General features: G+C 58.9%; 52 protein-coding genes and 1 tRNA gene (1 of these 53 cut by a window edge). 27 read left to right on the top strand and 26 right to left on the bottom strand.

Annotated features, from left to right (window positions below):
- Both ACUNV4_RS01780 and pedF read right to left on the bottom strand, forming a co-directional pair.
- On the bottom strand, window positions 1–307 hold the 5' portion of the coding sequence (locus tag ACUNV4_RS01780) for a substrate-binding periplasmic protein (protein ID WP_430876766.1). The gene continues 458 nt to the left of window position 1, outside the view; only the first 307 of its 765 coding nucleotides appear in the window; it begins with the start codon at window positions 305–307; the stop codon falls past the left edge of the window.
- Between the two features lie 114 nt (window positions 308–421).
- On the bottom strand, window positions 422–868 hold the full coding sequence (pedF, locus tag ACUNV4_RS01775; RefSeq protein WP_430876765.1) for a cytochrome c-550 PedF: 447 nt from the start codon (window positions 866–868) through the stop codon (window positions 422–424).
- A 183-nt stretch (window positions 869–1,051) separates the two neighbouring features.
- Here pedF and ACUNV4_RS01770 point away from each other — a divergent pair, with 183 nt between their 5' ends.
- From ACUNV4_RS01770 to ACUNV4_RS01735, 8 genes are all read left to right on the top strand, one after another.
- On the top strand, window positions 1,052–2,167 hold the full coding sequence (locus ACUNV4_RS01770) for a rhodanese-like domain-containing protein (protein WP_430876764.1): 1,116 nt from the start codon (window positions 1,052–1,054) through the stop codon (window positions 2,165–2,167).
- Window positions 2,164–3,159 carry an AAA family ATPase gene (locus ACUNV4_RS01765; RefSeq protein WP_430876763.1) on the top strand — a complete coding sequence of 332 codons (996 nt, stop codon included), beginning with the start codon at window positions 2,164–2,166 and terminating at the stop codon, window positions 3,157–3,159. The genes ACUNV4_RS01770 and ACUNV4_RS01765 overlap by 4 nt, the downstream gene beginning before the upstream one ends.
- Before the next feature lie 82 nt (window positions 3,160–3,241).
- Window positions 3,242–4,366 carry a DUF58 domain-containing protein gene (locus ACUNV4_RS01760; protein WP_430876762.1) on the top strand — a complete coding sequence of 375 codons (1,125 nt, stop codon included), beginning with the start codon at window positions 3,242–3,244 and terminating at the stop codon, window positions 4,364–4,366.
- A gap of 102 nt (window positions 4,367–4,468) precedes the next feature.
- The gene (locus ACUNV4_RS01755; RefSeq protein WP_430876761.1) at window positions 4,469–4,966 is read left to right on the top strand and encodes a DUF4381 family protein; all 498 of its coding nucleotides are present in this window, start codon (window positions 4,469–4,471) and stop codon (window positions 4,964–4,966) included.
- Window positions 4,963–6,051, top strand: a complete 1,089-nt coding sequence (locus ACUNV4_RS01750) for a VWA domain-containing protein (RefSeq protein WP_430876760.1) — start codon at window positions 4,963–4,965, stop codon at window positions 6,049–6,051. The genes ACUNV4_RS01755 and ACUNV4_RS01750 overlap by 4 nt, the downstream gene beginning before the upstream one ends.
- Complete coding sequence (locus ACUNV4_RS01745) at window positions 6,048–7,058, top strand: VWA domain-containing protein (protein ID WP_430876759.1); 1,011 nt, start codon at window positions 6,048–6,050, stop codon at window positions 7,056–7,058. Before ACUNV4_RS01750 ends, ACUNV4_RS01745 begins: the two co-directional genes overlap by 4 nt.
- Entirely contained in the window at window positions 7,058–7,930 is an 873-nt protein-coding gene (locus ACUNV4_RS01740) for a tetratricopeptide repeat protein (protein WP_430876758.1), read from the top strand. The genes ACUNV4_RS01745 and ACUNV4_RS01740 overlap by 1 nt, the downstream gene beginning before the upstream one ends.
- 58 nt (window positions 7,931–7,988) lie before the next feature.
- Complete coding sequence (locus ACUNV4_RS01735; protein ID WP_430876757.1) at window positions 7,989–9,446, top strand: hypothetical protein; 1,458 nt, start codon at window positions 7,989–7,991, stop codon at window positions 9,444–9,446.
- A gap of 44 nt (window positions 9,447–9,490) precedes the next feature.
- Here ACUNV4_RS01735 and ACUNV4_RS01730 read toward each other — a convergent pair whose 3' ends face one another.
- From ACUNV4_RS01730 to ACUNV4_RS01710, 5 genes are all read right to left on the bottom strand, one after another.
- Window positions 9,491–10,531, bottom strand: coding sequence for a YVTN family beta-propeller repeat protein (locus ACUNV4_RS01730; protein ID WP_430876756.1), 1,041 nt, complete (start codon window positions 10,529–10,531; stop codon window positions 9,491–9,493).
- A 45-nt stretch (window positions 10,532–10,576) separates the two neighbouring features.
- Window positions 10,577–11,800 (bottom strand): ABC transporter substrate-binding protein, encoded by a 1,224-nt coding sequence (locus ACUNV4_RS01725; RefSeq protein WP_430876755.1) that lies wholly within the window; start codon window positions 11,798–11,800, stop codon window positions 10,577–10,579.
- Window positions 11,801–12,109: 309 nt separating this feature from the next.
- Window positions 12,110–12,991 (bottom strand): DMT family transporter, encoded by an 882-nt coding sequence (locus tag ACUNV4_RS01720; RefSeq protein ID WP_430876754.1) that lies wholly within the window; start codon window positions 12,989–12,991, stop codon window positions 12,110–12,112.
- Between the two features lie 30 nt (window positions 12,992–13,021).
- On the bottom strand, window positions 13,022–13,576 hold the full coding sequence (locus tag ACUNV4_RS01715; RefSeq protein ID WP_430876753.1) for a YHS domain-containing (seleno)protein: 555 nt from the start codon (window positions 13,574–13,576) through the stop codon (window positions 13,022–13,024).
- A 108-nt stretch (window positions 13,577–13,684) separates the two neighbouring features.
- Window positions 13,685–15,757: a molybdopterin-containing oxidoreductase family protein gene (locus ACUNV4_RS01710; RefSeq protein WP_430876752.1), complete on the bottom strand. Its 2,073-nt coding sequence runs from the start codon at window positions 15,755–15,757 to the stop codon at window positions 13,685–13,687.
- 464 nt (window positions 15,758–16,221) lie between these two features.
- Between ACUNV4_RS01710 and ACUNV4_RS01705 the strand changes: the two genes are divergently transcribed.
- Together ACUNV4_RS01705 and ACUNV4_RS01700 are read left to right on the top strand one after the other, a co-directional pair.
- Complete coding sequence (locus tag ACUNV4_RS01705) at window positions 16,222–18,030, top strand: DUF1800 domain-containing protein (RefSeq protein WP_430876751.1); 1,809 nt, start codon at window positions 16,222–16,224, stop codon at window positions 18,028–18,030.
- A 143-nt stretch (window positions 18,031–18,173) separates the two neighbouring features.
- Window positions 18,174–19,580 carry a DUF1501 domain-containing protein gene (locus ACUNV4_RS01700; protein WP_430876750.1) on the top strand — a complete coding sequence of 469 codons (1,407 nt, stop codon included), beginning with the start codon at window positions 18,174–18,176 and terminating at the stop codon, window positions 19,578–19,580.
- Between the two features lie 163 nt (window positions 19,581–19,743).
- Here ACUNV4_RS01700 and ACUNV4_RS01695 read toward each other — a convergent pair whose 3' ends face one another.
- Window positions 19,744–20,040, bottom strand: coding sequence for a DUF1840 family protein (locus tag ACUNV4_RS01695; RefSeq protein WP_430876749.1), 297 nt, complete (start codon window positions 20,038–20,040; stop codon window positions 19,744–19,746).
- Between the two features lie 68 nt (window positions 20,041–20,108).
- Here ACUNV4_RS01695 and ACUNV4_RS01690 point away from each other — a divergent pair, with 68 nt between their 5' ends.
- Window positions 20,109–20,816: a metal-dependent hydrolase gene (locus ACUNV4_RS01690; RefSeq protein ID WP_430876748.1), complete on the top strand. Its 708-nt coding sequence runs from the start codon at window positions 20,109–20,111 to the stop codon at window positions 20,814–20,816.
- A 65-nt stretch (window positions 20,817–20,881) separates the two neighbouring features.
- On the opposite strand, the gene ACUNV4_RS01685 is transcribed toward ACUNV4_RS01690, so the two are convergent.
- From ACUNV4_RS01685 to ACUNV4_RS01665, 5 genes are all read right to left on the bottom strand, one after another.
- Window positions 20,882–22,279 carry a peptidoglycan-binding domain-containing protein gene (locus ACUNV4_RS01685; RefSeq protein ID WP_430876747.1) on the bottom strand — a complete coding sequence of 466 codons (1,398 nt, stop codon included), beginning with the start codon at window positions 22,277–22,279 and terminating at the stop codon, window positions 20,882–20,884.
- 77 nt (window positions 22,280–22,356) lie between these two features.
- Window positions 22,357–24,156, bottom strand: a complete 1,800-nt coding sequence (locus ACUNV4_RS01680) for a Kelch repeat-containing protein (protein WP_430876746.1) — start codon at window positions 24,154–24,156, stop codon at window positions 22,357–22,359.
- Window positions 24,157–24,344: 188 nt separating this feature from the next.
- Complete coding sequence (pdxR, locus tag ACUNV4_RS01675) at window positions 24,345–25,883, bottom strand: MocR-like pyridoxine biosynthesis transcription factor PdxR (protein WP_430876745.1); 1,539 nt, start codon at window positions 25,881–25,883, stop codon at window positions 24,345–24,347.
- Complete coding sequence (locus tag ACUNV4_RS01670; protein ID WP_430876744.1) at window positions 25,876–26,577, bottom strand: hypothetical protein; 702 nt, start codon at window positions 26,575–26,577, stop codon at window positions 25,876–25,878. The genes pdxR and ACUNV4_RS01670 overlap by 8 nt, the downstream gene beginning before the upstream one ends.
- Entirely contained in the window at window positions 26,574–27,866 is a 1,293-nt protein-coding gene (locus tag ACUNV4_RS01665) for a hypothetical protein (RefSeq protein ID WP_430876743.1), read from the bottom strand. Before ACUNV4_RS01665 ends, ACUNV4_RS01670 begins: the two co-directional genes overlap by 4 nt.
- A 190-nt stretch (window positions 27,867–28,056) precedes the next feature.
- On the opposite strand from ACUNV4_RS01665, the gene ACUNV4_RS01660 reads away from it, so the two are divergent.
- The gene (locus tag ACUNV4_RS01660; protein ID WP_430876742.1) at window positions 28,057–29,460 is read left to right on the top strand and encodes an Ig-like domain-containing protein; all 1,404 of its coding nucleotides are present in this window, start codon (window positions 28,057–28,059) and stop codon (window positions 29,458–29,460) included.
- Here ACUNV4_RS01660 and hisN read toward each other — a convergent pair.
- The gene (hisN, locus tag ACUNV4_RS01655; protein ID WP_430876741.1) at window positions 29,453–30,280 is read right to left on the bottom strand and encodes a histidinol-phosphatase; all 828 of its coding nucleotides are present in this window, start codon (window positions 30,278–30,280) and stop codon (window positions 29,453–29,455) included. The two genes, ACUNV4_RS01660 and hisN, sit on opposite strands and share 8 nt — an antisense overlap.
- 289 nt (window positions 30,281–30,569) lie before the next feature.
- On the opposite strand from hisN, the gene ACUNV4_RS01650 reads away from it, so the two are divergent.
- On the top strand, window positions 30,570–30,866 hold the full coding sequence (locus ACUNV4_RS01650; RefSeq protein ID WP_430876740.1) for a hypothetical protein: 297 nt from the start codon (window positions 30,570–30,572) through the stop codon (window positions 30,864–30,866).
- A 9-nt stretch (window positions 30,867–30,875) separates the two neighbouring features.
- On the top strand, window positions 30,876–31,661 hold the full coding sequence (locus ACUNV4_RS01645) for a glycerophosphodiester phosphodiesterase family protein (RefSeq protein WP_430876739.1): 786 nt from the start codon (window positions 30,876–30,878) through the stop codon (window positions 31,659–31,661).
- On the opposite strand, the gene ACUNV4_RS01640 is transcribed toward ACUNV4_RS01645, so the two are convergent.
- On the bottom strand, window positions 31,618–32,553 hold the full coding sequence (locus ACUNV4_RS01640) for an alpha/beta fold hydrolase (protein ID WP_430876738.1): 936 nt from the start codon (window positions 32,551–32,553) through the stop codon (window positions 31,618–31,620). The two genes, ACUNV4_RS01645 and ACUNV4_RS01640, sit on opposite strands and share 44 nt — an antisense overlap.
- A 138-nt stretch (window positions 32,554–32,691) precedes the next feature.
- Between ACUNV4_RS01640 and ACUNV4_RS01635 the strand changes: the two genes are divergently transcribed.
- The gene (locus tag ACUNV4_RS01635) at window positions 32,692–33,777 is read left to right on the top strand and encodes an efflux RND transporter periplasmic adaptor subunit (RefSeq protein ID WP_430876737.1); all 1,086 of its coding nucleotides are present in this window, start codon (window positions 32,692–32,694) and stop codon (window positions 33,775–33,777) included.
- Window position 33,778: 1 nt separating this feature from the next.
- A complete protein-coding gene (locus ACUNV4_RS01630; RefSeq protein WP_430876736.1) occupies window positions 33,779–36,970 on the top strand; it encodes an efflux RND transporter permease subunit in 3,192 nt (1,063 codons plus the stop codon).
- A 227-nt stretch (window positions 36,971–37,197) separates the two neighbouring features.
- Here ACUNV4_RS01630 and ACUNV4_RS01625 read toward each other — a convergent pair.
- The 6 genes from ACUNV4_RS01625 to ACUNV4_RS01600 form a co-directional block, all read right to left on the bottom strand.
- Window positions 37,198–37,273, bottom strand: a tRNA-Glu gene (locus ACUNV4_RS01625).
- An 88-nt stretch (window positions 37,274–37,361) separates the two neighbouring features.
- Window positions 37,362–38,222 carry a GGDEF domain-containing protein gene (locus tag ACUNV4_RS01620; RefSeq protein ID WP_430876735.1) on the bottom strand — a complete coding sequence of 287 codons (861 nt, stop codon included), beginning with the start codon at window positions 38,220–38,222 and terminating at the stop codon, window positions 37,362–37,364.
- A gap of 135 nt (window positions 38,223–38,357) precedes the next feature.
- The gene (locus tag ACUNV4_RS01615) at window positions 38,358–38,798 is read right to left on the bottom strand and encodes a DUF4339 domain-containing protein (RefSeq protein ID WP_430876734.1); all 441 of its coding nucleotides are present in this window, start codon (window positions 38,796–38,798) and stop codon (window positions 38,358–38,360) included.
- A gap of 10 nt (window positions 38,799–38,808) precedes the next feature.
- The gene (locus ACUNV4_RS01610) at window positions 38,809–39,537 is read right to left on the bottom strand and encodes an RNA polymerase sigma factor FliA (RefSeq protein WP_430876733.1); all 729 of its coding nucleotides are present in this window, start codon (window positions 39,535–39,537) and stop codon (window positions 38,809–38,811) included.
- Window positions 39,538–39,550: 13 nt separating this feature from the next.
- Window positions 39,551–40,474 carry a MinD/ParA family ATP-binding protein gene (locus ACUNV4_RS01605; protein ID WP_430876732.1) on the bottom strand — a complete coding sequence of 308 codons (924 nt, stop codon included), beginning with the start codon at window positions 40,472–40,474 and terminating at the stop codon, window positions 39,551–39,553.
- Window positions 40,475–40,707: 233 nt separating this feature from the next.
- Window positions 40,708–42,180 carry a sigma-54 dependent transcriptional regulator gene (locus tag ACUNV4_RS01600; RefSeq protein WP_430876731.1) on the bottom strand — a complete coding sequence of 491 codons (1,473 nt, stop codon included), beginning with the start codon at window positions 42,178–42,180 and terminating at the stop codon, window positions 40,708–40,710.
- 446 nt (window positions 42,181–42,626) lie between these two features.
- On the opposite strand from ACUNV4_RS01600, the gene ACUNV4_RS01595 reads away from it, so the two are divergent.
- Window positions 42,627–43,043, top strand: a complete 417-nt coding sequence (locus ACUNV4_RS01595; protein WP_430876730.1) for a flagellar biosynthesis anti-sigma factor FlgM — start codon at window positions 42,627–42,629, stop codon at window positions 43,041–43,043.
- Between the two features lie 65 nt (window positions 43,044–43,108).
- Entirely contained in the window at window positions 43,109–43,618 is a 510-nt protein-coding gene (locus ACUNV4_RS01590) for a hypothetical protein (protein WP_430876729.1), read from the top strand.
- Window positions 43,619–43,687: 69 nt separating this feature from the next.
- Here ACUNV4_RS01590 and ACUNV4_RS01585 read toward each other — a convergent pair whose 3' ends face one another.
- Window positions 43,688–44,053, bottom strand: coding sequence for a hypothetical protein (locus ACUNV4_RS01585; RefSeq protein WP_430876728.1), 366 nt, complete (start codon window positions 44,051–44,053; stop codon window positions 43,688–43,690).
- A gap of 70 nt (window positions 44,054–44,123) precedes the next feature.
- A complete protein-coding gene (locus tag ACUNV4_RS01580) occupies window positions 44,124–45,062 on the bottom strand; it encodes a LysR family transcriptional regulator (protein ID WP_430876727.1) in 939 nt (312 codons plus the stop codon).
- Window positions 45,063–45,187: 125 nt separating this feature from the next.
- Between ACUNV4_RS01580 and ACUNV4_RS01575 the strand changes: the two genes are divergently transcribed.
- Genes ACUNV4_RS01575 through ACUNV4_RS01560 form a run of 4 tightly spaced genes read left to right on the top strand, consistent with a single transcriptional unit; the run spans window position 45,188 to window position 50,084 of the window.
- On the top strand, window positions 45,188–46,717 hold the full coding sequence (locus ACUNV4_RS01575) for an ABC transporter substrate-binding protein (protein WP_430876726.1): 1,530 nt from the start codon (window positions 45,188–45,190) through the stop codon (window positions 46,715–46,717).
- A gap of 12 nt (window positions 46,718–46,729) precedes the next feature.
- Window positions 46,730–47,632 (top strand): carbohydrate ABC transporter permease, encoded by a 903-nt coding sequence (locus ACUNV4_RS01570; RefSeq protein WP_430876725.1) that lies wholly within the window; start codon window positions 46,730–46,732, stop codon window positions 47,630–47,632.
- A complete protein-coding gene (locus ACUNV4_RS01565; RefSeq protein WP_430876724.1) occupies window positions 47,629–48,498 on the top strand; it encodes a carbohydrate ABC transporter permease in 870 nt (289 codons plus the stop codon). The genes ACUNV4_RS01570 and ACUNV4_RS01565 overlap by 4 nt, the downstream gene beginning before the upstream one ends.
- Window positions 48,499–48,536: 38 nt before the next feature.
- Window positions 48,537–50,084: a sulfatase family protein gene (locus ACUNV4_RS01560; RefSeq protein WP_430876723.1), complete on the top strand. Its 1,548-nt coding sequence runs from the start codon at window positions 48,537–48,539 to the stop codon at window positions 50,082–50,084.
- 195 nt (window positions 50,085–50,279) lie between these two features.
- On the opposite strand, the gene ACUNV4_RS01555 is transcribed toward ACUNV4_RS01560, so the two are convergent.
- The gene (locus ACUNV4_RS01555) at window positions 50,280–50,732 is read right to left on the bottom strand and encodes an Hsp20 family protein (protein WP_430876722.1); all 453 of its coding nucleotides are present in this window, start codon (window positions 50,730–50,732) and stop codon (window positions 50,280–50,282) included.
- A 213-nt stretch (window positions 50,733–50,945) separates the two neighbouring features.
- The gene (locus ACUNV4_RS01550) at window positions 50,946–51,896 is read right to left on the bottom strand and encodes a LysR substrate-binding domain-containing protein (protein WP_430876721.1); all 951 of its coding nucleotides are present in this window, start codon (window positions 51,894–51,896) and stop codon (window positions 50,946–50,948) included.
- Between the two features lie 149 nt (window positions 51,897–52,045).
- Between ACUNV4_RS01550 and ACUNV4_RS01545 the strand changes: the two genes are divergently transcribed.
- The 5 genes from ACUNV4_RS01545 (at window position 52,046) to ACUNV4_RS01525 (ending at window position 56,188) form a co-directional block, all read left to right on the top strand.
- Window positions 52,046–53,059, top strand: a complete 1,014-nt coding sequence (locus ACUNV4_RS01545) for a D-cysteine desulfhydrase (RefSeq protein ID WP_430876720.1) — start codon at window positions 52,046–52,048, stop codon at window positions 53,057–53,059.
- A gap of 89 nt (window positions 53,060–53,148) precedes the next feature.
- Window positions 53,149–54,036, top strand: a complete 888-nt coding sequence (locus tag ACUNV4_RS01540) for an amino acid ABC transporter substrate-binding protein (protein WP_430876719.1) — start codon at window positions 53,149–53,151, stop codon at window positions 54,034–54,036.
- A gap of 46 nt (window positions 54,037–54,082) precedes the next feature.
- Window positions 54,083–54,799 carry an amino acid ABC transporter permease gene (locus ACUNV4_RS01535; RefSeq protein ID WP_430876718.1) on the top strand — a complete coding sequence of 239 codons (717 nt, stop codon included), beginning with the start codon at window positions 54,083–54,085 and terminating at the stop codon, window positions 54,797–54,799.
- 7 nt (window positions 54,800–54,806) lie between these two features.
- Window positions 54,807–55,463, top strand: a complete 657-nt coding sequence (locus ACUNV4_RS01530) for an amino acid ABC transporter permease (protein WP_430876717.1) — start codon at window positions 54,807–54,809, stop codon at window positions 55,461–55,463.
- Window positions 55,460–56,188, top strand: coding sequence for an amino acid ABC transporter ATP-binding protein (locus ACUNV4_RS01525; RefSeq protein WP_430876716.1), 729 nt, complete (start codon window positions 55,460–55,462; stop codon window positions 56,186–56,188). The genes ACUNV4_RS01530 and ACUNV4_RS01525 overlap by 4 nt, the downstream gene beginning before the upstream one ends.
- 96 nt (window positions 56,189–56,284) lie before the next feature.
- Here ACUNV4_RS01525 and ACUNV4_RS01520 read toward each other — a convergent pair whose 3' ends face one another.
- Window positions 56,285–57,553, bottom strand: coding sequence for an HD domain-containing phosphohydrolase (locus ACUNV4_RS01520; protein WP_430876715.1), 1,269 nt, complete (start codon window positions 57,551–57,553; stop codon window positions 56,285–56,287).
- Window positions 57,554–57,671: the final 118 nt, after the last annotated feature.

Genomic DNA, 57,671 nt, shown 5'->3' with positions numbered 1-57,671 from the left:
CCTGAAAGTACGGTGCCGTCAGTACCGCCAGTTCATTGCGCACATCCACTTCGCGGTCATAGGGCACATGCATCATGACATCGGCATACTTGCCGTAGATCAGGTCACCTTTCCAGATGTTGACGCGCAGATCGTCGTCCAGGTTTTCGTCCGCACCCCGAATCAGGAACTCGACATCCACTCCCAGACTCTCCGCGAAGCGGCGCCCGATATCCACATCGATACCCCGCGCCTCTCCCGAATCGTCCTCCCAGGAATAGGGGGCATAGTCGCTGTAGGCAAACACCACCAGCTTGCCGCTGTCCACGACATCATCCACTGGCCGTGCCTGCAGCGCGGGCGAACACAACCCGACTGCAAGCAGGCTAGATAATGCAAGATGTCGCAGATGCTTACTGCAACCGACCATTCCCATTGCCAGCTATTCCGGACGAGGCTGGGTTTCAGTATACGAGCGTATGGCCCACATCGCCTCCTGGCTCAGAATGTTCTCGAACGGCGGCATCTTGTAGGCACCATTCTGCGAGTAGCCCTTGCGCACTCTTTCCATGAACCACTCATCGCCGAACTCCCCGTCTTCCAGCAGACGCAGGTCCGGGGCTATGCCGCCGGAAATCGCTTCCAGCCCATGGCAGCGGGCACAGTTGGTGTTGTAGGCAGACGACCCTATCGTCTTCGCCAGCTCATACTGCTCCCCGCCCATGCCACGATAGGGATTCTCCAGTGCGATCTCCTCGGGCAGAGCTTCCAGACCTTCGGTGTCCACGCCCTGAGGCTGCACATCACCATGACCCAGGCCCGTTTTCACGAGCATGAACTGAGATAACACCAGTACGGAAACCGCACCTGTCAACAATCGCTTTTTCATCGTAACCAACAACCCGTCTACCTGTGAAGAAGGTGGCAAGGGTAGCCCAAAGCGAGACCATCCCAAATGGTACTTTTGGAACCATCGCAAGACCCGCTTGCCGATGCCAGGCCCGCCCCCTGCCCGTGACGTTGGACTTTTGTACCACTGTCTCTGCCTCTGGCACAGCGCATACTATGGCGCATGCTGGATAGAACCCTGTTGATCATCGTCTTGCTGTTTGCCAACCCTGCAACCGGCGCGGAACGGTCTCTCGATGCCTATGACGTCGACCCGGAAACCGGCTTGCGCATGGAACGATATCGCGCACCGGTACCGGCAGACATCCCAGGCGGCCTGACACTGGCCACCGAGCAGCTGGCCGACATGCAGCGGCAGGGCACGGCTGTGCTGATCGATGTCCATCCCCCCAAGGGGCTTGGCCCCGATCCACTGGACGGACACTGGGTGACATCGGAAATACGCCAGTCCATACCCGGTTCGATCTGGTTACCCGAGGTTGGACGCGGCAGCCTGAGCCTTGAAGCAGAAGACTACTTCAAGAGAAATATTGCAAGACTGTCGCGGAACCGCCTGGATGCACCATTGGTCTTTTTCTGCAACGCAGACTGCTGGCAAAGCTGGAATGCGGCACGCCGCGCCATTGTCTGGGGTTACAGCGCCGTGTACTGGTACCCGCTCGGCACAGACGGCTGGCTGGAGGACGGAAGAGAGCTGACACGGATTCAGCCCGTGAACTTCTTCGACGACACCACCCCTGCCGTACCGGAAGAAGCAGCCTCCGTCGAGGAGGCGGATCAGCAGTTCTTTCCCGATTCCGCAACTATCCACCTGATTGACCGGCAAGGCGCAGAGCTTGCGCTCGGCACGGTCCGTTTCACCCCCTCCGATGCAGGCTTCAGCACCTTTGCGGTGGAACTGGACAGTGAACGTCTGGTGGATCAGTTTCTGTCCATGCGACCGTTTCGCTGTCTGACCGATCCTGCAGAATGGTTCTGTCACCTACCCTATCCGTACAAATTGCAAGGCAGAATCTCCGCGGACGACCTGACCGAGCTGGAATACCAGCTGCTGTTCATCTGGAAATCACCAGGCAGCTTCGGTATCGATTTCTGGAACGGCGTCTACTATCAGCTTGCCTGGCAGGACGATGGCAGCCTGCGAGGTACATTGCTGCAGGGAGATCTCAACGTGCTGGCTGACCCACCGCCGCCCTACAGCCACCCGATAGACCTGAATGAATTCACCACAGAGGATGCCCGAAGCCGCCGGTTCCCCTCGCTGTTCATCCGCCCATGAATGCAGATTCCGACAGGCACACCGATCTGGATGGCACCCTGACCGCCATGCAACAGCTCGGGGTCACTCTGGCTGATCAACTGGTCGGGCTCGAGAGTCTGATAGACAGGCTGATGATTGCCCTGCTCACGGGGGGACATCTGCTGATCGAAGGCCCACCCGGTGTCGCCAAGACCCGCAGCATCAATCGCTTTGCCCGATTGCTGGACATGAGCTTCGTCCGCGTTCAGGCCACGCCGGATCTGTTGCCGGCCGATATCACGGGCACCGACATCTTCCAGCAACACGGTGCAGAGTTCCGGTTCAATGCCGGCCCCCTGTTCAACCACATCGTATTGGTCGACGAAGTCAACCGGGCACCGCCCAAGGTGCAAAGTGCATTGCTGGAAGCCATGGGCGAACATCAGATCAGCACCAATGGGGTCACGCGTAAACTCAGGGAACCGTTTCTCGTCGCGGCAACGCAGAACCCGATCGAACATGAAGGAACCTATCCACTACCGGAGGCGCAGCTTGATCGTTTCATGTTCTTCGTCAATATCGACTTGCCCGGTCTTGAGCAGGAACGCAGGATTCTCGACCGGGTGCTGAGCGAGACCGATCCACTGGACAATCCCACCGAACCCACGGCCATTGGCAATGCCGATCTGATTCTGCGCGCCAGGCGCTGCGTACCACAGGTATTCCTGTCCGAAGCCGTACGTGACTATATCGTGCGCCTGGTTGGAGCAACACGCGGGCTCGGCGCCGGCGGCCAATCCGCCATGAACATCTCCCAGGCAGCCAGCCCTCGCGCCTCGATCAATCTGGCCGTTGCCTCACGCGCCAGAGCCTGGCTCGCCGGTCGGGAATTCGTCACGGTTGACGACGTTGTCGAACTGGCACCGGACATATTATGCGGTCGCCTCTCACTGGACTACCGTGCTCGTGCAGCCGGCGTCACCGCCCGTCAGGTTGTGCAGGATCTGCTGACATCCACCCCGCGGCTCTGATACCTGCCTGTCATGTCACCGCCGCCTGCCAACCCACGACACGAAGTACCTGCCTCCTGCCTTGTCATCGGCGTGAACTGAGATGAGCCTGCCCGATTCGGACAAGTCGGCAGATTCGGCCATCACGCTCAGCATCGACTCCCTGCTGAACGAACGCCACGCGGTACATCAAGGCACCTTGCAGCAACCCGAGGGTGGTGGACGATGGGCAGGCAGCTTTCGCGGCAGGCGGCGCGGTCATGGCAGCGACTTCGATGATCTGCGTCCTTACAGCCCCGGGGACGAACTTCGTCATGTCGACTGGAAAGCCAGTGCCCGCAGCAATACGCTTTACACAAGACTGTACCGTGAAGAGCGAGAACACCGAGTGACGCTGGTGACGGACATGCGGCGCACCATGTACACCGGTACGACAATACTGCGTTCGGTACAAGCCTGCCGGTTCACAGCACGGCTTTTGTGGCAGTCCATCGAAAGCGGCAGCCGGCTGTGCGTCATCGCTGTCAGCGACAGCGGCCTCACCGTCAGCGACAATCGCATCGGCGATGGAGCTGCCATTGATGCCTGTGCCTTGCTGGCAAGGCGCTTTCTGGCTTTACAGGCACAGTACCGGCGTGCGAAGTCCTGCGACAATGCCGCGCCCACCCCGGCGGGCAGCGACCTGCCGATATCGGGCGGTCATGCGCAAAGGCATGGCCAGGCAACTACCACGGCCGAACCGCCGAGCCGCCCCTCTCGACCCGAGTCCTCGCCTGACGCCCTGATCAGCCCCGGCTCCTCCGACCAGCATGAGACAGGCTCGCACATCACACTGGACCAGGTTGCCCGCTGGCTGTGTACCCAACGCCAACTGCACGGTTCGCTGATCTGGTTGAGCGCTTTCGATCATCTCGGCAAGCACTTCGATGACGCCATGAATACCCTGTCCCGAGTGAATCGCCAGGCCGCCGTTCACATGGACGATGGCATGCTCGAACAGGGCTTGCCGACAGGCCTCTATGGTTATCGCTCCGGTGACTGGCATGACCGTCGCACTCGCAGTGCAACACTGGATCGCGGACACGCGAAGCAGCTGCAGCAACGGCTGTCACAACAGAAGCAACGGAGGATGGAGCGTTTTACCGCTCTGCGGATTCCCCTGCACCATTCCGGCACGGGCAAGAACGAAATCGTGGCCGCTCTGCGGCACAGCGGCCATTTACCATGAATGGCGACCCAAGCCTGATGCGACCTGCAAGGCAGCCATGGTCAGCCGGCAACTCGCGAGCGGCAAGTACAGCATCCTCAATCGGAAAGAGGCGCTGAACGAATGAACGAAACGGAACAGATACTCAGCCAGCTTCGCGATATCCAGCTGCCGCCGGCTCCCGAAGCTGCTTCCGTCTGGCTGATCGCAGCCAATCTGATGATGCTGCTGATGCTATTGCTGGGCCTGTATTACCGGAGACGCAGAATGCGCGAACAATGGCGTCGTGATGCCCTGTTTCAGCTGCGCCAGGCTCGCCTCCTGGAACCGGCTGTCGCGACACTGGCGCTGGCCAGACTGCTCAGACAGATTCTGCTCTATCGCCAATACCCCATCTCCGGCAATGCCCGATGTTGGCTGGCCGAGCTGGACGATGCCTTTGACACGCAATGGTTCACGCAAGCGCAAGGTCGTCTGTTCGGCGATGAGCTGTACAAGCCGGGTCAGATGAGTGTCGCCGAGTTGCAGGAAGCATGCACTCGAATCGAGCGACTGATTCGCCGACTTCCGGCAAGACCTCGCAATGCGTCCCGACCACAGCCCAGCATGAGGCTGCCATGATCCACTTCAGCTGGCCATGGATCTTTCTGCTGCTACCTCTGCCATGGCTGTTGCAGCGTCTGCGTACCAGACCGGCGCTGACCGCCATCGACATTCCGCCCTCGATGGAAGAAGCCTTGCAGTCACTGCCGATGCAGACTCGCAGCGGTGCGAATGTTCGCCAACGACTGGCATGGATCTGCTGGATTGCCTTGCTGAGTGCAATAGCACAACCCTGGATACCCACTGATGCAGTGATACAGCCAGCCAGCGGCCGCGCCATCGCTCTGGCCGTTGATGTATCGGGCAGCATGGATAGACAGGACTTCTCACTGGACGGCGAGATCAGCGACCGCCTGAGCATTGTCAAGCAGGTGGCCACGGACTTCATGGCTCGACGCAGTGGAGATCGTTTGAGTCTGGTGCTCTATGGCAAGGAGGCCTTCATCGCCTCACCACTGACGTTCGATCTGCACGCATTGAGCAATATACTGGACAGCGCCGGTATCGGCATGGCTGGCAGATCCACCGCCATTGGTGACGCCATTGGCTTGTCGATCAAGACCCTGCAGGCAGATCCCGCCGAACAGAAGGCCATTGTATTGCTGTCCGACGGAACCAACAATGCCGGTTCGGTGGAACCGGAAAGCGCCGCCGAACTGGCGAATGAGCTGAACATCCGTATCCACAGTATCGCCCTGGGAAGCATCGATGGAGAACGCGGCGGATACCAGACGGCGCAATCTGCCGATCTGGATGAAGAGACACTCGCGCGTATTGCCGAACTGGCCGGCGGAGAGTTCTTTCGGGCGAGCAGCACGGCAGATCTGCAGCAGGTCTACAGCGCCATCGACAGACTCGAGAGCGCGGAAGCGGCCGCCCCACCAGTGATCCTGCGCCACGATCTGCGCCTGTGGCCACAGATACTGCTGTTGTTCTGCCTGCTGTTGCTGGCACTCGACGCAACGATGCTCGAGCGAATCCGCCAGCGAACCGGAGGACCAATCCGCTGGATATCCCGAGAGCGGGCACGTGAGACTCCGGCCCGGCAAAGCCGCCTGCACAGGACGCCCGGCAGTCTCCTCCGGCAACGGTTCTCCCGATGAGCGCCTGGCAATGGAATGACTGGAGCATTCAGTATCCTGGCTGCCTGGTTGCCGCAGCACTGCTGTTGATCGGATCCCTGCTGTGGCCCCTGAGGCATTCGCACAGTCACTGGCGCAGCGTGCTGTCACCCGCCCTGTTCGACTATCTGGGAGCGGACCGGCGTCGCATCACGCGTTGCAATCTGCCGCTGCTACTGGCATCGATCGTCACCGCAGGCCTGAGTCAGCCCGTCCAGCGCCAGAGTGATGATGACACCTGGCGACACAGCATCGGCTGGATTGCTGTGGCCGATGTCTCACGCTCCATGACGTTGAACGATACCGTGCCCTCACGTCTGGCAGCGATGCGTGCAGCACTGACGGAACTGTCGCATCAGGCAGCGGCCCGGCCGATTGCGTTGATCCTGTTTGCCGGAGATGCCTTTCTGGTGGCACCACCGGCCTTCGACCACTCCGTCTTCAACGAACAGGCAACACTGCTGGAATACGGCATCGTGCCGCTTGACGGTTCCAATCTGACACGCGCCCTGTCATTGGCAAGCTCCGTTGTCGAAGAAAGCCGATTGCACCAGGCCAGAATCCTCGTACTGGGCGATTCTGGCGGTATCGGCAATGGCAGTATCGCTGCCGCGCGCTTTCTCGGCGATGCCGGTCATCGCGTCGACATGCTGGTATTCGGTTCATCCTCACCGCCGCCCGGCACGACAGGGTCACAGACCCCTGCGGAACCTGTCGGCGACAGCTGGAGCCAGACACCGGGTGCCCGCGACACGAACAGCGTGCAGTGGAAGCAAGCCCGGGCGTTGGCCGATGCCGGCAACGGTCGTGCGGTCAGAGCCAACAGTTTCGGGGTGATCGATTACACCACACTCGATCTCGATCAGCAGGCCACCGCCTCGACACACGATGGTCTGAAGAGCCTGGTGTGGCGTGATCAGTCACACTGGCTTCTGCTGCTCGCCATTCCCGGAATGCTGCTGCTGTTTTCCCGGGAGTCTGCACGCTGATGCGCCGGTTCTCTCTACTCCTGATCGGCCTGCTGCTCCACCCCGCCACGCAGCTGCTCGCCGATCAAGACAATCTGCTGGCGCACCGGCTGTTTCAGGCCGGAGAGTATGCTCAGGCGAGCGAGATATTCACCGACCCGGCCTGGAAAGGCGTTGCCCTGTACCGCTCGGAGCAATGGTGGCGCGCCGCCGAGGCCTTCATCCGTGCCAGTGACCCCGTATCGGCATTCAATCTCGGTAACTGCTACGTCCAGCTGGGTTACCACGAACTGGCTCTGGAGGCCTATCAGCACGCCTTGTCGATGGATCCCTCGCTGGAGGATGCTTCGCACAATGCCGAACTGATGCGTCAGTTGCTGGCGAAAGCACAGGACCAGCAGCAAGGAGGCCGGCAGCCCTCAGGCGAGGAAATCGGACGCCTCGACACCCGGGATGATCGGCAGGAGCGCGGCATTGGCGAAACCGGCGAAGAGCAGAGCAAGGCCGGTGATTCCGCACCTGAAGGACAACCGGAAGAGCCCGGCGATCTATCCATGAACGAGCGCTCGCAGGCCCGGGCTGGCCAGGGGGCACAGGCCAGCGAACAGGAAAGGCCATCCGCTCAGGATGACGGTAGCGGGGCCCTTGATGGTGAAGCTAGCGATGCGCAGCCGGCCAGCAGACCCTCCGGTGGTTCCGAACCGGATTCACCCACCAGCGAATCTCAGGCCGCCGGGCGTCGCACCGAACTGGAGAAGGAACAGGCCACCACGCAGTGGTTGAACCGGATCGAACACGATGCAAGTCTGTACCTGCAGCGACGCATCAGACTGGAACAACGACGCCGTCACGCGGCCGGACAATCTGCTCCCGAAGGTGGAAGCTCATGGTGATGCAACCCTCACGGCGTAAACCGACTTCCCCTGGCACAAGCGGTGGACCGAGCACCTCATGAAACATCATACTCGGCTGACAGTCCATGCCTTTTTCATCCTTTGCAGCCTCTGCCTGTGCTTCGCCCTGTTCAACGGACCTGTCCGCGCCGCCGAAATCACGCCGCGCATCACCCTGCTTGGCAGCCTCGAGCCCGTGTATCTCGGTGACAGTGTCATCATCGAACTCGAAGCGGTCGGCCTGGACGATCCTGTGGATATCACGCCCTTGTTGCAGGAAACGGAACTGCTGCGCGAAACCATGGGTACTCGCATCACCGTCGTCAGTGGTCAGGTTGTCGAGATGAAATCACGAAGGATGGAGCTTCTGCCGCGGCGCGAGGGTCGACTCATCCTCGGACCCTTGCAGGCCGGCAGCGTCACGGATTTCGTGCAGTCGAATATCATCACCATCGACGTACAGACACCGACAGAGTCGCAGTGGCAGGCGGATGCCGACGATCTGCAGATCAATGTGAGCCTGCGCACCGCTGACGGTTCGGTACAACTCGGCGCACACGATGACGATCCGGTGCCAGTACCGACAATACAAGCGCTGGTCGGCCAGCACATCATTGCCGATATCGAACTCAGACACCGACATCCCATTGCCGATGAACGGATATCGCTGCCCGATTTCGACGGCTTTGATGTACTGGAGCAATTTGTCGAACGCAGAACCATCGACACCTTGGCCGACCAGACGTCATGGCGCCTGACTGCCTGGCGTTATCACCTGTTTGCGCAGCGTTCCGGTCGACAGGTCCTCGACCCTGTCGGCTGGACTGGTACCGTGATTCGATCGCGTACGCAGCGAGCCGACTTCGACAGACAGTCCTCGCCCTACACCCTGCAGATTCAACCGGCCGTGGACAGCAGTCACTGGTGGTTGCCGGCCAGTTCGGTCAATCTCGATGACAGCTGGTCCAGCGACCCTCGAGAGCTCACCGCCGGCGATGAGATACTCAGAACCATCACCCTTGATGCCCGAGATGTCCTTGCCAATCACCTGCCGGATATCATGCCGCCGGAAAGCCGTGCCCTGACAACCACTCTGATCGGGCAGTCCCGCTCTCAACGTCTGGTCGGTGAGCACATCGTGGCTACCGCCGTCTTCGACTATCGCATGATTGCCCAGAGCCCCATTCCGGTATTTCTGGATACCGTGCGCGTGCCCTGGTACGACACGACAAGCCATTCGGCCAGGCAGGCAATCATTCCGGCGCGGCGCATCAATGTCGGCCTGCCCGACCGCGCCGACCTGCTGGCCAGCCTGGCTCTCGAGGGCAATGTGCTCGACAGACTCCTGTTGCGACTGGAAGGCAGCGGCATCGCTCGATCACTGCCCTGGCATGTCCTGCTGCTGTTGACCGGGATCGTGACGGTCTGGATCTGGGTTCGGGAAATCAACGTCTTCCGACGCGAACAAGGACAGAAAAAGCAAGGCCTGCAATCGACGGTACTCCCGGAGTTGTAAATCTGAGCCAGTCGATGTGTCAGGCCTGGAATGAAACAACAGAGCTACTGCGGGATGCTGTCCTTGGGCAGGATGGTCACTCCCCATGGGTATCGCCCCACCTTGATGGTCTTCACCGCCTTGCGACTTGCCACATCTATCATCGTGACATCACCCGAGACGCCATTGGTGGTGTAGAGCTTGTCCTGTTCCGGTGTCAATGCCATATGCCATACCCGTCGACCCACCAGTATGTAATCGGTCACCTCCAGACTCTCCCGATCCACTACCGCCACATGATTCGACGGGCCCAGCGCGATGAAGGCCGTGCTGCCATCATCAGTGATTTCCATACCCACCGGCTGAATCTGATCACGTGTCACACCGGGAATCTCGAAGCTGATCTTCTGCTTGATCTCCCGGCTTTCCGTATCGATGACCGAGACGGTTCCGCCGATTTCCGACGACACCCATAGCTCCTTGTCGTCAGGGGTGAACTCGGCGTCCCGCGGACGTTGATCCACGAGCGTATTGGCAATGATGGTTTGCGTCGCTGTATCGATCCAGTGCGCCATATTGGACGTTTCGGAGGTGACGATGGCATATTTACCATCGTGACTCACCGCCATGCCTTCCGGCTCGACACCCACATCGATCTGCGAGACGACCTGACGGGTTTCGATATCGACGACCGTTGCAATGGCATCATCTTCGTTGGCGATGTACAGATGCCGATTATCCGGGTGCAGGGCGAACTGCTCGGGATCCTCGCCACTGGGCAATTCGAACATGATCGAGTCATCGCTCAGATTCATCACTTGCACCGTGTCCGAGTCCGAGGCGCAGATGAACAGGCGCGTGTAGTCATGACTCAGGGTCACGCCGCGTGGCCGCTCGCCTACTTCGATCGTCTTGATCACCTCATTGGTTTCGGTATCGATGACCGATACCGTATCGTCCTTTTCATTGCTGACATAGGCCCAGTGAGCGCTGACGGTACCGCTGCCGACACTCAGCAGCAGACCCAGTGAAGTCAGTGTCAACAGTCCTGGGCGACCTTCCATCAGCGCGCCGCCGGACTTTCCGGACACTGGAGATTCCTGCATTGTTCGTTCTTCCCGTGGTTTTTTCATCAAGTTATTTCCTTCCGCTCACTGTCGAGTCCGCTGAAAACCCTCGCAGAGGCTTTCCGGTTCATCAAGTCCCAGGGTATCCAGTTCGGTTACCGGGTGCAGAAACCCTTCGATGGGAGCTGTGGCAACGACCGCCTTGGGATGAACCAGCTGCACGCTCTGGCGCATCTGGCCATTCCAGTGGCGATAACTCAGTGGTGCTCCCTTGAAACCGGCCAGTTCGAATTCATCCGAGAGTACATAGTCGAGGATATCTGCCGGCTGCGCAGAGCCGGTACGCGTGACCGCCTCTCCCATACTGCGTACGGCAGCCCAGTTGCTGTAATCACGGGATGTCATGTCACGCTCGGCCAGCTTTCGAAACCGGGATTGCAGCTGGGCAGCCCCCCATTGTTCGATGACAGGGGACCAGACCACAGGGGTCAAGCCTGCACTACCGGCAACCGGTCTCGGCAACCAGGTGTTGTAGAGAATGTACTGCGAGAAGTCCTGTTGTTCATCGGCCACGACAACGACATCGTAACTCCTTGCCTGCGTGAACACTGGCACTTCGGTGGATGCCGAGCGGCGCATGTCGGCATCTTCGATCCAGGTCCTGCTCTGGACGATATCCAGGCTGAACTTGGTCATCGAGCGCCGCAGTGATTCGGCAAAGGCCTTGTCCTTCTCGGAGTTGCCTTCTATCAGGAACACCTCCTCCCATTGGCGCTTGTAGAGATACTGCGCCAGCGCATCGCTGAGCATGGCACGGGAGGGAATCGTGTGCAGGACATTGGGCTGGCACTGTTCGTTACGCAATACACCATCCATGCTCTGCGCATTGAATATCAGATCATCGGCCGCTTCCGGCAGAGTGGCAATGACAGTCAGATCACTGGCCGGCAGATTGGCCACCACCAGCCGCGCCCCCTCCGCCAGCTTCTCTCGAATACGTTCATTGCGTGTCGCCGGAGACTCGTCCGGTTCGAAAATCAATTCGTCGAGCCTGTAGCTCTGACCGAGAAAACGCCCTGTGGTGTTATTGTCGCTGATGGCAAGACTGGCACCGCGTTCACCCTCATCCTCCGGCCAGCTCACCAGATTGGACAGAACCGGTGGATGTTCCACACGTTGCTCGATATAAAGGATATCCACTTCCAGAGTGCTCTGCTGTGCATGCACCGGCACAGCGGGCATCACGACAAATGCAGCGGCCAGCAAGGTCAAACCGGCAGACCCGGGGACTTCGCCTGGTCTGTACATGCTGCACAGACTCGACAGACCGTTCACGATGCTGCTTGCCAGGTTTGCGAAAGACCTTTCGGGATGATTCATGGTCGAATTGATGACTGCCTTGCACTGGTTGCCGAAGAACGGGATCGGGTCCGGATTGCCCCTGTCAGAGACACCCCAGGAGAACGAACCCGACTCCAGCGTCAATGCTGCAGTTTTTCGCTTCCTGCCTGTTTCGTCTGCCAGGTCGTGACTATTGCCATCCGACGCCCAGATGATGGCTTACAGCAGGCATCGCAGCCATGGGTAATGGGTACCAAACAGGAATACCTCTATTGGCTACTCGCGAGTGCGCTGCACCACCACCACAGCCATGAGTATCAACAGGGCACCAGCCCACCCCGCAACCGACAGTCTTTCTCCGAGCAACAGGAAGCCGGCCATCGCCGCAAAGACGGTCTCCATCGACAGCAGGATGGATGCCCGAGGAGGTGGCACTACCTGCAAGGCAATCGCCATGATGCCGAAGGTGAAGGCACTGGAGAGAACGCCCACGTACAGGATGGGAACCAGGGCGGCACGCAGCGCAGCCATCTCAACGCGCTCGAACAGCAGTGCACTGATGATGCTCAGCAAGGCCACCACGGCAAACTGAATGCAGGTGTATGTCAGCGGCTGCGCCCGACGCGACGCCTTGCCGGAAACGATGATGAGAACGGCCCAGAACACCGACGAACAGGCAACCAGTATATCGCCGCGATTGAGTGACTCCAGTGAGCCGCCCCCCAGAGCCCAGACGCCCACGAAGGCCAGCCCGGCAGAAAACCAGGTGGCCAATGCCGGACGCTGTCGCTGCACGATCCAGTAGAGAAACGGGGTCACGACCACGTACAGCGCCGTGAGAAATCCCGTATTGGTGACCGTGGCAATGACGATACCGGTCTGCTGTGTGCCACCGGCGAGAAAGAAAACCACGCCTGCCAGAACACCGTAAGGCCAGATACGCGCGTTGCCGGGACGCATCTGTCGCAGATCAGTGCGTTGCTCGCGCCAGACGAATGGCAACAGGACCAGCGCCGCAATGGCACCGCGCATGCCCAGAAACAAGAGCGGACCGATATCCTGCATGGCCACTTTCTGAAAGTAGAATGCCACCCCCCAGATCAATGCGGCCAGCAGAATCAGAAGGTCGCCGCGTGTCCTTGCGCTCAATACCGGCATCGGAGCAACTCCGTTACCGGCGTGGTACCACTATTTCGTCGACAACACACCCCATGCGTCATCGGCCGCTTCCTTGAACGTCTTCCAGTTGCCATCAGTCCATCGCTCGCGACCGGCCGCCGCATAGAACAGATACAGATTGTCGTCGAATATTTCCCAATGCGTGCCATTGGTGCGGACAAGCCCTTCGCCGAGACTCAGGGCATTGGCGCAAAAACCATTGTACGCCGGTGTGAATCGTTCAGGGTCGGCGCGAAAGCGTTCACTGCTCTCTGCCGATGCAAAATGCCATTTGGCCCCCTTGTACTCTACGGTGTAGCGCTTCCTGCCCTCGACAGCCGGCGCCTGTGGAGTGCGCTGCAATTCGTGATAGCCCACCGCATCGTGTCCGCCGATTGCCACACCGCCAAGGCGGGATTTCGAGACAGGCTCTGCCGCCTGAGCAGCACTTGACACCAACAACAGAACCATGACTGTTGCCAGTGTCGCCAACTGCCGGCCGAGTACGCCGGTCAATACCATTGGCCGAGCCGCTCTCGGAGCAGATAGGGAGGTCATGCCGCCAGGCGGATTCGGGGTTGTCATGTCAGGCGCAGGTTTCGTTGTGGTCAGACCGCATCAGACTCACTGATGCCTCAAAGGTTCGTCTTCTGCTGTTTGCCAGCTCCCTGCAGTGGGCAGACCCGATCGGAATCATGCACCCGCCCTCACCCACACCGCCGTGTCATGAAAGACCGCGCCGCCATCGGGTTGTGCCGGCTCACTGCTGACCAGGGTATTGATTCCCAGACCACCGGCAAAGAAGCGATTGGGCCACAGACTCTCGACCACCACCGTGCCAGTTTGCACGCCGTCGAAAGCCATGGCCTGCAAGCTGACCTCTCCCTGTTCATTGCCCAGGGTCACCATTGCACCATCCTCCAGCCCATAGCGCTGCAGATCATCCGGGTGGAGCCTGGCCACCGGCTGCTTTTCCATGCGACGGCTGGAATCCGTTTCGGTGAAACTGGTATTCAGAAACTGTCGCGCCGGTGCGGCAACCAGTCGCAACGGGTGCTGCTCCGTTGGCTCATCGATCACCGCCCAGTGATCCGGAAAGGCCGGCATCCCGGCGGTATGATCACCAACCGTCGACCAGTCCGGCGAGAAGTGAAATCGCTTGTCCGGTGTGCCGAAGCCGTTGAGAAAGTTGGCGTCCTCGAAGCTGGCATGTGCGCAGTCATGGCCACCACTGGCAACCATGGCATCGAAGTCCGGCAGACCGGAAGACTGCAACAGATTCTCGATCAACTCGCGCTCACTCCTGTGGAAACCGGCATGCGTCAGTCCCAGCCGCTCCGCCATGCCCTGCAATACCTGATGATTGCTGCGACACTCACCCGGAGGATCCACCAGCTTGCGGCCAATCTGGATATGCGTATGACCGCTGGCCGTATAGATATCGTCATGTTCCATGAACATGGTGGCAGGCAGGATGACATCGGCATATTCCGCCGTTTCCGTCATGAACTGCTCGTGTACCACGGTAAACAGATCCTCGCGCGCCAGCCCTTTCAATACAAGTCGAGTCTCGGGAGCCACTACCGCCGGATTGGTATTCTGCACGAACAGGGCTTGCACGGCCGGTCCTCCCTGCAACTCGCGAGCTTCACCGGTGAGCACCCGGCCGATGCGTGACTGATCCATCCTGCGTGTCCGACACGGTATGTCCAGCCCCTGAATCTGCGTGCGATCCAGATCATAGATGCTGGCATTGCCATACAGAGCCCCGCCGCCCTCATACTGCCACGCACCCGAGACCGCGGGTAGGCAGCTCACCGCATGCAGATTGACGGCACCGTTGCGCGAACGCGAGAAGCCATAACCGATGCGCAGAAAGGACTTTCGGGTCGTACCGTACAGCCGCGCAAACTCGACGATCTGCGCCACCGGCAGACCGGTGATCTCCGACGCCCAGGCCGGCGTCCGACTGGCCAGGTGCTGTCGCAGGGCTTCGGGCTTGTCGGTATGGTCCGCCATGTAGGCCTGATCGGCCAGCCCTTCCTCGAACATCACATGCATCACGGCACAGGCCAATGCGCCGTCGGTACCGGGCTTCAGCATCAGATGCAGATCAGCCTTCTCGGCTGTCTTGGTGCGGTAGGGGTCCACCACCACAAGCCTTGCGCCATTGGCACGTTTCGCCTGAGCCAGATGCTGCATCACATTGACCTGCGTGCTGACCGGGTTACCGCCCCAGACCACCACCAGTTCACTCTTGTGCATGAGACGCACATCGCTGCCACTCTTGATCCCGGCGCCAGCCCTGAAGCCTGCATCAGCCACCGCGACGCAGTAGGTCGAATGTTGACGCGAGGTGCCATAGGCATGGCGAAAACGATCCAGTCCATCGCGCTGCACCAGTCCCATGGTCCCCGCGTAATGGAATGGCCAGATGGCTTCGGCCCCCTGATGGTGACGAATGTGCTCGAAACGCTCGCAAATCCGGTCAAGCGCATCGTCCCAGCTCACTGCCTCGAAACGGGCGCTGGCCTTGCTGCCGGATGAGCCCTTGCCCGATCTGCGCATCAGAGGCTGCAGCAGGCGATCCGGGTGATGTATGCGCTCGGCATAGCGTGATACCTTGGCGCAGATGACGCCCTGGGTATAGCTGTGATCCTTGGCGCCGTAGACCTTGCCGATGCGCTTGTCATCCTGCACCTCGATATCCAGGGCACAGACACTGGGGCAATCGTGTGGACATACACTGCGCATTCGGCTTGACATCGCTTTTCCTGTTCCCGGTAGGGCAAGCGCAACAGGATACGCCTGCCTCGTACAACTCGACTGATCACCATTGTCTCAGATCGCCACCGAATAGTTCATGATTGCGAAGCCGTCAGGCTCAGCCGTTCGTCCCACTCCAGGCTGCGCCGCACCATGGGTTAAAAAGTGATAACAAACGGCCTGTTGCCGTGCACCATGCTTCAACTGACGGTTCTGCCGTGCCAGAATGTCCGCCGATATGCACGGACAATGGCAGCCGCCAAGCTCGTGAATTCTTCCGCAACCCGGCAGACAAACGGTATCCGACTGCAAGCTTGTGAAGCAGATCTCATTACCTCGGCCATTGCATGCCGATGCATGAACTTGCCCGCCATTTCGGTTTTCTTTCCACCTCGCTTGCAGCGAGCATCTGGTACGTTATGCCGCAACCGATCCGCCTTCCTCGGGAAGTGTCTTCACACGCCATGCAACGACCTCACGAAAACCGCCAGATGCGCCAGCGCGTTTCATCGTCTTCATTGAACCATCGTGGCTGGCTGGCCATCCTGTTCTCGCTGGTCCTGTTGCTGCAGGCCTGCAGCGACAGCGGCGTGGTGATCGACAACGGCTCGGGCGCGGGCGGCGATAACAGCGGAGGTGGCACCCCCACCGGCGAGGACCTGGAAGAACCCGACAACGGCGGGCCTTCAGGCGAACTGCCACCGGTGAGCAGCGTGTCGAATCTGGACGCACAGGATGTCGCCGCTTCACGCTTTCTGGCCCAGACAAGCTTCGGCGCCACGCCAGAGACCATCGCCGAGCTGCGCGACACGACGTTCGAGGACTGGATCGACGAGCAGATGAACCTGCCGGTCTCGCTCACCGAACCGTATACCCGCAATAACAGCAACGGCAGTCAGGGCGACGCTCGCCACGAAGCCTGGTGGAACAATGTGCTGGACGAGCCTGACCAGTTGCGGCAGCGGGTCGCCTTTGCGCTGAGTCAGATTTTCGTGGTGTCCGACCTGGATTACCTGCTGGCCAACAACCAGTGGGGTATGGCCAACTACTACGACATGCTGAGTCGCAACGCCTTCGGCAACTATCGCCAATTGCTGGAGGATGTCACTCTGCACCCGGTCATGGGGGTGTATCTGAGCATGGTACGCAACGAAAAGGCCAATATCGCCGAGAACATCCGGCCAGATGAAAACTACGCTCGTGAAGTCCTGCAACTGTTCTCCATCGGTCTCTATGAACTCAACGAACGCGGCGAGGCTGTGCCGGCCGACAACCCTGTCCCGGCCTACACCCAGAGCCAGGTGGAAGAGTTCGCGCGTGTGTTCACCGGCTGGAACTATGATCTGGTGACCTCCTGGGAAACCAACAACCTGGGTGGTGGCGACACCTTTACCACACCGATGGTCACCGACGAACGCTTTCACGATACCGGCAGCAAGACACTGCTCAATGGCCGAGTGGCTCCCGCTGGTCTGAGTACACGCGATGACATGGCCTTCGCGCTGGACACCATCTTCCAGCACCCCAATGTCGGCCCCTTCATCTCCGGACAGCTCATACAGCGCCTGGTCACCAGCAACCCCAGCCCGGAATACATCCAGCGTATCGTCTCGGTTTTCAATGACAACGGCAGCGGCGAACGCGGTGATCTGGCCGCTGTGGTCAAGGCCATCCTGCTGGATGAGGAAGCCCGCAATGGTCACAACGAAGATCCGGATTTCGGCAAACTGCGCGAGCCCGTGATGCGTCTGGCCCACGTCTGGAGAGCACTGGATGGCACCCCCGGACCATTGTCCGAAGGGGTACACAACACGCCGAACTTCACCTTGTCGCGCATTGACGAGATGACCGGACAGGAAGTCCTGCAGTCCCCTTCCGTGTTCAACTTCTACCGGCCGGATCACACCATCGTGCCCGGCGGCAGCACGCTGTCACCGGAGATGCAGATCATGACCGAGGCAAATCTGGCCTCGACGCACAACAACTTTCACCATCAGGTCTACCGCTTCAATGATCGTTCGGACCTGAGTGACGACAACCCCCGGGTCACCATCATCGACCTGCAACCCCTGGTCGACCTGGCCACCGACCCTGATGCGCTACTCGACTGGTACAACCTGATCTTCTTTGCCGGCTCGATGCCCGATGACATGCGCCAGACTCTGTTCGATTACGCGCGTTCACTGGGCAGTGATGACGCCGGCAGGTTTGCAGCGGTTCAGGACACCTTGTTCATGGTGCTGACAACGCCTCAGTATCATGTTCAGCGCTAGCTGTCGATTCAGCCAGGCCAGCGGCAGCGCTCAAGCAGCGTTGACATTGCCGCTGATGCATAGCCTCAGCGATCTTGCTGGCAGACCCTTCAGATCCAACAACAGCCTGCTTGCCACGAGGCTGATGACTTGCGACACAGACCATGCGAAATCCGGTAGATAAAGAAAGACGCCGTTTACTGAAAGCTCTGGCAGCCCTGCCACTGGGTGGCGGTGTGTCCATGATGGCAGGTTCGGGCAAGGCCCATGCCGAGCAGTGTGATGAAGCCAGGTCTCTGGTGTGCATCTTCCTGGCAGGCGGTGCCGATTCATTCAACATGTTCGTCCCCGGTGGCAGCCGCTACGACGATTACCTGGGCTCGCGCAACGAGCTGGCAGTGGCAGAATCGGACCTGCTGGCCGTCAGCGATGCGCAACAAGGTGAATTCGGCTTTCACAATCTGCTGCCGGATTTCCAGCGACTCTATGACGAACAGCGCCTGAGCGTGTTGAGCAACACCGGCACCCTGATACAGCCGACCACCAAGTCCGATTACCTGGGAACCGTGGCATTGCCGCAATCCCTGTTTGCTCACAACACGCAGCAGAAGCTGTGGCAGACCGGGGCCGGCATCGTCAACGGCAGCACCTCCTTCGGCTGGGGTGGTGCCATCAGTGCCCATGCCGCCAACTGCAATGGCAGCATTCCGGTAGCACCAGCCTTTTCCATGGGCGGCAGTACCGACTGGCTGGCCTCGGCCAGTACCAACTACGTGACATTGAATGCCGACGTTGCCGTGGAACGCATGTACGGATTCGACAATATCAGTGACTGGATTCCACCGCGTCGACTGAGCAACGTCGGCCGCACCCTGAACGAACTGATTGCCCAGGGCCAGGCCAGCAGCAACCCTTTGATGATGCGCGCCATTGCCAATGCGGTGGGTCGTGCCTCCGATGCTACCGCCTCGTTGCACTCTGCCCTGCGGGCCAATGAACTGCCACAAATGCAGTACAACGGCAGCAACAAGCTGGCAAAGCAGCTGCATCTGGTGGCACGCATGATCGCCTCACGCGAGGAACTGGGCATGCAGAAGCAGGTGTTCTTTGTCTTGATGGGCGGCTGGGATACCCATTCGGATCAGCTGGAGCGCCAGCCGGATCTGCTGAAGGACCTGAATGAAGCGGTCAATGCCTTTCAGGGCACCATCGATGACATCAACAAGGCCGGCAGTGTCACCACGTTCACGGCGTCCGACTTCGGTCGTACCCTGAGCAGCAATGGCAACGGCACCGATCATGGCTGGGGCGGTCACAGCTTCGTGTTCGGTGGAGCCGTCGATGGCGGCCGAGTGATCGGGGAAACGCCGGATTATTCCGACTCCGACAACCCCGATGATGCCGGTGAGGAAGACGGCAGTTTTGCCGGGCGCATCATTCCGAAAATCTCGGTCAATCAGTATGCCGCTACCCTGTCACGCTGGATGGGTGTCTCGGAAAGCGATCTGAACAACGCCTTGCCGGATCTGCAGAACTTTGCGGAGAAGGATCTGGGCTTCATGCTCACCTGATTCGAACTACAGAGCGCCCTCTCACCTGATTCGATCCACCGGGCGCCCTGATCGTATCGCGAATCGACTGTCTAACGCCGGGAACGCCTGCCCGGTGTCGAGCCAGCATCCGGGCGTTTGCCTGATACGATCACGGTCCCGATCGTATCAGGCTTCAATGAGGCTAATTATCCCAGAGCACGCTTTCATCGGCTGCAGCGGCAGCTTCCAGCAGACTGATCAGAGGACCCGCGCGCGTATGCAGGGCAACCGGCGCTTCCTGCTCTTCATCATCGAAGCCCCCCTGAGAGTTCTCTTCCGCATCGGCGGACCCCGGATTCAACTCCTCGGCTTCCAACTTCGCCAGACCTTCGTGTAAAGTCTTCAACGCCTGCGGTACGTCCGCGGCCAGTATGGCACCCGGCACATTGCCGCTTTGTCCCATCAGCTTCAGCAGTGATACTGCCGCCGTTCCGAACATGGTTATGTCCGAGTATGCGCTTGTCCTGAAAGTTACCAGCACGACGACCTCATTTAGGAAACCCGATAGTGGCCGACTTTAACACACACATTTTTGGCGCAGCAGCCGTTGTCAGCCTTGGAGCGACCTGTTGTACCAAATTGTTGTCACTGGGCATGACAGATGGTCTGATGCTGACGATAGCCGGCATGATCGGCGGCATCATTCCCGACATCGATCTCAAGCAATCACAACCGTCTCGTGCCCTGTTTTCCGGATTGGGAACCATCGCCGCACTGGTCTGGCTGTTTGCCAACGTCGATGGATTCACGGGTCTGGAGCTCTGGCTCGGGGCAATTACCGTCTTCCTGCTCGTGAGATTTCCCGTCTGGTGGCTGTTCCACTCCGTCACTCGGCATCGCGGCATCCTGCACTCGCTGATCGCCGCCATCATGGCGGGTGTGCTGATGTGTGCCATCGCCTGGCAGCAGATGGAAACCAGTGAATTGCAGAGCTGGCTGCTGGGCATCTTCATGACACTGGGTTATCTCATCCACCTGATACTGGACGAGCTCTACAGCGTCGATTTCACGGGGGTGCGTGTGCGCCGCTCCTTCGGCAGCGCCATCAAGCCACTGGATCTGCAACAACTGCCAGCCAGTTGCCTGGTGATATTCATCACGCTGGTTGCCTGGTTCTGGACAGCGCCCTGGGACATCGCCTGGAACCAGTGGCAGGCACTGTATACCGACTGGCGACCCGCCCTGTTGCCCGACTGGATCTGGGACAATCTCTGAAAGCAGGCCGCCCGATCAATCAGGCGGCCTCGCCGAGTCAAACCGGATCGTTCAAACCGAGTCGCTCAGGTCTCCACCTTCAGATGCTTCAGTAGCTCCAGTGTGATACCGCCACCGTTGATCCCTTCGGCCGCCTGATATTCTTCCATCGCTCTCAGGGTTCCCTGCCCGACAAATCCGTCGATCGGACCCGGATCATACCCTTCACGCTTGAGTGCCTCCTGCAATCGGGTGATGATGTCGCGAGTCATGTTCACCTGGCACAGTACCTGAACCCATTCGACCTTCGCCGGTGCGACCTCTACCTGACTGCTGACCGTTCTGGTCCGTGCCGGAATCTGGATGCGTCGCTCCGATGCCGGTGAAAGCAGACGCTGCACCTCGATGGATTCGATCTGCGCAGGGACCTCTCGCGGACTGGCCACCGCAGGCGTGCTGACCACTTCACGCACCACATCGACCTTCTCGGCCGGGCGCTGATTCAGACAGATCTCGCGGCCGGTCGCGATGGCATTCGAATCTGCCTGCTCATCCTTGGCCAACCAGAAAAAGGCAGGATCGGACACCTTCACCTGCCGTTCCACCGTGGTGTACTCCGCCGGTACATCCACCCTTTCCTCCCGTGCCGGGCTGACCAGCTTCTCCACCTCGACAGTCTTGTATTCGGCAGGGATGTTGATGGTCTTGGTGGTTGCCGGCTTGTCCAGTACCGTCTTGGTCAAGGTCTCGTAGCGAGCCGGCAGCTCGACCAGACACATCACCTCACCAGTGGCATTGTCGACCTGTTCGACCACACCACAGTCTTCCTGCCACACACTGCGGGCCGGCTCGACCAGCACCGATTCGGTCACGGTACGATAGACCGCCGGCACATCCACCACTTCACTGGATGCTTCCTTGACAACCACGCGTTCTGCCACCGTTTCGAAACGGGCAGGAACGATTTCGATACTCTGTGTCGCTTCCTTGACCAGCACACGCACCGATTCGGTACGGTACTGTGCCTCGGTGTAGTATTCCACGAAGCAGCTACCCGGCTCCACGGCCGCTGTGTCCACACCGGAACTGGCAATCTGTTCGACAGCCTCCGGACTGACAGGCTGCCCACTGTCGACGCTGCCGTTCACCCAGACGAGCTCTGCCGCCCGTGTTTCCACCGATTCGGTCTCGCGGATGAAGGCGGCGGGCGTCACGTCGATATCCTGTGAAGCCTCCTTGACGGTTATCTGTTCCTCGACACTCTGATACTCGGCTTCCTGAGTTTCGATACGTTCGGAAGCCTCCTGAACAACGACCTCTTCGGTACGAGTCTCGAAACGTGCGGGTGTAATGACTTTCGCATAACACTCGCCAGGCTTGGCATCCGGCAGTACCAGATTACTGTCTGCCTGTTGGGCGGTAGCCGGCAGAATAGCCAGACAGCTACTCATGACGCCCAACAGGGACATGGTCAGTTTACGCACGATGAATGACTCCAGTTAAGTCGAAAGCACTGCCTCACGGCATCAAGTACTGATTGTCGTATGCCGACGGACAATATTCAACGTTTCTTGCCGATGGGAGCCGTTCGACGCTTGATTCGTCGATAATTTGACGGCCCGCTGCCTTCGCAGCCCTGGCGCTCGATCAGGCGGCCAAGCCAGAGCAGCAGCAACAGCAGCGGCAGACCGGCCACCACACCTCCACCACTGCGAGCTGCCGATTCATCGCCATCACTGCCTGAATCGCTGCCCGAATCATTGCCTGAATCAACACCACTACCCCCGCTGTCGGAGCCATCACCAGCACCCTCTCCCGTACCGGAATCCGTTCCCGTGTCCGCGCCCGAGTCACCGCCGGTTTCACCTCCACCCGTGGTTTCCGGTTCCACGGTTCGAGGTACCAGTGGTGCAGGATCCTCCGAGTCGGACAGGCCGTCTTCGTCGGTATCGGGGTTCAGCGGATCGGTACCCGCAATGATTTCAGCGCCATCATCAAGCCCGTCTGCATCCGTGTCCGCCACATCGGCAAGCGTGCCACGGTCGATTTCATCCGCATCGTCCAGACCGTCATTGTCCGTGTCCTGCAACAACGGATTGGTGTTCCAGAGCAACACTTCATCACCATCACTCAGGCCATCTTCATCCGTGTCAGCCAGTATGGGGCTGGTCAGATGATCATGGATTTCAGCCCCGTCCTCGAGGCCATCATCATCACTGTCTCGATCACCGGGATCACTGCCGGCATCCACTTCATCGCCATCATTGGCGCCGTCATCGTCGCTGTCCGGGTCGGTCGGGTCGGTGTTGTAAATGGCTTCTTCATCTGTATCACTCAACCCGTCTCCGTCAGAATCCGTCTCGACGCTCAGCTCCAGAACCTCGTGGGACACGGTTTCGTTGTTGTTACCGCCGCCCTTTCTGACACTGCCGGAAACGACATGCCATTGCGAACCTATCGTCGCACTGCCACCACTGTGGCGGGCCTGCAGCAGTGACTTCAAGGTACGCCAGCTATTGGTCTTGACGTTGTAGGCTTCGGTAACATCCAGAGCCACACCGCTGGTATCGATCTCGCCTCCCGCCACCAGTACCTCATTACCTGCAGGTGCCGCAAACACACCCGCTCTGACGGTCGGGATGTTCGCACCGGTACTCCAGCTATTGGTGGAGAAGTCATAGACATCGGTTTGCCTGACCGCGTCGTCGAAGGTATTGGGCTGATCGGATTCTCTGCCCGCCGCAGCGACCAGCTTTCCATCGACGATCACCGCCATGAAATGATCGCGTGCATGTGGCGCATTCGGCAAGGTATCCCAGTCCTTGCTGACCGGGTCATAGCGATCGAACCAGTTTACCGCGCCACCATCATGCCCCTGGGTATTGCCACCCACCAGATAGATCTCGCCATCATGCACGACGGCACCAGCCGATCCTCGCAGACGATTGCTCGGTATCTTGCCTGCGGTGGACCATTGTTCGGTGGCTGTATCGAAAACATGGATCGTCTGGACACTCGGCTCGTCCGGATAGCAACACGTGAATGCACCGATCACGTAGATCTTGCTGCCGATGACAACCGGTTGAAAGTGATGCAGTTCCTCCGGTGGGTTGCCGATCACCCGCCATCGCTTCGTACTCGAGTCATAGACCTCGATCGGCCTGCTCCCCCTGCCGCCCATCAGATACAACTTGCCGTCCACCGCCACGGCTGCCGCTTCATGGCGCTTCGTGGCAAAACTGTCGTCGCTGGTGGTAATCGATTTCCACGAAGTATTCGCCAGGGTGTCAGCGATAGCACCACTACCGAACAATGCGGTAGCGAGCAGCAGGTACAGGCGAGAGGCAGGAAGGAGCTGCATGGTCGACAGATTCGAAGGGTCCAGTCACTGCACTTAGCAAAAAACCGGCCCGGGACAACTGCCGAGACCCGGGAATCCTGAAAATGCAGAGAAGGACAGGGACCGGTGGCCGATTGGCAGCTGGATGACCCGACTACCTGACCATCCAGCTACCTGACTACCCGACCATCTACCTGCCTGGCCGCCTGTCAACTCGAGTAGGGGCGCTGCCTGCCATCCTCGGCCAATGACCTCACCAGCCCGGCCAACTTGTCGATGCCCGCCTCGATGCGATCTTCCGGAATCGAGGAAAAACCCAGACGGCAGAAATTGCCAGGCCCTTCGCGACTGGCAAAGTAATGGTCTCCGGCATTGATGATGATGCCATTGTTCGCAGCCAGCACTTCCAGCTCGCGGGCCGACACCGATTCCGGCAATTGCACCCAGAACGCGGAGCCGCCAAAGGTCGGTTTCAGTGACGAAAAGACATCATGACGCTTCAAGGCTTCATCCATGATCTGCCACCGCGCCTTGAACGATTGCGACAATCGCAGCAGAGCGGAATCGTGATGCCCCAGCGACAGAAAATGTGCGACGGTTCGCTGGTTGTTCGATGGCGGATGACGGTACATGAGACGACGCAGCGCCCTTGCCTGCTGGATGAACTTCTTCGGCCCCACCATGAAACCGACACGCAGCCCGGGGGCCAGCGTCTTTGACAGGCTGCCCACATAGATCACACGGTGTTCGGAATCCAGGCTCTTCAGAGCCGGCGTAGGCTTGCCGACGAAGTTGAGTTCACTCTCATAATCATCTTCCACGATGGTCACGTCATGGCGGGCCGCCTGCTCGAGCAGGCTCTTGCGTACCTCCAGTGGCATGGTTGTGGTGGTCGGACACTGGTGACTCGGCGTGACGTAGATCATCTTGCAACGGCTGAGTCGCTCGTCTGTTTCAACGCCCCGTTCTCCCACCGGAAACAACTCACGATGACGAGTACACAGGCTGAAGATATTGCGTGCATCCACGTAGCAGGGATCTTCGATGCCGACGGTACTGTCCTTGTCCAGCAACAACTGCGCAATCAGATACAGAGCATTCTGTGCACCCGAGGTGATCAGGATCTCATCCTTTTCCGCCCAGACGCCTCGCCTTGGCAGTACTCGTGTGTGTATCTGTTCTACCAGCAGCTCATCATCATGATCTACCCGATCCTGGGTCCAGCGACTGATGGCATCCACACGCAACGACAGTCGACAGGCCTCTCGCCAGTCGTTGACGGGAAAAAGCGAGGCATCCGCCTGACCGTAGATGAAGGGGTATTCGTACCGCCGCCACTCCAGTGGCCTGTTGATACTGCGTTGATCCAGCAGGTCGAGAACCACATCGGGACCCCGTTCGGCAGACAGGTCGCGAAAGCCGACACGCTTGCCCGGGGAAGGATCCGGCCGCGGTGTTTCGACTCGGCCATCCAGGATATCCGGATTGACGAAGTAGCCACGCCGCTCGTGCGACTGCAGATAGTTTTCATCGATCAGATGCTGGTAGGCCAGCACTACGGTGTTGCGTGCAACGCTCAACTGACGGGACAGTTCCCGAGATGAAGGCAGGGGCACATTCACCGGAATGCGACCATCGAGTATCGCCTTGACCAGCGCCTGGCGCAGCTGTGCCTGCAGACTCTGGCCGCTGCCGGAGTCCAGCTTGATCAGCTGATGCCACATGGGCTTTTCATGTGTTCTAACCACGAGTCACCTCTCCGTTGGCATCCTGATCCAGCAGTTCGAAATCCAGGTCCTCCACCGAGTCAGGCAATTCCGATTCCGACAGCGCCGGTATCTCCAGTTCTCTGGACAATGGCGAACTCAGTCCACGACCGGAACGCTGTGTACTCCGGGCAAGCTGCTCCTGTTCGTTGCGAGAAGTATCGATCGCATGCACCGAGGCCTGTCTGTTCCGCCGAACCGCAGGATCGACGATGCGCTTCTGCAACACGGGTAACTCGTTGGCACTGGACCAGGCGTCCGGTTTGTTCTTGGCCAGCTCCAGTTCTCTGGACTTGTTGGACTTGTAGCTCGCGAAATCGCGCTTCAGCCGAATCTGTTGATCCTCATAGGACCTTACCTGCGACTCCAGCGTCTGAATCCGCTGTGCCTGCAGTTGAGAATGCAGCTCCAGTGCAGACTCCCGCTTCAAGGCCTTTTGCGTTCTCTCTCGCTCCATGGCCAGAGCCTGACGCTGATCCACAATGACGGCACGAGCCGAACCCAGATCCACCTCCACGGTCGATCGCGATTTCGCCAGTTCCTGTCGCGCGGTCTGGATGGCCTGGCGGGCCCTTCGCTTGGAACGCAGCAGCCCCAGACAATATCCCATGATGATGCCCAGCAGGGTAACGGCGACCAGACTGGACAAGAGAGCTAGGGGTGAATCGACACTCATTGACGAACTTCCTCTGCAGACACTCTGACACGGTGAGTGCCGGATACCAGGTCTTCCCCGGACTCGATAAGAATGCGGAACCTGTCCTTCTCCAGGCCGCGATTGATCAGATAGGATGCGATGGCCCGCCCACGATCTCGACTCAACAGACCATCGCTCGTGACACCATCGTACTCATTGCCGGCCACCGAGACCAGCACAGGCAGGTCAGAGTACAGATAGAGCGGATTGAAGATGTCATCCAGCAAGCGTTCGATATCGCGTGAAACCGTGGCAGAGCCCGGTTCGAAGCGAATGCGACTCGACAGTCCATCCAGCACCTGCAGCTCTCGCTCTCTCAGGTTCTCATACCGTCGCAACTGCCGGGCAACGGCCGCCACTCGTGCGGCTTCAGCCGCAGCCGCCTGCCTGGCACGTTCATCAATGGCACTCTGAGCCGCCTGCTCCCTTTCAGCCTCGATAGCGGCCAGTCGTGCCTGCTCCGCCGCTTCGGCCTCCGCGGCCAGTCGTGCCTGCTCCGCCGCCTCTGCCTCCGCGGCCAGTCGTGCCTGTTCCGCCGCCTCTGCCTCCGCAGCCAGTCGCGCCTGTTCCGCCGCTTCTGCTTCCGCAGCCAGTCGTGCCTGTTCCGCCGCTTCTGCCTCCGCAGCCAGTCGTGCCTGCTCCGCCGCCTCTGCCTCCGCGGCCAGTCGTGCCTGTTCCGCCGCTTCGGCCTCCGCGGCCAGTCGTGCCTGCTCCGCCGCCTCTGCCTCCGCAGCCAGTCGTGCCTGTTCCGCCGCCTCTGCAGCCAACCTCGCCTGCTCCGCCGCTTCGGCCTCCGCAGCCAATCGCGCCTGTTCCGCGGCTTGTTCCTCGGCGGCGATCGCTGCCAGGCGTTCACGTTCCGCGCGCGCCGCCTCTTCGGCCAGCAAGGCCTGTTGTCTCGCCTGTGCCACCGCAGCCAGCCTGGCGCGCTCTGCGGCTTCCGCCTCAGCGTCCAGACGCGCTTGCTCTTCAGCCCTGGCCGCCGCCAGCTGTCGCTGCTCGGCGGCAGCCGCCTGGGCCTGCAAGCGGCGCTCTTCCTCGGCTTCCAGCGCCAGCAAGGCCTGTTCGGCTGCCTGTGCATCACTGTCGACCTGGCCGCTGTCCGTAGTGACACGCTGTTGATCGGATTCGGGCACGGCATTACCGGTAAAACCGATCGATTTGACAGCCCAGAAGCACAGGCCCACCCACAACAACGCAGCAATGGTCAGAACCAACCAGGTGCTACGGCTGCGGGTGAATGTCTCGTCTCGGGTTTCGATATTCATCGGTCAATCAATCAAGCGCCCAGTTTGCGGGTTTCATACTGGCAACACAACTGAGACCGGACCAGCAATTCCCCAAACCGGACCATGGTCTCATTTTGCAGCTCGACGACTTTGAGAGGAGGGCCACGGACATTTCAGGCCAGCTCACTAAGCTGCACATCTCACCCGATGAGCCTCCGGACACTCAGCAATGAACCACTACGCCAGCGCCATTACAGGCCGACTGCCTCTCGTCCTGTTGCTGTTCAGCCTTGCCGGCTGCGACTGGGTAGATTCTACCGGAGTCCAGGGGGCAACTGTCACTGCCAGCCTGCGCAATGGCGAAGCCCTGCCCCTCACCGAGAACGTGCCACTCACGGCACCACTTGCAGGCGAAGGCGCGGAACTGACCGGTTGGCGCTGGGAAATTGACGGCACTGACGTACAGGGGCGATGCAACGCCTTCAACGGCTTTGATGAACAACTTGCCGTTGATTCGCTGAACGACGCCTGTAGTGATCGCAACAACTGCAGCTTCGCCATCGATGAGACCAGCAGTGAAGACAGTGCCACCAGCTTTACGCTGCAACTGCCCTCGCTACGCGCACCGGTGGCACTGAGCTACCGCCTGTTGGCGAACCGGTCGGATGGCACGGTGCTCGAACGACAGCAACTGTTCTGTGGACTCTCGATCAATGAGGCCCCGTCGGCAGATGATGACAACTACCTGGCGATTCCGGGAGAAGTACTGGTTGTAGCGGCTGATGCCGGCAACAGTCTGCTGGCAAATGACAAGGATGATGACGATGTGCGCAACTCGGCACTCACGGTCAGCGGCATCATCACTCAGCCCGCCCATGCCGCACAATTCTCCTTCGATCCGGATGGCGGCTTCCTGTACGAGCCGCGCAGCGATATCCCGCTCGATGCCAGAGGCTTCGCTGAAGATCGATTTGTCTACTCGGTGACCGATGGCCTGCACCAGGTGACGGGCACGGCCGTATTGCGCGTCGCCGCAGACAACGAAGCTCCGGTTCGTCTGCAGGCAGTACCGGATACCAGCCTGACGGTGACGGCCGGCATCGAGACAAGCAGCCCCGAGGCACAGTTGCTCGATCTGTCGATCTACTTCAGCGATCCGGACGGTGACACCTTGACGTTCTTCATTCCGGCAGAGCAACTGCCCGCTTCCGGCAACATCACACTCAGCCCCGCCGGCCTGCTGCGCGCCGAGCCGAACCTGACAGACATCGGCAGATACCGCATCGAACTGCTGGTCAGCGATGGGCTCGAATCCATCAGTGATGCATTCCTGTTGAGCGTGGTCGAACCCGATGCCGACCCGGACAACACGGCGCCCCGGGTTTCGGATATCAGCAATCGCATCGTACGCAAGAAATTCAAATACGACATTCGCAGATTCTTCAGCGACCCTGACGGCGATACCCTGGAATTCAGTGCCGAAGGCCTGCCCGACGATGTCGAGATCAGCACCAAGGGCGTCATCAGTGGTGAGTCTGGTCGCAGCAACCAGGGTCGCTGGCTGGTTCGTGTCAATGCCAGCGATGGCAAGGGTGGAACAGTCAGCGACGCCTTCCAGCTGGATATCAGATAGTCTGCAACAGCCGCAGGGTCTGCCGATGCAGTTCGGCCGAGCCTGCGGCGATGACGAAGCCACCGTCCACGGCGCTCTCGCCTTCCCAGTTGCTGACCACACCGCCCGCAGCCTCGATCAGCGGAATGAGCGCCAGAATATCGTAGGGCTGCAGGTCGCAATCGAGCACGACATCCACGAAGCCCGAAGCCAGCAAGGCATAGGCGTAACAGTCCCCACCATAACGCGACAGACGAGCCTCGTCCCTGACTCGCAGGAAGGCCGCTTTCGAGTCAGCGGTATCGAACATGTCCGGCGTCGTACAGTACAGAGTGGCACTGTCCAGCAATACGTTCTGGCGTGTCTTCAGTTCGGTTCGCCGATCCCGACTCTGCAACCATGATCGACCACCGACCGACAGATAGCGCTCGCCCAGAAACGGCTGATCCATGACACCCAGTATTGCATCCTGACCATTGAACAGACCGATCAGCGTACCCCACATCGGCATGCCACTCATGAAGGCTCGAGTACCATCGATGGGGTCCACGACCCAGGTCAAGCCACTGTCACCGAGCACGGCTGCATGCTCTTCGCCATGAAAGCCGATATCGGGAAACTCGCTGAGCAGACACTCGCGGATGGCCAGCTCTGCCTGACGATCCGCCTCGGTAACCGGATCGAAGGCCCGCTCCCCTGCCTTGTTGTCGATCTGCATGTCGGCGCGAAAATACCGCAGAGTGACCTCGCCGGCTGCTTGCGCTGCGCGTTCCGCAGCAGCCATCAATTGTGCGAGCATTTCCGGCGGTACGTCCACCGGTGAATTCTTGATCAGGTTCATTGTTTGTGCAGTCGCAGTTCGAGTAACCGTAAACAACCGTCAGGAATGCCGAGGATGGCGACGGTCTTGCCTTGAATCCGAGGCATGATCTCACACCGCCAACAGGAACGGCGAATCAGGACCCGCTGCACTTTTGTTCGACTGCCAGAGTCGGTGTCGCAAGAACCCGTCGGCTGCAGCCTGATAACCCGGCGGCTTGCGAAATACCGTTATCTGCCGGGTCTGTCAGCTTGATTTGATTCGGCGTACTGCCTATACCCCGAGACCGGCAAGTTTTTCCGTACACGACATGATCGCAACAAGACGACCACAGAATCCGTTCATGCTCGGCGCACTGGCGCTGGCAACCGTAGTGCCGCTCACCGGTGGCTGCGCCCATGTCAATCTGACTCAGATTGCCTATGAGATGCTGCGTCAGGAAGATTGCAAACTGAATCGTCTGGACGATTTCTGCACGCGCACCTTTGCCCGTGAGTACCTGGAATACGAGCGTCTGCGACAGGACTATCTGCGCAGCCAGTCGCAGCGTGAATGGCGCGTCGAACGAGAGGCGATTACACTACACAGCCCAGAACAACCGAACTGATCCGCCCCCATGTCCGACGCCACCGGCCCGGCCCTGCTTGCCCGCATCATCGCCCACCGCGGTGCCTCGGGTGATGCCCCTGAAAACACACTGGCAGCCCTGTCACTGGCAGCCGACCACGGTGCGAGCTGCGTCGAAATCGATGTGTCGATCAGCGCCGACGGAATCCCCTTCGTACACCACGACGACAAACTCGATCGTTGCACCAGTGGTCAGGGCCTGCTGTGCGAACACAGCGCTGCCGAGCTCGACCTGCTGGATGCCGGCAAGGGCATGCCCGGATACTCCGGCGAACCACTGCCTCGGCTGACTGCCGTTTTCGACCTGCTGCAGGCACGCGGCTTGGGATTGAACCTGGAAATCAAACCGCGCAAGGGTCTGGAACGCGAAACCGTCGACGCCATCTGCGCACTGGTGGAAGAACGCTGGCCTGCGCATCTGCCACTGGTATTTTCCAGTTTCAGCTGGAGCTCACTGGCGATGGCCCGGGAACGTCTGCCGGACACCCCTCGTGGCCTGCTGGTCGGTGCCATCCCCGATGACTGGCAGGCACTGACAGACACCTACGGCTGCCGCAACATTCATTGTGATGGCGCAAGCCTGACGCCGCAGCAGACACGCGAACTGCGTCAGGCCGGTCTCGGTATCTACTGTTACACCGTGAATGACCCGGAGCAGGCTGCGCGGCTACTCGGCATCAGTGGTGAGCAGAGCGCCGAGCACGATGCCACGGCCGGAGTCCATGGCATTTTCACCGACTATCCGAAGCGTCTAGCAGAGTATCTCGGTACTTGAACTGAGCACCGGTAATCAATCCGGGGTCGTCCTGCTCCAGCGCCTTCAGCATGCGTGGCCATAGCAGATGCCAGCAACAACCGTGTGAAAACTGCTTCATCAGAAAGCCGCTGGCCTGCGGTTGCTGCATGATGAATCGCCGCACCAGCGGTGGCGGAATCACGGCATCCTGCCCTCCCAGAAAATGCCATTGCCAGACTTCATCACGAATCGGCGGCAGATCGGCCGGGTTGATCGAACTGTACAGAGGGGTATAACCGTGGTGCGCGGTCCACGCACGGGTATTCAGATTTCCGGCAATCGTGACCACTCGCGTCACCATCGGGTTCTCGCGCGCCAGCAGCATGGCCAGCGCCCCACCGCCACTGTGCCCCATCAACCACAGTTCACTGGCGCCGTAACGGTGAGCCAGAACCCGCAGACCGGAGGCCATGCTGTCGATCACCGTTCGAGAGTAGCGACCGGAGGTCCACAGAGAACTGTCGCAGCCATCGTCACTGGACGTGCCGTTGTAACAGGGGCGCCCCAGATAGACGGCGGCCTCCCGGTCCAGCTTCATCAATCGCAGCATCAGCGGACGCCTTGGCGTGGGATCGGCCATGACAATGGTGCGATGCGTCCAGGGTGACCCATCGCCTTCCAGATAGACATGCAGGATCGCGCTATCGGCTGACGAGCGTCGAGCCCTGGCATCGCTTCGGGCCCGAGCATTGTCATACACCAGCAAACGGTAGCCTTCAGCCAGCAGCTCGGAGCGTTCGAAACCCTGACTCTGCGCCAGTTCATCCAGCTTGTTGGTCGGGGTCGCGCATGCCTGCAGCAGGCAAAGCAGCAACAGCGTGGCGTAGCGCGCCAACGGCTGCAGAGCACTGCGGAATGACGACTCAGACATCATCGAACTGTCCTTTCAAGCGCTTGCGCTTGCCTGACATGGCACGGGCATGAATCGCTTGTAACACGTCAAGACGGCTCCTGCACTGTCAAACAACCACTATACTGTAACGGATACGCCGAAGGAGCAGTAAGGATCGTGAAAAAGTCGTGGCTCGCAGCCGGGACCCTTGTTATCGTCCTGAGCTTATGGATGGCCACCGGCCTGTTGCAATCCGAGGACTCCTCGGTAGCGGACGAAACCAAGCCTGACCCCTTGATGACGGTGGAGATCGAGACGGTCGAACTGCAGGAAATGGCGCGCAAGATCTCCCTGCAAGGAGAGCTGGAACCCGCACGCTATCTGCAGGTCAAGGCCGAAACCAGCGGCAGGGTCGAGCAATTGCTGGTTCGCAAGGGTGTCCAGGTGAGCAGTGGCGATGCACTTGTGCAGCTTGATCCGGGGAGTCGCCTGAACACGCTCGCCGAAGCATCGGCCCGCGTCAAGAGTGCGCGCAGCGAACAGGAAGCGGCCGAGACCCTGCGACGCCAGCGCCTGCAGTCGAAAGTGCAGACCGAGCAGGCGGAAGCGGCTCTGGAGTCTGCCCTGGCCCAGCTGCACAACATCGAACTGGACATCAGCCGTACGACCATTGCCGCACCCTTCGACGCTCTCGTGAATGATCTGCCGGTGGAACGCGGGGAGCTCATCGAACGCGGCGACGTGATTGCCGAGCTGGTCGACAACAGCGCCTTCGATGTCACCGCCCAAGCCGCGCAGCAGGCCGTCTCGTCACTGCTGATCGGCCAGGATGTCAGTGTCGATCTGATCACCGGTGAATCCCTGCCGGGCAAACTGACCTATATCTCGTCCATCGCCGATCCCCAAACGCGCAGTTTCCGGGTCGAAGCCCGTGTCGAGAATCCAAAAGCCGCTCTGGCTGCCGGTATCAGCGCCACACTGACGATACCCGTGGAGCAGATCGAGGCGGCCTTCATCACACCCTCTGCCCTGTCACTGGGAGACGATGGCGAACTCGGCATCAAGGCGGTGGATGCCGACAACCGGGTCTACTTCCTGCCCATCGAGCTGGTCAGTACATCGCTGGATGGTGCCTGGGTCAGCGGCATTCCGGCACAGACACGCATCATCACCCTGGGGCAGGGTTTTGTCGCTCTGGGCGAAGAGGTCCAGACTCGCCTGGCACAGGCGCAGGATCAGCCAGCCGCCAGCGACACGAACTGACATGTACGCGCTCATCGATGCTGCCTTCGACCGCAGCCGCACGGTCATCATGCTGATGCTGTTCCTGATGGCCAGCGGTATCGTGGCCTATGCCAGCATCCCCAAGGAATCCGAACCTGATGTACCGATTCCGATCATCTATGTATCGATGACTCACGACGGCATCTCCCCCGACGACGCCGAGCGACTGCTGGTTCGCCCCATGGAGAAGGAGCTGCAGAGCATCAGCGGAGTCAAGGAAATGAGCAGCACCGCTGGCGAAGGTCACGCCTCCGTGCTGCTGGAGTTCGATGCCGGATTCGATGGCGACAAGGCCCTGGCCGATGTACGCGAACGCGTGGATGTGGCCAGATCAAGCCTGCCGGCAGCCACCGACGAGCCCAGCGTCAATGAAGTCAACATCGCGCTGTTTCCGGTACTCAACATCAGCCTGTCCGGCCCCCTGCCAGAGCGCACCCTGATACGCATTGCCCGCAACCTGAAGGACAAACTGGAAGCCCTGCCCGGCGTTCTCGAGGCAGACATCGCCGGTGAACGGGAAGAAGTACTGGAAATCGTGGTCGACCCACTGGTCATGGAGAGTTACCACCTGGATTTCGATACGCTGTTCTCGCTGATCCGCAACAACAATCTGCTGGTGGCAGCGGGAGCCATCGACACCGGTGCCGGCCGCATGGTTCTGAAAGTACCGGGCGTCATCGAAGACATTGCCGATGTCATGACCCTGCCGGTGAAGGTCACCGACAGTGCCGTGGTGACCTTCGGTGATGTTGCCAGCATCCGCCGCACCTACAAGGACCCGGACAGCTTTGCCAGACTCGACGGGCAGCCAACACTGGTGCTGGAGATATCCAAACGCCTTGGTGCCAACATCATCGAGACCATTGACGCGGTCCGTGAGGTGGTCAGCGAGGAACAGCAGCGCCTGCCAGCCACACTCGATATCGGCTTTCATCAGGACAAGTCGGAAGAGACCCAGATCATGCTGACCGATCTGCAGAACAATGTCATCTCAGGCGTCGTTCTCGTCATGATCGTGATCATGGCCACCCTTGGCATCCGCTCTTCCATTCTGGTCGGCTTTGCCATACCGGGCTCCTTTCTCATGGGCATCCTGGTGATCAATGCCATGGGCTACACCATGAACGTGGTGGTCCTGTTCAGCCTGATCCTGGTGGTCGGCATGCTCGTGGACGGCGCCATCATCGTCTCGGAACTGGCCGATCGCAACATCGACGCCGGCATGACCAGCGCCGATGCCTATGCCAATGCCAGCAAGCGCATGGCCTGGCCGGTCATCGCCTCAACCTTCACCACGCTGGCCGTGTTCTTTCCGCTGTTGTTCTGGCCTGGACTGATCGGACAGTTCATGCGCTACATGCCCATCACCGTCATCAGCTGCCTGCTGGCCTCGCTGGCCATGGCTCTGATCTTCATTCCGGTTCTCGGCAGGTTCATCGGTCGTGAAAACCCGGCAGCACGACTATCGGATGGCGCTACGGTTCAGGGTCACGAAGATATCTACGACCCCGAACAGCAGACGCTGGAGAAGCTGACGTCAGACAGTGGACGTGCACGCGCCGGCTATCTGTCTCTTCTGCATACGCTACTGCTCAACCCCGTCAAGACACTGTTGTCGGTACTTGCCTTCACCGTGGCCAGCTATGTGCTCTACGGCATGATCGGCAAGGGAGTCGAATTCTTCCCCGGGGTCGAACCCGAATCCATGGCCATTCAGGTACACGCGCGTGGTGATCTGTCCATTCGCGAAAAGGACCGGATCATGAGGCGAGTGGAACAGCGCCTGTTCGACCGTGACGAAATCGAATCCGTCTACACCCGCACCGGCACCTCGGGCAACGATGACGGTGGAGACACCATCGGCACCATCAACCTGGAATTCATCGACTGGGACCAGCGTCGCAAGGCCGCCGAGATCACCACCGAGCTGCGAGAGGAACTGAGCGACATTGCCGGCATTCGGGTGGAATTCGCAGCCAATGAAGGCGGCCCGGATGGCGGAGGCAAGCCCATCAACATTCAGGTCAGCGCACCGTCGGACAAGATGGACGACACGGTGGATAACTTGCGCCGCATCATGCGTGAGCAGGGAAATTTCGTGGATGTCAGCGACAACCGCGCCCTGCCCGGTGTGGAATGGCGTCTGCAGGTCGATCGTCAGCAGGCGGCTCGTTACGGTGCCGATGTGGCGCTGATCGGCAATGCCATACAGCTGATCACCACCGGAATACGCGTGGCAGGCTATCGACCGGATGACGCAACCGACGAGCTGGACATCCGGGTTCGCTACCCGCTCGATCTGCGCCACCTCGACCAGATCAGCCAGCTTCGCGTCCCCACCTCCCGCGGGATGGTACCGATTTCCAATTTCGTCAGCGTCAGCCCTGCCCCGAAGACCGGCGTCATCAAACGTGCCGACGGTCGCCGCGTCATTACCGTGGAGGCCGACGTTGCCGAAGGCAGCCTGGTTGACACCGAACTGAAGACCCTGCAGGCAACATTGTCGGAACTGTCTCCCGATCCCGAGATCAGGATCGCGTTCAAGGGCGAGGCCGAAGAGCAGCAGGAAACCATGATCTTTCTGATGACCGCCTTTGTCTCCGCCGTTTTCCTGATGACCCTGATTCTGGTCACCCAGTTCAACAGTCTCTATCAGGCGTTTCTGGTTCTGACAGCGATCGTGTTTTCCACCTCTGGCGTGCTGATCGGCCTGATGATCACCGGCCAGACCTTCGGCATCGTCATGGTGGGTATCGGCATCATTGCCCTGGCCGGTATTGTCGTGAACAACAACATCGTGCTGATCGATACCTACAACAGCTATGTGCGACAAGGCGCTCCCGCCATTCAGGCGGCACTGATCACCGGCTCCGTGCGGGCACGACCTGTATTGCTGACAGCCATCACCACCATTCTGGGTCTGATGCCGATGGTACTGGCAATGAATGTCGATCTGATCGATCGCGAGCTGTCGTTCGGCGCACCCTCCACGCAGTGGTGGACGCAATTGTCCAGCGCCATTGCCGGAGGCCTGGCCTTCACGACCCTGCTGACATTGTTTCTGACACCGTGCCTGCTGGTACTGGGAGATCGCGTGGCTTCTCGCCTGTTGCGCAGACGCGCACATCGGCAGCAGGCCCCCCACATCACCTCGATCGAATCATCCACCTGAGAATCCGCCCGTCCAGCTCGGCAGATAGTCGAGCAGACGCAGCGATAAACGCAGAACTTGCAGTAAAGTCGGAATGAATGGGTGGGAATGACAGGGCTCGGACCTTGTACAACAAGGGAGCGGTGTCGGACTCAAGTGCCCATCGAGGAGAAGAGACGCATCATCATCGTTACGCAGATCACTTGATACTTACTGTGATCTGCGAAACATTTCGCAGAAACGAAAGATGGCGTCCCCTAGGGGACTCGAACCCCTGTTACCGCCGTGAAAGGGCGGTGTCCTAGGCCACTAGACGAAGGGGACGCTGTGTTGTCGGCCAGGCCGACGCCTTCGTTAAGCTGCGTATTATACGGATATTTTTTGCTGTGTGTTGTTTCTTGCGAAAATTTTTTCAGGCAACGTCAGGACCCTCTCCTTCACCCGCTTCTTCAGCCGCAACTGCCCGCACCTGATTGGGTCCTGCCCGACGGGCAACGACCAGTGCCTCGCGGGTACGAGACATCAGACTCTGTGCATTGTCCCCGGCAGCCAGCTCCGTGACCCCCGCGCTGGCCGTCAGCACGAACTGCACATTGTCGAAGCTCACGCAGTGGTCCACTGCCTGGCGCAAGCGCTCCGCCAGGATCAGAGCCCCTTCCATATCCGTCTGATTGAGGATGATGCAGAAGGCATCGCTGTCGGTACGAAAGATCAGGTCACTTTGACGCAGCCGCTCAGCCAGCGTCTCCGCCACGGTATGCCAGGCCTCATCGCCCACCTTGGCCCCATGGTCTTCGCTGATCGAATCCAGATGGTCGACGCTCAGCAGCATGATGGACAGTGGTTGTTCCACTCGCCGCACCAGCCGGATCTCGCGCGGCAGCAGCTCATCCAGTGCTCGTTGGTTACGCAGACCGGTGGTGCTGTCGGTCATTGCCTTCATCAGCACTTCAAAATGCTCCAGCGCATTTTCCAGCGGATAGATCAGGCTCTCGACCAGGCGTTCGGCATCGCGCTCGTCACGTGGGGTGAATGCCCGGCTGCGCATCAGGAGGATTTCACCCAGCGAGCGATCACCGAGCTTCAGTTCGAAACGCTGCCGGTACTGACGCGTGAACCCCAGCATGATGTCGGCACCACGGTCTGCAGCGACATACTGCAAGCCGTCGAATTTCACGAAACTCTGACCTTCGGTCAACAGACACTCGAACAGGCGCTCGAGGTCGAGTTTGCGATGCAGCAGAGCATTGAATTCAAGCTGCCTCAGCTGCACGTCAAGGCGTTGCTGGCGCAACGTATCGGATGAGGTTAATGCCGAGTGTTTGGCACTGACAGCGACCATGACAAGCGCTTCACGATTCCAGGGAATCAGAATCTTGCAAACAGCGGACCAAACCGCAGGGACAATCTACCCTGCAATGCCGGTGCTGGCGTTCAAGTACAACACGACACACAAAGCGGCCAGGGTTATTCCCAGCAATGACCAGGGCAGCACACTCTGGGATACCGGTGTGGCGTTGCCCTGCCACTCGTCACGCAGTTGCTGTGGCACGGTATCGGGAATCCTGCGACGCTCAAGCGCCACATCCTTGTCGCTGCGGCGTTCATCCTGCCCGTCCCTGACCTTCAGAAATCGGTTCCAGCCATCGTCGGACTGCAGATTCAGCAGCTCTTCGGGAATCAGTTCCGGCACCTGGGTCACCGGCTCCCACAACTCCCCGTCCCGACTGACTCTGTCAGTGTTGCGAACCCGCCCCAACAGCAGGAAGCGTCCGACTTCATTGGTGGAAAAGGGCCCCTGCACGCGCGAGCCTTTCTGTACATACCATTGGGATTCATCAGCGACCATTTCGACTCACCTACTTCATTGTCCATTCAGTCATGCGTGCCTTCAAGCGAACCAGAGCCTGACCATGGATCTGACAGACTCGGGATTCACTGACTCCCAGAATGTCGCCTATTTCACGAAGATTCAGATCATCATCGTAGTACAGCGACATGACGAGTGCTTCACGTTCAGGTAAGTTCTTGATCGATACAGCCAGCGCTTCACGGAAGGACTGATACTCGACCTGATCGCCCGGACTGGCCTCGGCACTCTGCGGCAGGGCAATGGTTTCACCCGTATGCTCGTCGGGCTGATCAAAACTGAAGATATGGGCGGCGGAGCTTTCGGTCAGTATCAGGTGATAGGCGGACAGCTCGATGCCGAGCTTCTCGGCCACGATGGCAGCCTTGGCTTCTCTACCGCTGGTCTGTTCCACATTTCTCAGTACCTCGGCTGCTTCGCGCGACTTTCGATGAACCGAGCGCGGGGTCCAGTCCGAGCGACGAATCTCATCGAGCATCGCCCCGCGAACCCGGATCCCGGCATACGTCTCGAAGCTGGCACCCTGTGAGGGGTCGTAATGCCTGGCAGCTTCAAGCAGACCGATCATGCCGGCCTGGATCAGATCCTCCGCCTGAACACTGGGTGGCAGACGATTCATCAGATGGAACGCTATTCGCTTCACCAGATTGGCATTGGCTGCAACCAGGCCATCCGGATCGACTGTGGTGACTTCGTTGTACATCGCGTGTGCATTCATACGGACTCTTTTCTCACCGTGTACTGTCGGCGACTTCTATCAGTCGCTCTACAAAAAATTCGATATGCCCGCAGGGCGTCTGTGGTTGCGGCCAGCGAGCAACGCGGGTCGCCAGCTTCCTGAAGGCCAGTGCAGAGGCCGACCGTGGAAACACATCCACCACGGCACTCTGCTGACTGACGGCCTGCTTCAGCTGAGCGTCCAGCGGAATCGACCCGCAATAGTCGAGTAACACATCCAGACAGCGGTCTGTCATGTCGCTCAGCGCGGCATACAGATCCAGACCATGTTGCGAACTCTCTGTCTTGTTGGCCACGACCCGAAAACGGCGCACATGGCAGCATTCGTTCAGGACCCGAACCGTGGAAAAGGCATCCTGCAAGGCAGTCGGTTCGTCGACGACCACCACGATGACTTCACGCACCGCTCGACAGAAGCTCATCACGCTCTCCGACAGGCCTGTGGCAATGTCGATGATCAGCGTATCGGCGCTGGTCGGCAGCTCGCTGAACAGGCCGATCAGACCGGCGTGTTCGACGTGGGTCAGGTGCGCCATCTCCATGGCACCACTTGCGCTGGGGATGACCGAAACACCCCGTGGCCCCTGCAGCACGATGTCGTCCAGGCGACAGCTGCCCGCAAAGACATCACTGAGTGTGTACGCTGGACGCAGATTCAGTAAACGATCGATATTGCCCAGTTCGAAGTCGCCGTCAACCAGCAGGACTTCGTGCTCACTTGCTCCCAATGCAGCTGCCAGATTGACAGCCACGTTCGACTTGCCTACTCCGCCCTTGCCACCGGCAACGGCAATCGTCTGAACCGGACGTCGGTTCAACGACAGTGTTGGAGAGACCGGAAAATTCACCGGGCAATTACCCGTATGGTGGACAAGACTGACATCTACGCTGAGTTCCTCGACTGTCCGTGTCGACATCCCCCCATTCACAGGCGGATGTATCGAAACGGTTTCGAGGTGTCAGGGAGCAAGTCTCGAACCAGCGGATGCCAGCTGGCCGCCAGTGAGCCTATCTGTGGTGGTTGAAACGCCTGTTTTGGGAAGCGTCCCGCAATTTATCTGTGAACCAACCCGAATCAGCCCGGATTCGGCACCACCGTAACGCAGCTTCGGGCACAGCACGCGGGGTCACGTCCTGTGCCCTGTCAGGCTTACGACACTTCTTCAGGTCGCTGAATATTGTATTTACGCATTTTCTCGACCAGCGTGGTTCGCCGGATCTTCAGTCGATTGGCGGCATGCGCAACCACACCGGAGCACTCGTCCAGAGCCTGTTCGATCAGGCTGATCTCGATATCGGTCAGGTGCTGTTTCAGATCGATCCCTTCCCGAGGCAGGCGTGGCTTGTTGTTGAGCGGCACGGCCGGCATGCCGGAGACCATCGGCAAGCCATTGCCACCACTGCCGGAGGCCGGCTCCGACTCTTCCCGACTATCGCTCAGGGCACGGCCATGCGGCGCCATCTTCGGCGGCAGGTCGGCCGCATCCACGACACCGTAGGGATGCAGGATGGTCATGCGCTCCATCAGGTTCGCCAGCTCACGGACATTGCCTGGCCAGTCGTAATTGCACAGGGCCATCATGGCAGCGGGTGTCAAGCGCACCGAGGATTTCTTTTCGTGCTCCAGCCGCGTGATCAGTTCATTGACCAGCAACGGCAGATCTTCCGCGCGGCTGCTCAGTGGTGGCATCTCTATGGGAAAGACATTCAGGCGATAGTACAGATCTTCCCGGAAGCGACCGTCCTCGATCAGCGTTTCCAGGTCGCGGTGTGTCGCGGCGACAATACGCACATCGCTCTTGATACTCTTGTTGCTACCGACCCGCTCGAACGAGCGTTCCTGAATGACGCGCAGCAGCTTCACCTGCATGGTCAATGGCATGTCGCCGATTTCATCCAGGAAAATCGTGCCACCTTCTGCCAGCTCGAAGCGCCCCTGACGGGAGCCCACAGCCCCGGTAAACGAGCCCTTCTCGTGGCCAAACAATTCGCTTTCGAGCAACTCACCCGGAATTGCCCCACAGTTGATGGGGACGAAGGGCTTGTTACGCCGATTGGAATAATAGTGGATGTTGCGAGCCACCACTTCCTTGCCGGTTCCGGATTCACCCAGAATCAGCACGGTTGCCTCGGTGGGCGCAACCTGATCGATCATCTTGCGCACTCGCTGCACGGACCGGCTGTTACCGACCAGTGACCGAAACAGCTCCGGGTTCTGTGTGCCTTCCTTGGCTGGCGCCGTATTGGCAGATCCGCGCACCTTGGAACGATGCAGGATGTCGGACAAGGTGCCGTAACGAATATCCGATTTCAGGCAACCGACGAAATTGCTGTCGATCTCCTCCTGGGAAATGTCAGCTGGCTGATTGCCCAGTAACAGAACCAGGGGCGGGCAGTTCTCTCGACTCGAACGCAGTTTCTCGGCCCATGCCACGATGCCATGAAAGTTGGCCACCAGGATCGAGGAGTAATCCGACAGGTCACCCATGCTTTCCAGCAGCTCCGGAGAACTGAGTGTCCTGGGCTCGTACTCGATGAACTCAAGCTGGTGAGAGAGACGTTGGGCACTATCAGCATCCTGATCGAGGATCAGGATCTTTCGGGTTTCTTTTTTTCCACTCATTTTGACGCTCTCCGCATTGCGGCCGTGTCGAAAGTTAAAAAGGACTCCCAAAGAATAGAAGACAGTTTTCAGAAGACAAAGATTTGACGAGCAAAACACCGGAAAAAGCCGACATTCACTTCGATTGACAACGCCGGCTTTCTGTCACCAATGGCACAATTGATACTGCTTCGCGCTTTGCAAATGAAGTTGATGGCCTGTCGCCAATTATGCGCTGTTACATTGTGACCTGTCCGTGTGTCCCGCCATTTGGGGTTACATAATAAAAAACAGACGCCGATCCTTGGCTTAACCGCTAGATACGGTCAGTACGATCTGTTTCAAGGACAGGATGAACTGCGAAACGGTTTGCTCTGCTGTAATCCGGACGGCAAACATAAAAACAAGAATAATCCGGCCACTTTCTTTCCAGCGAGGGCCAGAGGATTGCGACGAGGACGTACAACATGGCTCTATCCAAGAGCGGCAAGGCGGGAAGTAATGTGACGCAACTGGATGCGATGCGCAAGAAACGTTCAACCAGAGTTACATCGGAGAAGAGTTCAGGCCCTGTAGCAAAGAAGAAACAATCGACCAGTTCGGTGGAGAAGTCGGCGGGCAAGGCTCCAGCGAAGAAGAAGACCGGACCGGTAAAAGCCAAGGCAGCTTCCAAGGTCTCGGACGAAGCAACGGAAAAAGACAAGACCGCTACCGGCGCACAACCGGCTGAGAGCAAGCAGTCCACCCCCGGACCCCGTGTCAGCAATCGCCGTTTCGATACCGAAAAGGTCGAAAGAATCAAGGCCGCGATTGCCGCAGACGAGTACGAAATCGATTATCTGCAGGTTGCCGACAAGTTCATCGAACACGAACGATATGCCTGATCTGCAACTTATCTGCAGCGAACGACTCTGTTGAAGGACTATCCCCGACCTTTGTGGTGACCAAGATGAAATACCAGCGAGCAGTCGTTTCCTGGCTGATTGTTCTGTGGATGTGCTATGTATTTCTCGGCTCACTTCCGTACAAGTTCAGCAAGCATCCCGATACACAACACATCTTCGGCACCATCGGTGACTGGCTGGGCACGTTTCTGGGACCCGCCTTCGGCAATCTGTTCAGTGAGCTGGGGGCCTATGTCATCGGCAGCTTCGAACTGCTGACCTCCATCGTATTGCTGCTACCGGCGGTCCTGTGGTTGCTGGCCCGACAGAGAGGCACGCACTTTGGTGCTACTCGGCGCAGGTTCCACATGTACGGGGGCCTGATGGCCTCAGCAGTAATGGCCGGTGCTGTATTCTTCCATCTGGTCTCACCTTTGGGGGTCGAGGTGCTGCATGAAGGTCAGAGTGATGGAGGCAGTCTGTTCTATGCCGCGCTGTCCATTCTGATTCTGGGTCTGGTGCTGTTCATGATCAATCGTGGCTGGACCGATGAAGAGAGCCATGCCCGGACGTAAGGCAGATCTGACCGTGATTTCCCGTCCTGCCTGTACGGACGGGTAAGGAGAGCTGCGCAGCAGGACGGATCACCGCCGGCGCGTTCGCCGCCTGCCAGCTGGCGGTTTCGACACCTCCGAGGAATTGACAGCTCCGGAACAGGCGCTGCCAGCCGTCGTTGAGGCCCCGCCTGCTGCCACATCGGCTTCATCGGTGGAGGTAGACGGCATGTCCGAGTGCGACGGTCGGACCTGCCCATGAGTCGCCAACGGGTTGCTGCCCGGATCCACGACCTCTGCCACCAGCTTGAGCCGTACCGGCCGACTGTTGATGGTTCGAACGCCGATGATGAACTCGCTCTTCACATTGCCTTTGGCAATGGCGTCGAACAGCAGCGGTATGCGTTCTCCCATTTGTTCCAGAAATGCCAGTTGCGCCTCGTTCATCACCATCAAGCTGTCTTTATATACAGTATTCTGGCAAGACTACCGCAAACCCACCCCGCAGCGCCAGCACAGCGCCGGATCAATCATCCGTTTCCTGCAGCAGGGGATCGAACGAGCAGTCATTCATGCGCGCTTCGATCGACGCCTGAAAGGCTTCCAGTATCAGGCTGCGCTGCAGACTGCGGCGATAGATGATCCCCGAATTGAACCCGGCTTCGGCGATGCTTGTCTGAATGATCTGCAGGTCGAAGCCGGGCAGCAGCTGGATGAAGGTACTGGGCAGAAACGCCAGATAATCTCCATTGTTGAGCAGGTTCAGTACCGCCAGCAGTGAATCGCAGGACACGGAGGCCTCGCGTCGCTGTCCGGTTGTACGCTTGACCTTGTCCATGACGGTATCCAGATAACCTCGATCACTGAGATAGGACACCCAGGGATAGTCCAGCAAGGGATGAAGACTCTCCAGAGGACTGGCCAGAACGGGATGATCCTGACGCGCCACGACATTCAGACGAGTACCGAACAGCGGCTTGCGAACCAGAAACGAAGGCATTGCTTCGGTTTTCTGAAAACCGCCACAGTAGATGTCCAGCTTGCCGTTATCGAGCTCTTCCAGTGCCGCGGCAAAATTCCTCACACTCAGCTGCACCTGCAGATCCGGATAATGACGGTGCAGATCGGCAATGGCTTGCGGCAGGATCAGCGACATCCACACGGGTGCCGCTGCCAGCCGAATGACTCCCATTCCCCCACCGCCCAGCGCCATCAGGTCGTCTTCAGCCAGCTGGCATTCGCGCAGCAGATGCCGGGCATGCTGACAGGCGCGGTGTCCGAATGGGGTCAGGCGCAACCCCCGCGGATGTCGTTCGAACAGCTGCTCCCGGCATTGCGCTTCCATCAGGCGAATGGTGCGTGACAGAGCAGGCTGGGTCAGCGACAGCGCTTCCGCCGCTCCATGGACCGTTCCGCAGTCGGCTATGGCTATCAGTCTGCGCAGGTTCTCGAGATTTGAAAACACCTGACTCTCCCGGCTTCACCCATTCGATAACATATCGTTATCAATTTCTAATAATAAGTGATTGGATTTTATTTGTCGCTCGTGGCATTTTTCCCAACACCACTCGGAAGCCGCAGGAAATCGCCATGTCGAGCCATAACCAGACGTCTCTGTCGAGACGCCGCTTCATCAAGCAGATTGCCGGAGGCGCTGCCGCGCTGGGAGCCGGAACCGCCCTGTCGCCAGTGCTGGCGCAATCATCAGGCTCTCTGCCACCGGCCATCAATACACTGACACCGGGCAGCGTGCTGCGCTGGATAGACAGCGGAGACCAGAAGGCGGTTTTCTACAAGGCATTCTTCCAGCAGTACGCACAGAATCGAGGCATCGAGGTCATCTACGATCCTCTGCCGTGGAACGAGATCGCCAAGGTGGTTCCCCTGGGCGTACGCAACAAGACGGCCCATGACGTGTTCGCCCTGCCACAGAATACCAACCCCGCAGATGCCGTGAACGAAGGCTGGCTACAGCCCTATGACGATTTCATTCCCGATATCGACACCTGGAAAGCCGGATTCCCTGAAGGGGCCTTCCTGCCCGGCATCAACGTCTTCGATGGCAAGACCTATGGCCTGCCCTTCACCTCCAACAAACGTTCATCCACTCATCTGCTGTTCAATCGCGCCTATCTGCAGGAAGCCGGCTTCGACCCCGAGACCACAGCCCTGACACACAGTGACTTTCGCGAGGCCGCACGCAAGATCACCGAGAACGGCAAGGGACGTTATTTCGGTTTCATACTCGGAGGCAACCAGATCGGACGCTGGTCCGCCATCGTCAGAGATATCGCCCGCCTGGCCGGCGCCAGTGCTGGTGCGGACAGCGTGATCGAAGCGGATATCGATTTTCGTACCGGCGAATACACCTTCGACAGCGATCAGTACATCCAGGCGGTCGAACTGCTCATTGCCCTGCAGAAGGATGGCAGCATGTTTCCCGGTGTCATGGGCATCAATGCACCTCAGGCACGAGCCTTCATGCCTCAGGGCGCTGCCGGCATGATTCTTCAGGGCCCCTGGAACATTCCCGCCTGGGAAAGCCAGAATCCCGAGTTCGACTTCGGCATTGGCTCCGCCCCCTTGCCCGACGAAGGTGCTGCCGGTCATCTGACCATCGGCCAGGGTGCCGCGGCACCCAACACCATGTGGCTCTGGAGCGGTTCGACTCAGGGCGCCATCGCCGGCGACATCTTTCACTATCTGGGCACACTGCAGGGTCAGACAGCCTGGGCCAATGTGGTGGGTGCCGGCGATCCACCGATCATGCCGGAGGCCATCGAGAATGCAGACATGTCACCTCGCGCCAAAGCGGTATTGCAACTTTTCAATGAACAGATCCGGGTCGGACCCAACCCCGTGGTTGGCAACCCGGCTCTGTCCGCAGTAGTCAGCGCCTTCCAGGCACCAGACCTGAGCTTTGCCCTGACGGTGCAGGGCCTGGTCGGCGGTCAGCTGAGCGATGTCAGCAAGGAAATGAAGGCTTTGAAGACACGCTACGATGACGCCCTGAATCAGGCCTTCGACAAGGCAAGAGCCGCCGGCAGCGATGTCAGCCGTGATGATCTGGTATTTGCCAACTGGAATCCGGCAGACGACTTCGGTAGCAAGGACTACTAGCGCGAGCCGCCCGTGTCCAACAGAAAACGTCAACCGCGAGCCGTCTATCTGGCCATGGTACCGGGACTGGTGCTGGCCGGCATGTTCACCTTCTATCCGATAGTGGCGGCTGGCTATTACGCCCTGTTCGACTGGTCCGGGTTCAATTCACCCAAGGTCTTCATCGGGCTGGAGAACTTTTCCCGCCTGATGACAGACCCCTTCTTCTGGGGAGCCTTCCGGCGTTCACTGATCTTCCTGCTGGGCACCGTCCCCTTGCAGATGTTCATTTCACTGTGGATTGCCGTACTGCTCAACAATCGTCTGCTGAAACTGTCCAATGTCTTTCGTACCCTGATCTTCCTGCCGGTCGTCACTCCGGTAGCCGTCATCGGTATTGTCTGGACCTTCCTGCTCAGCCCGTTCAACGGTCCCATCAATGGCCTGCTGCTCGACCTCGGACTGCTGACTCGACCGATCGATTTCCTCGGCTCCTCCGACACGGTCATGCCATCCGTCATTGCCGTCTATGTCTGGAAATGGCTGGGGCTGACGATGATCTACTGGCTTGCCGCCCTGCAGACGGTTCCCGAGGATGTCTACGAGGCAGCCAGACTGGATAATTGCAAGGGTGGTCGCCTGCTGCTGTTCGTCATCCTGCCCATCATCCGGCCCTTTGCCCTGGTGATTCTGCTGATCTCCGCCGTCGGTGCCCTGAATGTCTTCCCGCTGATCATGAGCATGACCAATGGCGGTCCCTTCTTCTCCTCCGAAGTCATCGAGATCTTCATCTATCGTTCGGCATTTGCCACCGCCGAGGGAACCCGTACTCAACTTGGCTATGCCGCTGCTGCCGGTGTGCTGTTCGGCCTGCTGATCATGTCACTGACGCTGGTGCAGGCGCTGATCTCACGCCGATCGGGGAAAACGTCATGAAAACCCTGCTGTACTGGCCACGCTATCTGGTGTTCGGCGATCACAAACCAGGCAGAGGCGTGGCCATCACCAGTCTGTTGCTGGCCGCACTGTGCTGTCTGTGGATCTATCCCTTTCTGTGGATGATCTCCACCAGCCTCAAGACAACCGGCGAGATCTTCATGGGCACCGGTCTGATACCGGACACTCCCGTTCTGGAGAACTATGGTCGCGCCTGGACCGATGCGCACATGGGCCGCTACTTCATCAATACCTTGCTGGTGACCGTCGGCTCACTGATCGTCGTTACCGTCTGCACCTCGCTGCTCGGATACGTACTGGGCCGGTATGCGTTCCGCGGCAAGTCTCTGCTGATCGCAGCCTTTGTTGCCACGGTTTTCGTGCCACAGGGATTCACCATCATCCCCATCTTCGAGATGCTCAGCTTCTTCAATCTGTCCACCAGCCTGTGGGGCCTGACACTGGCTACCAGTGGGCATGCCATGGCGATCTATGTCTTGCTGTTTGCCGGCTATTTCAGGCAACTGCCCGATGAGCTGGAAGACGCCGCCATCATGGATGGTGTCGGTTTCTTCAGGATATTCTGGTACGTCATGCTGCCACTGGCCCGACCGATAGCGGTCACCGTCATCATCATGCAGGTTCTGCACGCATGGAATGACTTCCTGCTGCCGCTGGTCATCACGCTGGCCAACCCGGCCATTCGCACCCTGTCGGTCGGCATCTATGCCTTCAAGGGCGAACAATCGATCGACTGGTCCGGCATGGCCGCGGCCTCGACCATTTCCGTCGTGCCTATCGTGCTGCTGTTCATCCTGCTGCAGCGCTATTTCATCAACGGCCTGGCTGGTGCGGTCAAGGGCTGAGTACTCGCACAAGCAGGCTTACCGGACTGACAACCATCATGAATGATAAAGTCAATATCCTGCTGATCTCCACCGATCAGCAGCACTTCAGTGCGCTGGGCGCTGTCAATCCCGCCATCCGCACCCCCAATCTGGACAGACTCTGCCGTGAGGGAACCCGCTTCGACCGCGCCTACTGTCCCAGTCCGGTCTGCACGCCTTCCAGAGCCAGCATGATCACCGGCCTGTATCCGTCGCATCATGGTGCCTGGACCATTGGTGTCAAACTGCCCGAGAACACTGCAACCGTGGGTTCCCGGCTCTCCGCCAATGGCTACAGAACGGGCCTGATCGGCAAGGCGCACTTTCAACCACTGGCATCACGCCCCGGATGTGAATCCCTGGAGTCGCAACCCACACTTCGGGATCTGGACTTCTGGCGTGGCTTCCACGGTCCCTGGTACGGCTTCGATCACATCGAGCTGTCACGAAATCATGCCGATGAAAGCCATGTCGGACAACACTATGCCATCTGGCTGGAAGAACAGGGACTGAGCAACTGGCGTGACTACTTTCAGCCACTGCCCGGCGATACTGCAAGTCATGCGCCTGATACCGGGCAAGATCTGCCCTATTGGGCACGCGAGCAACGCAGCTGGGAATTACCGGAGCACCTTCACTACACCCACTGGACCGGAGAACGCAGTCTGGCCTTTCTGGAACAACAGGCAACGCAGGACAATCCGTTCTTTCTCTGGTCAAGCTTCCATGACCCTCATCCTCCCTATGTGGTTCCCGAACCCTGGGCCTCCATGTACGATCCACAGGACATGCAGCCCGGACAACTGTTGCCCGGAGAGCATGCACGCAATGGCCCTCACTTTGCCAAGACTCAGGAAACAGGCCCTGACTTCACGCAGTGGCATACCCCCTTCGAAGCGCACGGCTGCGCCAGTCACCTCTATTCGCATGACGCACTGAAGAAGGACATGGCGGTCTATTACGGCATGATGAGTTTCGTGGATCGGGAAGTCGGCAGGATCCTCGACAAGCTGGACGAGCTGGGCATGGCGGAGAACACGCTGCTGGTCTTCACGACTGACCATGGGCATTTTCTCGGTCAGCACGGTCTGGTAGCCAAGGGGCCGTTTCACTACGAGGACATGTTGCGCATACCGATGATCGTGCGTTGGCCGAACAAGGTGACGGCCGGCAAGGTCAGCAACGCCATTCAGAGTCTGGTCGACCTGACACCGAGCTTTCTCGATGCCGCGGGACTCGGTGTTCCAGAGCAATTGCAAGGGCTCTCGCAGATTCCCGTCTGGACGAATGAGGTGGAGGAAGTCAGGGACTTTGCGCTATGCGAGAACCGGCACAATCCGCACATGCCGCATCTGGTGAGCTATATCGGCAAACGCTACAAGATCACGGTATACAAGGAAGGGGAGTTCGGCGAATTGTTCGACCTGGACGAAGACCCGATGGAGCATCACAACCTGTGGGACAGCCCTGCGGCAGCAGACATCAAACAGGCACTGTTGCAGGATTTCGTGCAGGGAATGTTGAAATCGGAGCCCATGATCATGCCACGCGTTGCACATGCGTAAGGCAGCGTCATGAGGTCATCAATCGACGATTGAAACGTGGCGGCGGACGGAAGACCCCGGCGCCGATCATCCGGCCTTCGAGCATTTCCCCACACGCACAAAAGCGGCGTCCGAAGACGCCGCCCCCTGTCGTGGTTCAATCCGGCAGCCTGAACTTTCAGTGATGCCGGATTGCCTTCAGCGATCGGTCGGAAATCAGCTTTCGACCGAATTCTCGATTGCCGGTGTCTGGTTGCCAACCGGAATCTTTCGAGGCTTCATGGCTTCAGGAATTTCCTTGACCAGAGCGATCTTCAACAGACCGTTGTCCAACTGTGCATTGACGACCTCGACATGGTCCGCCAGGTTGAACTTGCGCTCGAAGGAACGAGTAGCAATACCGCGGTGCAGGTAACGGGAATCCTTTTTCTGGTCTTCCTTTCTACCGCGCACTGTCAGCACACCTTGCTCTACCTGGACATCGATTTCATTGTCCTGGAAACCGGCTACTGCCAGCGTGATGGCGTACTTGTTCTCGCCAACCAGTTCGATGTCGTAGGGAGGGTAACCGGCAGATTGTCTGTCGGCACTCAGGGCTGCATCCAGCAATGAACCGAAACGGTCAAAACCAACGGTGTTTGCGTACAGGGGAGTCAGATCGATTTTCATTACAGTATTCTCCAAAAGAAGCAATATGATTTAGCGCGTCGACTCTCATGGAGACCTCGACGCAACAACAAGCTAGGGTCTGAAAGCTTCGTATTCAAGTGCCTGAATCGCTGTGAAACAGGCAATTTCTCGACAACTTCATCGCCTTGCGAGACGTATGATCGGGTGCTTCGCGGAAAGTTCAAGTCCCCCTGCTGCGCTGAAAAATGCTTGTCAGGTCCCTGCCACCCGTTCGTCGAATCCGGCCTCGTGCAACTCGCCAACGGCCCTGGCAATCTCGCCGCCCAGTGCCTCATGAAGTTCATCGTAGCGATGCATTTCAGGAGTGCGGAGCCACAACATGGATACCGTCAGCTGCAGGGTCGGAAAGGCCGGATCGTGAATCCGGATGAGCCGTCCGGATCGAATGGCCTCGCCCGCCGTCGACGCCGGTAACCAGGCAACCCCCAGACCATTGATGGCGGCACCCAACAGCACACTGGTCATTCCCGCCGTCAATCGCGCCGAGAAGGCCAGAGCCGACCGCGGCAGAATGTCATCACTCAATATGCGCCCGAGAAACACCTCGGTTGGATAAGCGAGCAAGGGGATGGGACTGGACTTGCTGACGAGCTTCGACAGACTGCCATGAATGACCGGGTTGCACACCGGCACAAAGGGGTCTTGACACAGGCGCTTCGTGGTTACCAGATGCGGTGGTGCCCGCAAGGCCCTGGCATCGGTTTCGTAGCTGATCATCAGAGCCACTTCTCCGGTCATCAGCAGCTGGAAACAACCGTCCCGGTTGGCCGAGCGCATTCTTACCGGATGATTGTCCAGCAGGGTGCCAAGTCGTTTCATGGCGATGGGCAGAACGCCTGCCGACAGCGAATGCATGCCGACGATCGTCAAATGCTCCTCGATGGTGTGGCTGTCCGACAGGCGCTTTTCCATGCGCTGCAGTGTGCTGAGTGCCAGTTCGATATCACCGCGCATGGCATCCAGCATCGGCGAAGGTCGTGCAGGTCGTCGTGAGCGATCGAACAGGGTGATGCCATGGCGCAGTTCGATGGCCTGAAGACGGCGTGAGTAAGCCGATTGGGAGACATTGCGCTGTTCGGCCGCGAGGGTCAGATTGCGGACATTGATCAGGGCCAACAGATCTTTCAGGGTTTGCTGGTCCATGATTACGCCTCTATATGCATGACATGCATGCTAAACGACAATATTTGCACGTGCAAGCCATGACGACTGCATGCTAGCGTGACACACCAGTTGCGGCACTCTTCGCTGCATCGCTGACAGAATCATCCACCGCTTGCCGAGAGCTCTACATGGATCTGACCCGATTTCCGCGGGTGCGCCTGGCGCACCTTCCTACTCCCCTGGAACCACTGCCACGACTCAGCAAGGCACTGGGAGGGCCCGAGATCTGGATCAAACGGGATGACTGCACCGGTTTGTCGACAGGTGGCAACAAGACACGCAAGCTCGAGTTCCTGGTTGCCGCTGCCCTCGAGGCTGGAGCCGATACTCTGGTTACCCAGGGCGCAACGCAATCCAATCATGCAAGGCAGACCGCGGCGGCCGCCGCCCGGCATGGACTCAAATGCCATCTACTGCTGGAAAATCGTACCGGCTCGACCGATCCACGCTATCTGCGCAATGGCAATGTCCTGCTCGACTCCCTGCACGGTGCAAGCTTTGAAGAGCGGCCTGCAGATCTCGACATGGCGCAGGAACTGGCGGAAGCGGCAGAAAAGCTCGATGCTGACGGCGCCCGTTGCTACGTCATTCCCGGCGGTGGATCCAATCCAACCGGTGCCCTTGGCTACGTCAACTGCGCTTTCGAACTGCAGTCGCAGATCAACGATCAGGGACTGCCCTTCGATCAGCTCGTGCATGCCACGGGCAGCGCAGGCACTCAGGCCGGACTGGTGGCGGGTCTGACATTGATCGGTTCCCCCCTGCCGGTACTGGGCATCGGTGTACGCGCACCGCGTGACAGGCAGGAAGCCTCGGTGCGCGCCCTGGCCGACAGTACACTCGCCCTGTTCGACAAGGCCGGTGCATTGCAGGAGCAAGCTGTCATTGCCAATTGCAACTATGTCGGAGAAGGTTATGGCATTCCCGCTGCCGGCACCCTCGAGGCCATCCACATGCTGGCCGAACTCGAAGGCATATTGCTCGACCCGGTTTATTCCGGCAAGGGCATGGCCGGCCTGATCGATCTGGTGCGCCAGGGACATTTCACCAAGGGTCAGCGTATCGTATTCCTGCACACCGGCGGCTCAGCCGCCCTGTTCGGCTACCACGGTGCTTTCAGCAATGAGCAGCAGGGGGTTTGAGCATCACGAACACGGCAGCGACTGGCAAATGACAGTCGCTCGCCCTTCTTGCAACGTCGCAACCACGATTTCAACAACAGGAAAAGCCCATGTTCAAGTCCGTCATACCGAGCCTTGTCGCCAGCACCCTGCTCAGTCTGAGTTCGCTGACCGCCTCCGCGGATGCTGGTGACTCCCCTGTATTACAGCGAATCGAAGAGCGAGGAATGGTCACCATCGGCCACCGGGAAACCTCGATTCCCTTCTCCTACATCGGCGAAGGCAACGAACCGATCGGCTACTCCATCGACATCTGTCTGAAGATCGTGGACGCCATCAAGGCAGAGCTCGGCAATGACGAGCTGGGTGTCAAGTATGTCCCGGTAACCGGCCAGACTCGCATACCACTGATTGCCAATGGCACCATCGATCTGGAGTGCGGCTCCACCACCAACAATCTGACCCGTCAGAAACAGGTGGACTATCTGTCAACGACTTTCATCACTGGTACGAAACTGGCGAGTCGCAAGGATTCAGGCATCACGGAAATCGAAGACCTGGATGGCAAGATCATCGGACTGGCAGCGGGAACAACCAACGAAAAAGCCATCAAGGCTGCTATCGAGGAACTGTCTCTGGACGTCAAGGTCGTCCCCGTCAAGGATCACAGTCAGGGTTGGCTGGCGATGGAAACCGACCGTATCGATGCCTATGGGTCAGACGATGTACTGTTGTACGGTCTCATTTCAAAGTCCAAATCACCCGACGACTATCAGGTTACCGGTCGCTATCTGTCGTTCGACCCCTACGCCATCATGGTGCCACGCAATGATTCCACCTTCGCTCGACTCGGCAGAGTGGTCATGTCGGAGATGATGCGTTCCGGTGAAATGGAATCGCTGTACAACCAGTGGTTTGCGCCGGGACCCACCAATATCAACATGCCCTTGTCCGACACCCTCAAGACCGCATTCGACATCCAGGCATTGCCGGAATAGCCATCACTGGCGAGAGTCACGACCCTGACGGCAACGAGGTGTAGCCATGAATTACAACTGGGATTGGGGCATTCTGTTCCGCGAACCGTACTTCGACTGGCTGGTTGAGGGACTGATGTGGACAGTCTCCCTGTCCCTGCTTGCCTGGCTCATCGCCTTCAGCCTGGGGTCGGTGCTGGGCATCATGCGTACCTGCAGCAGCCGCCCACTGCAGTTGATAGCCACCGTGTATGTCGAACTGTTCAGGAATATTCCCCTGTTGGTACAGTTGTTCCTCTGGTATTTCGTATTCCCTGAACTGCTTCCCGATGAAGCAGGACGCTGGGTCAAGCGCGAAATGCCGATGCCGGCACTGACTACCGCCATCATTGCCATCGGGCTGTATACAGCCTCGCGAGTATGCGAGCAGGTGCGATCCGGCATAGCCGCTGTCGGCGTTGGTCAACGCAACGCCGGCAAGGCCATCGGCATGAACGAGTGGCAGGTGTACCGCTACATCCTGCTGCCAAATGCCTTCCGCATCATCATCCCGCCACTGACCAGCGAATTCCTGACCATCTTCAAGAATTCTTCCCTGGCACTGACCATCGGTGTGGTCGAACTCACCGCCATGACACGCCAGATCGAGGAATACACCTTTCAGGGCTTCGAGGCCTTTACCGCGGCAACCGTCATCTACAGTGTGGTGACCTTCACAGTGATGTTGCTGATGCGCTTCGTCGAACGACGAGCTCGCATTCCCGGCATGATTTCAACGAGCTGAAAGCGATATGGGCGATTTCGACTATTCCGTCATACTCGACAACCTGCCGTTGTTGATCGACGGGCTCAAGGTGACATTTCTGCTCACCTTTCTGGCCGTGGTGGGCGGTATCCTGCTGGGCACGCTGCTGGCCCTGATCCGTATTGCCAGGGTGCCGGTCATCTCATGGGTAGCTGCCGCCTACGTCAACTTCTTTCGCTCTCTGCCTCTGATTCTGGTGATCTTCTGGCTCTACTTTCTGGTGCCCTTGTTTCTGGGCAGACCGGTTGGCAGCTTCTACTCGGTGCTGATTGCCTTCATTCTGTTCGAAGCCGCGTATTACTCGGAAATCATCCGGGCCGGCATTTCCAGTGTTCGCAGTGGACAGGTCGCAGCCGGTCGGGCGATCGGTCTGAGCTATCCGCAAACGATGCGATACATCGTGCTGCCGCAGGCCTTTCGTTCCATGGTTCCCGTTCTGTTGACACAGGCCATCGTGCTGTTTCAGGACACCTCGCTCGTCTATGTCGTCGGCTTGAAGGACTTCCTGGTCAGCGCAGAACTGGTTGCCAATCGTGACCAGCGACTGGTCGAGATGTTCGTTTTCGTGGCCTTCATCTACTTCATCTTCTGTTTTGCGGGTTCCCTGTACGCCCGCCATCTGCAACGCAAACTGTCCGTATGATCGAAATCAAGCACGCCAGCAAATGGTATGGAGACTTCCAGGTACTGGATGACTGCACGACTCATGTCGACAAGGGTGAGGTCGTGGTCGTCTGTGGTCCATCGGGCTCGGGCAAGAGCACGCTGATCAAATGCGTGAATGGTCTCGAGGCCATTGGTTCGGGCGAGATTTCGGTTGATGGGTCGAAGGTCAACGGTCGCAAGACCAACCTCAATCGATTGCGTTCACGCATCGGCATGGTGTTTCAGAGTTTCGAACTCTTTCCTCACATGAGTGTGCAGGACAATGTCATGCTGGGCCAACTCAAGGTGCTGAAACGCAGCACCGAAGAGGCAGGAGAACGGGCCCGAGCCTTGCTGGAGCAGGTCGGCCTGGCGGACCATGCCAGCAAGTACCCGGCACAGCTGTCAGGTGGCCAGCAACAGCGAGTGGCCATCGCCAGAGGTCTGGCCATGGACCCTGTGGCGATGCTCTTCGACGAACCCACCTCGGCACTGGATCCCGAAATGATCAACGACGTGCTGGATGTCATGGTGGACCTGGCACAGGATGGCATGACCATGATGGTGGTGACCCATGAAATGGGATTCGCCCAGAAAGTGGCTGACCGAATCGTCTTCATGGATGAAGGCAGAATCGTCGAGGACTCGCCCAAGGATGAATTCTTCAAAGCACAGGGCAGTGAACGTGCCAGGGAATTCCTGTCGAAAATCCTGACCCACTGATCCGGCCATATCCGCCGGCCGATGACAGCCGGCGAAGCGGCTGGTCGACACGCGTCGTTCCTTGCAAGCGAGCGAAACAGACCGACGCCCGTCCCGTTACATCCTTCTGTCTTCGACATACACCGTGATGTCCTCGGCAAAGGACTCCTGCAGGCAGCGAAGTTTCTCCAGCAGGCTCTCGGACACCCTTTTCCCCTTTGCGATGACCAGTACGCCATTGGGGTCACACAGATCCCTTGACAGTGTTTTCCCAGCCATCAGTGCACCAATGGTCGTTCTGCGCTCCGCCACATCGGACACTTCCCGTTTGGGGCTATCCAGCCATTTCAGAAACTGATTGACCACTTGTCCGTCATAGCGCTTGCCCGACTCTGATTGCAGATACTTGCGCGCCTCTGCGGCTGTCAATTGCTCCTCCAGGATTCGCCCATCCTGCAGATCGACGTAGGCCTTGGCCACAGCCAGAATGCGCGACGACATGGGGATCTCCTTGCCCGGCCTGCGATCCGGAAACCCCGTACCATCCATACGTTCGCAGTGATGCCTGATGGTGTTGGCTGCATCGGTCAGTGGATCCAGACTGAGCAAGGTGGCTTCAGCCACCACCGGGTGTCGCTGATACTCCCGCTGCTGGCTCGCCGTCAAAGAAATATACGGCGTCAGGACGGACTCATCCGACAAACCGAGTTTACCGATATCGCACAGCAGGGCTGCGTTATACAAGGCATCACAGGTACTTTTCTCCAACCCCATGTTGCGACCCACCGCCCTGGCATCGTCGGCCACTGTGGCTCGCGAGCTCAATCCTCCACGCGACTGGACCATTCGGGAGAAGACTTCGATGGTGGCGGCATAGCCAGCATGCAGTGCATCATGAGCATCGCAGATTTCCTGCCTGGCCTGCTCGATCTCCCTGGTGCGCTCCTCGACTTTCTGCTCAAGCCCTTCATTCAATGCCGACAGCTCCTCGTTCTGCCGAGCAGTCAGCAGTTCAAGGCGATTCTTTTCCTCCTGCAAACGCTTGGTCTCCACCGCCTGCTGCACACACATGACGATATCCGAGTCATCCCAGGGCTTTGTCAGGTATCGGGAGATTTCTCCCTGATTGATGGCTTCGATGGCGGACGACACATCGGCATACCCGGTCAGCAACATGCGAGCCGTGGATGGCCACCGCCTCGCCACCTCCGACAGGAATTTCGCACCATCCATACCAGGCATGCGCATGTCACTGACAACGATATCGATGGCCTCCTGTTCCAGCAGGGCAAGACCCTCGTCGCCGGAATTGGCCAGATGGATCTTGTAGCCTGTCGGCCTGAACAACCGGTTCAGGGAGTTCAGAATCGGCTTTTCATCATCCACGAAAAGGATCTGTGGTTGCGGTTGCGGTTGCGGTTGTGACTGTGACTGTGACTGTGACTGTGACTGTGACTGTGACTGTGACTGTGACTGTGACTGTGACTGTGACTGTGACTGTGAC

This window comes from Granulosicoccus sp. 3-233, assembly GCF_052681095.1.
This window is presented reverse-complemented; position numbering and strand designations above follow the sequence as displayed.

Excerpts from the sequence above, each read along its gene's own strand:
- pedF (WP_430876765.1), bottom strand. The coding sequence starts at position 868 with ATGAAAAAGCGATTGTTGACAGGTGCGGTTTCCGTACTGGTGTTATCT.
- ACUNV4_RS01770 (WP_430876764.1), top strand. The coding sequence starts at position 1,052 with ATGCTGGATAGAACCCTGTTGATCATCGTCTTGCTGTTTGCCAACCCT.
- ACUNV4_RS01765 (WP_430876763.1), top strand. The coding sequence starts at position 2,164 with ATGAATGCAGATTCCGACAGGCACACCGATCTGGATGGCACCCTGACC.
- ACUNV4_RS01760 (WP_430876762.1), top strand. The coding sequence starts at position 3,242 with ATGAGCCTGCCCGATTCGGACAAGTCGGCAGATTCGGCCATCACGCTC.
- ACUNV4_RS01755 (WP_430876761.1), top strand. The coding sequence starts at position 4,469 with ATGAACGAAACGGAACAGATACTCAGCCAGCTTCGCGATATCCAGCTG.
- ACUNV4_RS01750 (WP_430876760.1), top strand. The coding sequence starts at position 4,963 with ATGATCCACTTCAGCTGGCCATGGATCTTTCTGCTGCTACCTCTGCCA.
- ACUNV4_RS01745 (WP_430876759.1), top strand. The coding sequence starts at position 6,048 with ATGAGCGCCTGGCAATGGAATGACTGGAGCATTCAGTATCCTGGCTGC.
- ACUNV4_RS01740 (WP_430876758.1), top strand. The coding sequence starts at position 7,058 with ATGCGCCGGTTCTCTCTACTCCTGATCGGCCTGCTGCTCCACCCCGCC.
- ACUNV4_RS01735 (WP_430876757.1), top strand. The coding sequence starts at position 7,989 with ATGAAACATCATACTCGGCTGACAGTCCATGCCTTTTTCATCCTTTGC.
- ACUNV4_RS01730 (WP_430876756.1), bottom strand. The coding sequence starts at position 10,531 with ATGCAGGAATCTCCAGTGTCCGGAAAGTCCGGCGGCGCGCTGATGGAA.
- ACUNV4_RS01725 (WP_430876755.1), bottom strand. The coding sequence starts at position 11,800 with ATGTACAGACCAGGCGAAGTCCCCGGGTCTGCCGGTTTGACCTTGCTG.
- ACUNV4_RS01720 (WP_430876754.1), bottom strand. The coding sequence starts at position 12,991 with ATGCCGGTATTGAGCGCAAGGACACGCGGCGACCTTCTGATTCTGCTG.
- ACUNV4_RS01715 (WP_430876753.1), bottom strand. The coding sequence starts at position 13,576 with ATGACAACCCCGAATCCGCCTGGCGGCATGACCTCCCTATCTGCTCCG.
- ACUNV4_RS01710 (WP_430876752.1), bottom strand. The coding sequence starts at position 15,757 with ATGTCAAGCCGAATGCGCAGTGTATGTCCACACGATTGCCCCAGTGTC.
- ACUNV4_RS01705 (WP_430876751.1), top strand. The coding sequence starts at position 16,222 with ATGCAACGACCTCACGAAAACCGCCAGATGCGCCAGCGCGTTTCATCG.
- ACUNV4_RS01700 (WP_430876750.1), top strand. The coding sequence starts at position 18,174 with ATGCGAAATCCGGTAGATAAAGAAAGACGCCGTTTACTGAAAGCTCTG.
- ACUNV4_RS01695 (WP_430876749.1), bottom strand. The coding sequence starts at position 20,040 with ATGTTCGGAACGGCGGCAGTATCACTGCTGAAGCTGATGGGACAAAGC.
- ACUNV4_RS01680 (WP_430876746.1), bottom strand. The coding sequence starts at position 24,156 with ATGCAGCTCCTTCCTGCCTCTCGCCTGTACCTGCTGCTCGCTACCGCA.
- ACUNV4_RS01670 (WP_430876744.1), bottom strand. The coding sequence starts at position 26,577 with ATGAGTGTCGATTCACCCCTAGCTCTCTTGTCCAGTCTGGTCGCCGTT.
- ACUNV4_RS01665 (WP_430876743.1), bottom strand. The coding sequence starts at position 27,866 with ATGAATATCGAAACCCGAGACGAGACATTCACCCGCAGCCGTAGCACC.
- ACUNV4_RS01660 (WP_430876742.1), top strand. The coding sequence starts at position 28,057 with ATGAACCACTACGCCAGCGCCATTACAGGCCGACTGCCTCTCGTCCTG.
- hisN (WP_430876741.1), bottom strand. The coding sequence starts at position 30,280 with ATGAACCTGATCAAGAATTCACCGGTGGACGTACCGCCGGAAATGCTC.
- ACUNV4_RS01650 (WP_430876740.1), top strand. The coding sequence starts at position 30,570 with ATGATCGCAACAAGACGACCACAGAATCCGTTCATGCTCGGCGCACTG.
- ACUNV4_RS01645 (WP_430876739.1), top strand. The coding sequence starts at position 30,876 with ATGTCCGACGCCACCGGCCCGGCCCTGCTTGCCCGCATCATCGCCCAC.
- ACUNV4_RS01640 (WP_430876738.1), bottom strand. The coding sequence starts at position 32,553 with ATGTCTGAGTCGTCATTCCGCAGTGCTCTGCAGCCGTTGGCGCGCTAC.
- ACUNV4_RS01630 (WP_430876736.1), top strand. The coding sequence starts at position 33,779 with ATGTACGCGCTCATCGATGCTGCCTTCGACCGCAGCCGCACGGTCATC.
- ACUNV4_RS01615 (WP_430876734.1), bottom strand. The coding sequence starts at position 38,798 with ATGGTCGCTGATGAATCCCAATGGTATGTACAGAAAGGCTCGCGCGTG.
- ACUNV4_RS01610 (WP_430876733.1), bottom strand. The coding sequence starts at position 39,537 with ATGAATGCACACGCGATGTACAACGAAGTCACCACAGTCGATCCGGAT.
- ACUNV4_RS01605 (WP_430876732.1), bottom strand. The coding sequence starts at position 40,474 with ATGTCGACACGGACAGTCGAGGAACTCAGCGTAGATGTCAGTCTTGTC.
- ACUNV4_RS01600 (WP_430876731.1), bottom strand. The coding sequence starts at position 42,180 with ATGAGTGGAAAAAAAGAAACCCGAAAGATCCTGATCCTCGATCAGGAT.
- ACUNV4_RS01595 (WP_430876730.1), top strand. The coding sequence starts at position 42,627 with ATGGCTCTATCCAAGAGCGGCAAGGCGGGAAGTAATGTGACGCAACTG.
- ACUNV4_RS01590 (WP_430876729.1), top strand. The coding sequence starts at position 43,109 with ATGAAATACCAGCGAGCAGTCGTTTCCTGGCTGATTGTTCTGTGGATG.
- ACUNV4_RS01575 (WP_430876726.1), top strand. The coding sequence starts at position 45,188 with ATGTCGAGCCATAACCAGACGTCTCTGTCGAGACGCCGCTTCATCAAG.
- ACUNV4_RS01565 (WP_430876724.1), top strand. The coding sequence starts at position 47,629 with ATGAAAACCCTGCTGTACTGGCCACGCTATCTGGTGTTCGGCGATCAC.
- ACUNV4_RS01560 (WP_430876723.1), top strand. The coding sequence starts at position 48,537 with ATGAATGATAAAGTCAATATCCTGCTGATCTCCACCGATCAGCAGCAC.
- ACUNV4_RS01555 (WP_430876722.1), bottom strand. The coding sequence starts at position 50,732 with ATGAAAATCGATCTGACTCCCCTGTACGCAAACACCGTTGGTTTTGAC.
- ACUNV4_RS01550 (WP_430876721.1), bottom strand. The coding sequence starts at position 51,896 with ATGGACCAGCAAACCCTGAAAGATCTGTTGGCCCTGATCAATGTCCGC.
- ACUNV4_RS01545 (WP_430876720.1), top strand. The coding sequence starts at position 52,046 with ATGGATCTGACCCGATTTCCGCGGGTGCGCCTGGCGCACCTTCCTACT.
- ACUNV4_RS01540 (WP_430876719.1), top strand. The coding sequence starts at position 53,149 with ATGTTCAAGTCCGTCATACCGAGCCTTGTCGCCAGCACCCTGCTCAGT.
- ACUNV4_RS01535 (WP_430876718.1), top strand. The coding sequence starts at position 54,083 with ATGAATTACAACTGGGATTGGGGCATTCTGTTCCGCGAACCGTACTTC.
- ACUNV4_RS01530 (WP_430876717.1), top strand. The coding sequence starts at position 54,807 with ATGGGCGATTTCGACTATTCCGTCATACTCGACAACCTGCCGTTGTTG.
- ACUNV4_RS01525 (WP_430876716.1), top strand. The coding sequence starts at position 55,460 with ATGATCGAAATCAAGCACGCCAGCAAATGGTATGGAGACTTCCAGGTA.